Origin of the sequence: Ottowia oryzae, from assembly GCF_003008535.1 — a bacterium.
Lineage (GTDB): Bacteria > Pseudomonadota > Gammaproteobacteria > Burkholderiales > Burkholderiaceae_C > Ottowia > Ottowia oryzae.
Genome location: NZ_CP027666.1, coordinates 282,160 through 338,324, shown reverse-complemented (window position 1 = coordinate 338,324; position 56,165 = coordinate 282,160). Strand labels below are relative to the sequence as shown.

At 67.2% G+C, this 56,165-nt stretch carries 50 protein-coding genes and 1 pseudogene (2 of these 51 only partly in view); 21 read left to right on the top strand and 30 right to left on the bottom strand.

Annotation, left to right across the window (positions count from 1 at the left end; translation table 11 throughout):
- Nucleotides 1–1,072, bottom strand: the 5' portion of a protein-coding gene (locus tag C6570_RS01530) for an alpha/beta hydrolase family protein (protein WP_106701426.1). The gene continues 167 nt to the left of window position 1, outside the view; only the first 1,072 of its 1,239 coding nucleotides appear in the window; it begins with the start codon at nucleotides 1,070–1,072; its stop codon lies off the left edge, out of view.
- A 289-nt stretch (nucleotides 1,073–1,361) separates the two neighbouring features.
- Here C6570_RS01530 and C6570_RS01525 point away from each other — a divergent pair, with 289 nt between their 5' ends.
- Complete coding sequence (locus C6570_RS01525) at nucleotides 1,362–1,979, top strand: response regulator transcription factor (RefSeq protein WP_106701424.1); 618 nt, start codon at nucleotides 1,362–1,364, stop codon at nucleotides 1,977–1,979.
- 41 nt (nucleotides 1,980–2,020) lie between these two features.
- Here the strand turns inward: C6570_RS01525 and C6570_RS18085 are convergent, their stop codons facing one another.
- Complete coding sequence (locus C6570_RS18085) at nucleotides 2,021–2,197, bottom strand: hypothetical protein (protein WP_164675452.1); 177 nt, start codon at nucleotides 2,195–2,197, stop codon at nucleotides 2,021–2,023.
- Here C6570_RS18085 and mltA point away from each other — a divergent pair.
- The gene (gene mltA / locus C6570_RS01520; RefSeq protein ID WP_106704456.1) at nucleotides 2,130–3,350 is read left to right on the top strand and encodes a murein transglycosylase A; all 1,221 of its coding nucleotides are present in this window, start codon (nucleotides 2,130–2,132) and stop codon (nucleotides 3,348–3,350) included. The two genes, C6570_RS18085 and mltA, sit on opposite strands and share 68 nt — an antisense overlap.
- Before the next feature lie 477 nt (nucleotides 3,351–3,827).
- The gene (locus C6570_RS01515) at nucleotides 3,828–5,819 is read left to right on the top strand and encodes a PhoX family protein (protein ID WP_106701422.1); all 1,992 of its coding nucleotides are present in this window, start codon (nucleotides 3,828–3,830) and stop codon (nucleotides 5,817–5,819) included.
- A gap of 105 nt (nucleotides 5,820–5,924) precedes the next feature.
- Here C6570_RS01515 and C6570_RS01510 read toward each other — a convergent pair whose 3' ends face one another.
- A complete protein-coding gene (locus C6570_RS01510) occupies nucleotides 5,925–6,419 on the bottom strand; it encodes an Lrp/AsnC family transcriptional regulator (protein WP_106701421.1) in 495 nt (164 codons plus the stop codon).
- A gap of 176 nt (nucleotides 6,420–6,595) precedes the next feature.
- Between C6570_RS01510 and C6570_RS01505 the strand changes: the two genes are divergently transcribed.
- From C6570_RS01505 to C6570_RS01480, 6 genes are all read left to right on the top strand, one after another.
- Nucleotides 6,596–10,198 (top strand): indolepyruvate ferredoxin oxidoreductase family protein, encoded by a 3,603-nt coding sequence (locus tag C6570_RS01505; RefSeq protein ID WP_106701418.1) that lies wholly within the window; start codon nucleotides 6,596–6,598, stop codon nucleotides 10,196–10,198.
- 402 nt (nucleotides 10,199–10,600) lie between these two features.
- Complete coding sequence (locus C6570_RS01500) at nucleotides 10,601–11,872, top strand: sugar transporter (RefSeq protein ID WP_106701416.1); 1,272 nt, start codon at nucleotides 10,601–10,603, stop codon at nucleotides 11,870–11,872.
- Nucleotides 11,873–12,163: 291 nt separating this feature from the next.
- On the top strand, nucleotides 12,164–12,496 hold the full coding sequence (gene yajC, locus C6570_RS01495; protein WP_106701414.1) for a preprotein translocase subunit YajC: 333 nt from the start codon (nucleotides 12,164–12,166) through the stop codon (nucleotides 12,494–12,496).
- A gap of 87 nt (nucleotides 12,497–12,583) precedes the next feature.
- Nucleotides 12,584–14,473, top strand: coding sequence for a protein translocase subunit SecD (gene secD, locus C6570_RS01490; protein ID WP_106701412.1), 1,890 nt, complete (start codon nucleotides 12,584–12,586; stop codon nucleotides 14,471–14,473).
- A 33-nt stretch (nucleotides 14,474–14,506) separates the two neighbouring features.
- Nucleotides 14,507–15,457: a protein translocase subunit SecF gene (gene secF / locus C6570_RS01485; RefSeq protein ID WP_106701410.1), complete on the top strand. Its 951-nt coding sequence runs from the start codon at nucleotides 14,507–14,509 to the stop codon at nucleotides 15,455–15,457.
- Between the two features lie 68 nt (nucleotides 15,458–15,525).
- A complete protein-coding gene (locus C6570_RS01480) occupies nucleotides 15,526–18,279 on the top strand; it encodes a DUF1631 family protein (protein WP_245896265.1) in 2,754 nt (917 codons plus the stop codon).
- A gap of 68 nt (nucleotides 18,280–18,347) precedes the next feature.
- Here the strand turns inward: C6570_RS01480 and C6570_RS01475 are convergent, their stop codons facing one another.
- From C6570_RS01475 to C6570_RS01465, 3 genes are all read right to left on the bottom strand, one after another.
- Entirely contained in the window at nucleotides 18,348–18,839 is a 492-nt protein-coding gene (locus C6570_RS01475) for a Smg family protein (protein ID WP_106701408.1), read from the bottom strand.
- Nucleotides 18,840–19,033: 194 nt separating this feature from the next.
- On the bottom strand, nucleotides 19,034–20,287 hold the full coding sequence (gene dprA / locus C6570_RS01470; protein WP_106701406.1) for a DNA-processing protein DprA: 1,254 nt from the start codon (nucleotides 20,285–20,287) through the stop codon (nucleotides 19,034–19,036).
- 87 nt (nucleotides 20,288–20,374) lie between these two features.
- On the bottom strand, nucleotides 20,375–21,667 hold the full coding sequence (locus C6570_RS01465) for a LysM peptidoglycan-binding domain-containing protein (protein ID WP_106701404.1): 1,293 nt from the start codon (nucleotides 21,665–21,667) through the stop codon (nucleotides 20,375–20,377).
- Between the two features lie 143 nt (nucleotides 21,668–21,810).
- Between C6570_RS01465 and def the strand changes: the two genes are divergently transcribed.
- The 5 genes from def to C6570_RS01440 all read left to right on the top strand — a co-directional run bounded on the left by def (nucleotide 21,811) and on the right by C6570_RS01440 (nucleotide 25,142).
- The gene (gene def, locus C6570_RS01460) at nucleotides 21,811–22,347 is read left to right on the top strand and encodes a peptide deformylase (RefSeq protein ID WP_106701403.1); all 537 of its coding nucleotides are present in this window, start codon (nucleotides 21,811–21,813) and stop codon (nucleotides 22,345–22,347) included.
- Nucleotides 22,344–22,874 (top strand): hypothetical protein, encoded by a 531-nt coding sequence (locus tag C6570_RS01455; protein ID WP_106701401.1) that lies wholly within the window; start codon nucleotides 22,344–22,346, stop codon nucleotides 22,872–22,874. The genes def and C6570_RS01455 overlap by 4 nt, the downstream gene beginning before the upstream one ends.
- A 77-nt stretch (nucleotides 22,875–22,951) precedes the next feature.
- Entirely contained in the window at nucleotides 22,952–23,974 is a 1,023-nt protein-coding gene (gene fmt, locus C6570_RS01450; protein WP_106701399.1) for a methionyl-tRNA formyltransferase, read from the top strand.
- A gap of 128 nt (nucleotides 23,975–24,102) precedes the next feature.
- Nucleotides 24,103–24,804, top strand: a complete 702-nt coding sequence (locus C6570_RS01445; protein ID WP_245896384.1) for an AzlC family ABC transporter permease — start codon at nucleotides 24,103–24,105, stop codon at nucleotides 24,802–24,804.
- Entirely contained in the window at nucleotides 24,801–25,142 is a 342-nt protein-coding gene (locus C6570_RS01440; RefSeq protein WP_106701397.1) for an AzlD domain-containing protein, read from the top strand. Before C6570_RS01445 ends, C6570_RS01440 begins: the two co-directional genes overlap by 4 nt.
- A gap of 51 nt (nucleotides 25,143–25,193) precedes the next feature.
- On the opposite strand, the gene C6570_RS01435 is transcribed toward C6570_RS01440, so the two are convergent.
- The 3 genes from C6570_RS01435 to C6570_RS01425 are packed head-to-tail and all read right to left on the bottom strand — an operon-like array spanning nucleotide 25,194 to nucleotide 27,968.
- Nucleotides 25,194–25,961 (bottom strand): ABC transporter permease, encoded by a 768-nt coding sequence (locus C6570_RS01435; protein ID WP_106701395.1) that lies wholly within the window; start codon nucleotides 25,959–25,961, stop codon nucleotides 25,194–25,196.
- Nucleotides 25,958–26,914, bottom strand: coding sequence for an ABC transporter ATP-binding protein (locus C6570_RS01430; RefSeq protein WP_106701392.1), 957 nt, complete (start codon nucleotides 26,912–26,914; stop codon nucleotides 25,958–25,960). The genes C6570_RS01435 and C6570_RS01430 overlap by 4 nt, the downstream gene beginning before the upstream one ends.
- A 10-nt stretch (nucleotides 26,915–26,924) precedes the next feature.
- A complete protein-coding gene (locus tag C6570_RS01425) occupies nucleotides 26,925–27,968 on the bottom strand; it encodes an ABC transporter substrate-binding protein (protein ID WP_106701390.1) in 1,044 nt (347 codons plus the stop codon).
- A gap of 237 nt (nucleotides 27,969–28,205) precedes the next feature.
- On the opposite strand from C6570_RS01425, the gene C6570_RS18550 reads away from it, so the two are divergent.
- On the top strand, nucleotides 28,206–29,861 hold the full coding sequence (locus C6570_RS18550; protein ID WP_425437904.1) for a YihY/virulence factor BrkB family protein: 1,656 nt from the start codon (nucleotides 28,206–28,208) through the stop codon (nucleotides 29,859–29,861).
- Between the two features lie 659 nt (nucleotides 29,862–30,520).
- Here C6570_RS18550 and C6570_RS01415 read toward each other — a convergent pair.
- The gene (locus C6570_RS01415; protein ID WP_106701388.1) at nucleotides 30,521–32,056 is read right to left on the bottom strand and encodes a YifB family Mg chelatase-like AAA ATPase; all 1,536 of its coding nucleotides are present in this window, start codon (nucleotides 32,054–32,056) and stop codon (nucleotides 30,521–30,523) included.
- Between the two features lie 382 nt (nucleotides 32,057–32,438).
- On the opposite strand from C6570_RS01415, the gene C6570_RS01410 reads away from it, so the two are divergent.
- The 5 genes from C6570_RS01410 (at nucleotide 32,439) to C6570_RS17885 (ending at nucleotide 37,569) form a co-directional block, all read left to right on the top strand.
- The gene (locus C6570_RS01410) at nucleotides 32,439–33,233 is read left to right on the top strand and encodes a TorF family putative porin (protein ID WP_106701386.1); all 795 of its coding nucleotides are present in this window, start codon (nucleotides 32,439–32,441) and stop codon (nucleotides 33,231–33,233) included.
- A 60-nt stretch (nucleotides 33,234–33,293) separates the two neighbouring features.
- Nucleotides 33,294–33,632: a P-II family nitrogen regulator gene (gene glnK, locus C6570_RS01405; protein WP_106701384.1), complete on the top strand. Its 339-nt coding sequence runs from the start codon at nucleotides 33,294–33,296 to the stop codon at nucleotides 33,630–33,632.
- Between the two features lie 21 nt (nucleotides 33,633–33,653).
- On the top strand, nucleotides 33,654–35,297 hold the full coding sequence (gene amt, locus C6570_RS01400; protein WP_106701382.1) for an ammonium transporter: 1,644 nt from the start codon (nucleotides 33,654–33,656) through the stop codon (nucleotides 35,295–35,297).
- A 156-nt stretch (nucleotides 35,298–35,453) separates the two neighbouring features.
- Nucleotides 35,454–36,518, top strand: a complete 1,065-nt coding sequence (glcE, locus tag C6570_RS01395; RefSeq protein ID WP_106701380.1) for a glycolate oxidase subunit GlcE — start codon at nucleotides 35,454–35,456, stop codon at nucleotides 36,516–36,518.
- Nucleotides 36,519–36,540: 22 nt separating this feature from the next.
- Nucleotides 36,541–37,569, top strand: coding sequence for a pentapeptide repeat-containing protein (locus C6570_RS17885; RefSeq protein ID WP_123812182.1), 1,029 nt, complete (start codon nucleotides 36,541–36,543; stop codon nucleotides 37,567–37,569).
- A gap of 108 nt (nucleotides 37,570–37,677) precedes the next feature.
- Here the strand turns inward: C6570_RS17885 and C6570_RS01385 are convergent.
- From C6570_RS01385 to C6570_RS01340, 10 genes and pseudogenes are all read right to left on the bottom strand, one after another.
- Nucleotides 37,678–38,441 (bottom strand): annotated as a pseudogene (locus tag C6570_RS01385) (DNA adenine methylase).
- Between the two features lie 165 nt (nucleotides 38,442–38,606).
- Nucleotides 38,607–38,837 carry a hypothetical protein gene (locus C6570_RS01380; protein ID WP_245896264.1) on the bottom strand — a complete coding sequence of 77 codons (231 nt, stop codon included), beginning with the start codon at nucleotides 38,835–38,837 and terminating at the stop codon, nucleotides 38,607–38,609.
- On the bottom strand, nucleotides 38,830–40,725 hold the full coding sequence (locus C6570_RS01375; protein ID WP_106701376.1) for a hypothetical protein: 1,896 nt from the start codon (nucleotides 40,723–40,725) through the stop codon (nucleotides 38,830–38,832). The genes C6570_RS01380 and C6570_RS01375 overlap by 8 nt, the downstream gene beginning before the upstream one ends.
- A 4-nt stretch (nucleotides 40,726–40,729) precedes the next feature.
- A complete protein-coding gene (locus C6570_RS01370) occupies nucleotides 40,730–41,158 on the bottom strand; it encodes a hypothetical protein (RefSeq protein ID WP_106701374.1) in 429 nt (142 codons plus the stop codon).
- Nucleotides 41,158–41,559, bottom strand: a complete 402-nt coding sequence (locus C6570_RS01365; protein WP_123812181.1) for a hypothetical protein — start codon at nucleotides 41,557–41,559, stop codon at nucleotides 41,158–41,160. The genes C6570_RS01370 and C6570_RS01365 overlap by 1 nt, the downstream gene beginning before the upstream one ends.
- Complete coding sequence (locus tag C6570_RS01360; RefSeq protein WP_106701370.1) at nucleotides 41,550–42,725, bottom strand: hypothetical protein; 1,176 nt, start codon at nucleotides 42,723–42,725, stop codon at nucleotides 41,550–41,552. Before C6570_RS01360 ends, C6570_RS01365 begins: the two co-directional genes overlap by 10 nt.
- Before the next feature lie 29 nt (nucleotides 42,726–42,754).
- On the bottom strand, nucleotides 42,755–44,665 hold the full coding sequence (locus C6570_RS01355; protein WP_106701368.1) for a hypothetical protein: 1,911 nt from the start codon (nucleotides 44,663–44,665) through the stop codon (nucleotides 42,755–42,757).
- A gap of 2 nt (nucleotides 44,666–44,667) precedes the next feature.
- Nucleotides 44,668–46,365 carry a hypothetical protein gene (locus tag C6570_RS01350; protein ID WP_106701366.1) on the bottom strand — a complete coding sequence of 566 codons (1,698 nt, stop codon included), beginning with the start codon at nucleotides 46,363–46,365 and terminating at the stop codon, nucleotides 44,668–44,670.
- A gap of 3 nt (nucleotides 46,366–46,368) precedes the next feature.
- The gene (locus tag C6570_RS01345) at nucleotides 46,369–46,776 is read right to left on the bottom strand and encodes a hypothetical protein (RefSeq protein WP_106701364.1); all 408 of its coding nucleotides are present in this window, start codon (nucleotides 46,774–46,776) and stop codon (nucleotides 46,369–46,371) included.
- The gene (locus C6570_RS01340) at nucleotides 46,776–50,039 is read right to left on the bottom strand and encodes a tape measure protein (RefSeq protein ID WP_106701362.1); all 3,264 of its coding nucleotides are present in this window, start codon (nucleotides 50,037–50,039) and stop codon (nucleotides 46,776–46,778) included. The genes C6570_RS01345 and C6570_RS01340 overlap by 1 nt, the downstream gene beginning before the upstream one ends.
- An 11-nt stretch (nucleotides 50,040–50,050) precedes the next feature.
- Between C6570_RS01340 and C6570_RS18080 the strand changes: the two genes are divergently transcribed.
- A complete protein-coding gene (locus C6570_RS18080) occupies nucleotides 50,051–50,218 on the top strand; it encodes a hypothetical protein (protein WP_164675468.1) in 168 nt (55 codons plus the stop codon).
- Between the two features lie 9 nt (nucleotides 50,219–50,227).
- Here C6570_RS18080 and C6570_RS01335 read toward each other — a convergent pair whose 3' ends face one another.
- The 10 genes from C6570_RS01335 to C6570_RS01290 all read right to left on the bottom strand — a co-directional run.
- Complete coding sequence (locus C6570_RS01335; protein WP_106701360.1) at nucleotides 50,228–50,998, bottom strand: phage tail tube protein; 771 nt, start codon at nucleotides 50,996–50,998, stop codon at nucleotides 50,228–50,230.
- A gap of 13 nt (nucleotides 50,999–51,011) precedes the next feature.
- Nucleotides 51,012–51,497 carry a phage tail terminator protein gene (locus C6570_RS01330; RefSeq protein ID WP_106701358.1) on the bottom strand — a complete coding sequence of 162 codons (486 nt, stop codon included), beginning with the start codon at nucleotides 51,495–51,497 and terminating at the stop codon, nucleotides 51,012–51,014.
- Entirely contained in the window at nucleotides 51,494–51,973 is a 480-nt protein-coding gene (locus C6570_RS01325) for a gp436 family protein (RefSeq protein ID WP_106701356.1), read from the bottom strand. The genes C6570_RS01330 and C6570_RS01325 overlap by 4 nt, the downstream gene beginning before the upstream one ends.
- Before the next feature lie 16 nt (nucleotides 51,974–51,989).
- Nucleotides 51,990–52,355, bottom strand: coding sequence for a capsid cement protein (locus tag C6570_RS01320; RefSeq protein WP_106701354.1), 366 nt, complete (start codon nucleotides 52,353–52,355; stop codon nucleotides 51,990–51,992).
- 118 nt (nucleotides 52,356–52,473) lie between these two features.
- Entirely contained in the window at nucleotides 52,474–52,764 is a 291-nt protein-coding gene (locus tag C6570_RS01315; RefSeq protein WP_106701352.1) for a hypothetical protein, read from the bottom strand.
- A 111-nt stretch (nucleotides 52,765–52,875) separates the two neighbouring features.
- On the bottom strand, nucleotides 52,876–53,835 hold the full coding sequence (locus C6570_RS01310) for a hypothetical protein (RefSeq protein WP_106701351.1): 960 nt from the start codon (nucleotides 53,833–53,835) through the stop codon (nucleotides 52,876–52,878).
- A 64-nt stretch (nucleotides 53,836–53,899) separates the two neighbouring features.
- Nucleotides 53,900–55,021 (bottom strand): hypothetical protein, encoded by a 1,122-nt coding sequence (locus C6570_RS01305; RefSeq protein ID WP_245896263.1) that lies wholly within the window; start codon nucleotides 55,019–55,021, stop codon nucleotides 53,900–53,902.
- 60 nt (nucleotides 55,022–55,081) lie between these two features.
- Nucleotides 55,082–55,540 carry a Mor transcription activator family protein gene (locus C6570_RS01300; protein WP_106701349.1) on the bottom strand — a complete coding sequence of 153 codons (459 nt, stop codon included), beginning with the start codon at nucleotides 55,538–55,540 and terminating at the stop codon, nucleotides 55,082–55,084.
- 1 nt (nucleotide 55,541) lies between these two features.
- Complete coding sequence (locus tag C6570_RS01295) at nucleotides 55,542–55,970, bottom strand: regulatory protein GemA (RefSeq protein WP_106701347.1); 429 nt, start codon at nucleotides 55,968–55,970, stop codon at nucleotides 55,542–55,544.
- A 3-nt stretch (nucleotides 55,971–55,973) separates the two neighbouring features.
- Nucleotides 55,974–56,165, bottom strand: the 3' portion of a protein-coding gene (locus C6570_RS01290) for a hypothetical protein (protein ID WP_106701345.1). 168 nt of this gene lie beyond the right edge of the window; only the last 192 of its 360 coding nucleotides appear in the window; its start codon lies off the right edge, out of view; the stop codon is at nucleotides 55,974–55,976.

Below are 56,165 nucleotides of genomic sequence, written 5' to 3'. Positions count from 1 at the left end.
CCGTCAAATCCAGCCGCCCGTGGAACAGGTACACCGGCACGGTGGGCGCCCAGCCCAGATGCACGCTGTGCTCTCGCGCCAGCGTTTCGCGCTCGTCAGCGATGTAGCGGTCCAGAAAGAGCGTCTGGTAAGCAACGTCGCCGTCATCAGGCACCATCTGCTTCATCAGCAGGTTGCGCACTTCGATGCGCACGCTTTCCGGCAGCTTCGACAGCCGGCCTGGGTCCAGCACCGCGCCCAGTGGCGGGAACAGCTTGCCAACCCTGTCCAGTTGCGCATCCAGCGTTTCGACCACGTCGTAAGGGCCCGCACCGGGCACGGCGGCCTTCACACGTTGGGCCAGTGCGCCGTTGGCCAGCTGGATGGCGCGGTGCGCCGCCATGGTGGCGTAACCGCCTTCCGAATACCCTGCCAGAAACAGCTGGCCGTTGTCGGCCACGCCGCTGCTGGCTCGCCACGTGTCGGTGGCCTGCAGCATGTTGACCACGGCATTGGCGGTGGGTGCTGCAATCAGGTAGGGGTGCACCTGCCCCTTGGCCGCGCCAAAGCCCACGTAATCGGCGGCCACCACGATGTACCCCAGCGAGGCCAGCACCAGCGGCGGCTCAACCGCCTCTACCTTGTTGCTGGGCGCCTGGTCGTCGTGGAAGGTGGTCGCGTGCTGGTAGCTGATGATGGGGCTGCGCGCGCCGGTCGGTTTGACGGGCACGCTGACCAGGCCTGAAGCGGTGGTGGTCACGCCGTCCTTGTCGGTGGTCAGGTACGTCAGCCGGTAGGAGTTGACGGCGTACAGCGGCGTTACCTTGCCTTGCACCTTGCTGTCGGGCGCGTTGAGCGCGGCGTTGATGTCGGCCACCGAAATCTGGTTGATGGCCTGCGCGGCCACCAGGTCGCCCGGGTTACGGGCCGCTGGCGTGTTGCCGCCGTCGTTGCCATCGTTGTCGTCGCCGCCACCGCAGGCGCTTAGCAGCAGCACGAGCGATGCGGCCACGGCGGCGGTGGCACGGTGCGCGGCGCGGCCAGCGGGTCGTGCCCATCGTCGGGGCCGCAGGGGGAAGTGGGTCAGTGCCATGGTGTGTGATCAATCAAGTGAATGGGTGGGTGGCGGGTGCGCCGCCCGTGGGTACTGCACGGTCGCGGCACCCGCAGGGTGCGCGCCCGATACCCGGGCTAGCTTGGCATACGACGGCGGCGGCCGATGTCGGACAGGCGCGGAAACTGCGGCAAGGCCCGTCAACGCGAGCGGCCGCCTCGCCGCATAATGGCGCCTCTGAAGACCATCCGCCGCCCGCCAGGCAGCCGCGTGGCCGACATGGCGAACAGGTGTTGCGCCACCGCAAACCGCTCGCCCCTTTCAGTCCATGCCCCAGGATTCCACCGTCTACATCATCGACGACGACGCCAGCGTCCGTGACGCCATGGCGTGGCTGCTGCGTTCGCGCCGTTTGCTGTCGGAGGCGTATGACAGCGCCGAGGCCTTCGAGGCCGCGCGCGGGCACGACGAGCCCATGGCGCCCGGCTGCATCCTGCTGGACGTGCGCATGCCGGGGCTGAGCGGGCTGGCGCTGTTCGAGCGGCTGTCCGAGCGCGGCATCGCCCACGCCTGGCCCGTGATCTTTCTGACCGGCCACGCCGACGTGCCCACGGCGGTGGACACCGTCAAGCGCGGGGCTTTCGACTTTTGCGAAAAGCCGTTTTCCGACAACGCCCTGGTCGACCGCGTCGAGCAGGCGCTGGCCGTCTCGCGCGAGCGCATGGCTCAGCTGGCGGTGCAGCGCGCCGTGCGCGCCCGCACGCACGAGCTGACCGAGCGTGAACGCGATGTGATGCGCCTGGTGGCCGACGGCCGCCCCAACAAACTGATCGCCGACGAGCTGGGCATCAGCGTGCGCACCGTAGAGGTGCACCGCGCGCGCGTGTTCGAAAAGATGGAGGTCAAATCGGCCGTCGAGTTGGCCAATTTGCTACAAAAAATCTAGCTTGCAGCGCAGGTTAGACAAGCGCCAGAGGCCTGTTTGTCTCATAATCGTTGATCCGGCCCGCTCTCGTCTTCGCGGTGGGGCGCAGGCGCTTTGGCTGGCCCCTCTTCGTGCTGGCCAGGCAGCTCGCCCTGCTTGCGGCCCGAGAACATCGTCCACCACACGATCAGCAAAAGCAGTACCAGCGCGCCGAGCGCTTCCAGCAGAATCAGGATCATGAGAAGAGCTCTTCGCTTATTTTGCGCAGCGGCCATTGTAGGAATGCTGGCCAGCTGCGCCGTCAAGCAGCCCGCCCCGCCGCCGCCCACCACCTACCCCACCGAATCCGCGCCGCCCACGGGCGACGTGGCCGACAGCGCGCCGCTGGGCCCCGCCCTGCAACGCCCGCGCAGCCGCTGGGTGCCCGTGCGCTGGTCCGAGCTGCCCGGTTTCGAGCAGGACGCCATGCACGAAGCCTGGAACGCCTGGGTGAAAAACTGCGAGCGCCCCGGTGCCACGTTTGCGCGCCTGTGCAGCGAGGTGCGCCGCCTGACGCTGGCCACGCCGCAAGAGCAGCGCAACTGGATGCGCGCCCGCCTGCAACCCTACCGGGTAGAGCCGCTGGGTGCGCCGTCGGAAGGGCTGCTGACCAGCTATTTCGAGCCTTTCTACGAAGCCTCGCGCCTGCCGCGCCCCGGCTTTGGCGCGCCGCTGTACCGCCCGCCGCCCACGCTGGGCCAGCGCAAGCCCTGGTACACGCGGCAAGAGATGGAGATGCTGCCCGAGGCGCGCGCGCAACTGGCGGGCCAGGAAATCGCCTACCTGGCCGACCCGGTGGACGCGCTCATCCTGCAAATCCAAGGCTCTGGCCGCGTGCGCGTGACCGAGCCCGACGGCAGCCAGCGCCTGGTGCGCCTGGCCTTTGCCGCCACCAACGACCAGCCCTACCGCAGCCCCGGCAAGTGGCTGATCGACCAGGGCCTGCTGCGCGGCGACGTGACCTGGCCGGGCATTCGCAACACACTGGCGGCCAACCCGGGGCGCTTGAGCGAGTTCCTCTGGAGCAACCCGCGCATGGTCTTCTTCCGCGAAGAGCCGCTGTCTGCGCTGGATGCGCAGTTTGGCCCCCGCGGCGCGCAGGGCGTGCCGCTCACGCCCGGCCGTTCCATCGCCGTGGACCCGCAAAGCATTCCCTACGGCACGCCGGTGTGGATGGCCTCGCAAGGCCCGGTGGCCAACCTGCAGCGCCTGGTGATCGCGCAAGACACCGGCACCGCCATCGTGGGCGCGGTGCGGGCCGACTACTTCGCCGGGTGGGGCGCCGAGGCGGGCGACTTCGCTGGCCGCATGAAGCAGCCACTGCGCCTGTGGGTGCTGTGGCCCAAACCCTGAGCGCCGCCGCGCTGGGCGCGTGCCCGCTGCCTGATCCGCCACGGCGCGTGACGCCCGGCGGCTAAGGCCACCCGCCAAGCCGTGCACCAGCGGGCGCGGCGCGGTGCAACGCCCAGGCCAGCGCAAGCGGGTGCAACGCCCGCGGCCCAACCCAGGCGCATGGCTTGACTCCAGTTCTTGATTAAAAACCGCTCTAGCGCTGGTGCGTAGAGCGCTGGCAGCTATCAATTGCATAGTAATCCCGGTGGCTGACGGCCCGATGGACAAGCGCTGAATCGAACCGGCCGCCGCAGGTTTTCACGCCTGGCTTCAGGCGCGGCCGCACGGCTGTCGCACCGATGCCACCCGTGTGTCACACCCCTGACACAGTACTTTTTGACACTCCGCTGGCTGGGCCCGCCACGCGGCGCCCTGATCGGGTTGCCGTCGGCTCAGCCGCGCGCCCTTGTGCATCGATCTGTCAAAAAAGTACCCACCATGAGCCAATCTCCCGTCGCCTCTCGTCGCCGCGTGCTGTCTTTGTTTGCCGGCGCGCCCATGCTGCCCCTGGCTTCGTCCCTGTCGTACGCCGGTCTGTTGTCTGCCTGCGGTGGCGACGACACGCCCGCCGCCGCCTTCAAGAGCGTTACCTTCAGCGCCACGCCCGCGCCTACGCTGGCCAACCCCGCCGCGATGGCCACCACCTACACCACGTCGGTGATGAGCGTGAACTTCGACGATGGCACCAAGAAAGACTACAAGCTGGCCTACCAGCCGTTCTTCATCACGGGCGACCTGGTGACCTCCACTTCCGGCGGCAGCATCCTGGCGGGCGGCTACGTGGACATCAACAACCAGCCCATCATCGACCGCACCGTGTCGGCCAGCCCGCGCCAGTTCTTCTCGGACAGCCCGGACGGCACTTCGCTGCTGAAGATCGACGGCGCCAAGGTGCCCGGCGTGAAGGGCAACACCGTGTTTGCCGTGGTGCAGTTTGAATACACCACCTGGGCGAAGGACGGCAAGACCGACATGTACGGCAAGCTGCCGTCGCCCATCGCCGTGCTGACGCTGGACCAGGACCCGGACACCGGGCGCCTCGCCCTCGTCAAGTACCACAACGTGGACACTTCCAGCGTGAACGGCCTGTGGATCACCTGCGGCGCCAGCCTGTCGCCGTGGAACACGCACCTGTCGTCGGAAGAGTACGAGCCGGATGCGTTTGCTGAGCGTTCCAAGAACAACATGAACGACTTCAGCACCAACCTGTACGGCGACGCCACCAAGGCCAATCCCTACAACTACGGCCACCTGCCTGAAGTGACGGTGAACGCCGACGGCACCGGCTCGATCAAGAAGCACTACTGCCTGGGCCGCATCTCGCACGAGCTGGTGCAGGTCATGCCCGACAACCGCACCGTGTTCATGGGCGACGACGCCACGAACAGCGGCTACTTCGTCTTCGTGGCCGACAAGGAAAAAGATCTGTCCTCCGGCACGCTGTACGTGGCCAAGGTGGGCGGCACCACCGACTTCACGAAGGTGGGCAGCCCCGCTGCGCCGCTCAGCTGGATCAAGCTGGGCAGCGCCACCAGCGCGGAAATCCGCGCCCTGGTGGATGGGGGCATCCGCCCAGCTGACATCATGACGGTGGCCAGCAAAGACCCGCAGGACGCCACGTACAAGCGCATCGTTGCCAACGGCAAGGTGGAGTGGATCAAGCTCAAGGACGACACCGCCCAGACGCGCAAGGCCGCCGCCTTCCTGGAGACGCACCGCTACGCCGCCTACATGGGTGCCAGCATGGGCTTCACCAAGATGGAAGGCACCACGGTCAACATCAAGGACAAGAAGGCCTACTCTGCGTTGCAGAACATCCAGGCTTCGATGGTGGCGGGCAACGCCGTGAACGTGCCGGACAACGGCATCTCGGTGCCCAAGCAGCTGGTGGCCGGCGGCGTGATGCAGCTTAGCCTGCGCGGCGGCCAGAAGGATCTGGACGGCAACGACATCAAGAGCGACTGGATGCCTGCGGACAGCACGCCGCTGCTGGTGGGTGAAGACCTGCTGGACACGGATGGCAAGACGCTCAAGCCCGACGCGCTGGGCAACACCGCCAACCCCGAAAAGATCGCCAACCCGGACAACCTGAAGTTCTCCGAAACGCTGCGCACGCTGTTCATCGGCGAAGACAGCAGCCAGCACGTGACCAACATGCTGTGGGCCTACAACGTCGACACGAAAGCCCTGACGCGCCTGATGACGCTGCCCGCCGGCGCCGAATCCACCGGCCTGCACGCCGTGACAGATCTGAATGGCTGGACGTACATCATGAGCAACTTCCAGCACGCTGGCGACTACACCAAGACCATCAGCGCAGACGTGAAGTCGGCGGTGGACGGCTTGATCAGCGCCAGCTACCACGGCAAATTCGGTGCGGCGGTGGGCTACCTCACCGGCAGCCCCAAAGCGGTGAAGCTGGTCGGCTGAGCTTCAGCAACCCGGCCACCGGCGCACGCCGATGGCCTTGGCTTCAACGGCGCCTGCGGGCGCCGTTGGTGTTTGCTGCGGGCGTGGTGGCAGGCGCCGTGGTCTTCAGCGGGGCGGGCGCTTCTTTTGCTGCAGGTGCGCCAGCGGCAGCGCGCCGGTGGCCTTGATCTGGCCGAGTGAAAAGCTGGTGTGCATGTCCTTCACGTTGGGCAGGTGCATGATCACGTCGCGCGCAAAGCGGCTGAAGGTTTCCAGGTTGGTGCTGACCACCTGCAGCTCGAAAGTGCCCGACCCGCTGATGTAGTGGCAGCTGATGATCTCTGGCTGGGCGCGGATGGTTTCCTCCAGCTGGCGCATGGCGCTGCTGCTGATCTGCGCGGTGTCCAGCCGAACGAATGCGAGCACGCCCAGGCCGAGCTTGTTGCGGTCGATCTCGGCGCGGTAGCCCAGGATGAAGCCCGCCTCTTCCAGCGCACGCACGCGGCGCCAACACGGCGCGGCAGACAGGCCCACCCGCTGCGCAAGTTCTGCGTTGGTCAGGCGCCCATCGGCTTGCAGCTGCTCCAGGATGGCAATGTCGTAGGCATCAAGTGTTTCCATGGCGGCTTGATTTTAGAAAGAATCTTGCTTTGAAGTGGCGATTTGGAGCATGCAAGGAAAACACCTATCGTAGGTTGCGGCATACACTTTGCTTGTAGAACAAAGGCCGCCCGCCCATCGGGTGCGGTTGCCGCCCCAAGTCGGCTCCGGCCGCCGCCCACCAGGAGACAGACACGATGAACGCCCCTTTGCCCGAGCACATTCGCCAAGCGCTCGAAACCGTCACCCTCGACGACAAATACAGCCTGGACTACGGCCGCGCGTTCATGAGCGGCATTCAGGCGCTGGTCAAGCTGCCCATGCTGCAGCGCCAGCGCGATGCGTTGGTGGGCAAGAACACCGCGGGCTTCGTCAGCGGCTACCGTGGCTCGCCGCTGGGGGGCTACGACCAGGCGCTGTGGGCGGCGCGCAAGCACCTTGAAAAGCAGCACATCGTCTTTCAGCCTGGGGTGAACGAAGAACTCGCCGCCACCGCCGTTTGGGGCACGCAGCAACTGGGCTTTGCGCCTGCGGGCACGAACAAGTTCGACGGCGTCTTCGGCATCTGGTACGGCAAGGGCCCGGGCGTGGACCGCTGCTCGGACGTGTTCAAGCACGCCAACATGGCCGGCACCACGCCCTGGGGCGGCGTGATTGCCGTGGCGGGTGACGACCACGTGGCCAAGAGCTCAACCGCTGCGCACCAGAGCGACCACATCTTCAAGGCCTGTGGCCTGCCCGTGTTCTTCCCCTCCAGCGTGCAGGACATCCTGGACCAAGGCATTCACGCCTTCGCCATGAGCCGCTATGCGGGCGTGTGGAGCGGTATGAAGACGATCCAGGAGATCGTTGAGTCCAGCGCCACCGCGATGATCGACCCGGAGCGCGTCAACATCGTCATCCCCACCGATTTCGAAATGCCGGCCGGCGGCCTGCACATCCGCTGGCCCGACGCCGCGCTGCCGCAGGAAGAGCGCCTGTTCAACTACAAGTGGTACGCCGCGCTGGCCTATATCCGCGCCAACCGGCTGAACCACAACGTCATCGAAGGCCCGCACGACCGCTTTGGCATCATCGCCAGCGGCAAGGCCTACAACGACACCCGCCAGGCGCTGCTGGACCTGGGGCTGGACGACATCACCTGCCGCCAGCTGGGCATTCGCCTGCACAAGGTCAACGTGGTGTGGCCGCTGGAAGCGCAGATCACGCGCGACTTTGCTGCCGGGCTGAAGGAAATCCTGGTGGTGGAAGAAAAACGCCAGGTCATTGAATACCAGCTGAAGGAAGAGCTGTACAACTGGCGCCCGGACGTGCGCCCGAACGTGGTCGGCAAGTACCAGGAAGGCGCCGAAGGCGACTTTAGCGGCGGCGAGTGGTCGCAGGACAACCCCACGTCCAACGTGCTGCTGCGCGCCACGGCGGACTTGTCGCCCGCGCTGATCGCCCGCGCCATCGCTGCGCGCCTGAAAAAGCTGGGCATCGACAGCGACATGGCGGCCCGGCTGGACCGCCAGCTGGCCATTCTGGACGGGTCTGAGCGCAACATGAAGGCGCTGGAGCTGGGCGGTACCGGCGCCGACCGCCAGCCGTGGTTCTGCTCGGGCTGCCCGCACAACACCAGCACGCGCGTGCCAGAAGGCTCGCGCGCCATGGCGGGCATCGGCTGCCACTTCATGACGATCTGGATGGACCGCAACACCGTCGGCTTCACCCAGATGGGCGGCGAAGGCGTGCCCTGGGTGGGCCAGCAGCCGTTCAGCAAAGACCAGCACATGTTCGCCAACCTGGGCGACGGTACCTACTACCACAGCGGTTCGCTGGCGGTGCGCCAGTCGGTCACCGCGGGTGTGAACATCACCTACAAGATTCTGTACAACGACGCCGTGGCGATGACCGGCGGCCAGCAGATTGGCGAGCGGCCGGAAGGCCTGTCGGTGATCCAGATCGCGCAGAACATGCGTGCTGAAGGTGCCGCCAAGATCACTATCGTCACCGACGAGCCCGAGAAGTACGACGGCGCTCAGGCCAAGGGCCTGCCCAGCGGCATCGAGATCCACCACCGCGACCGGCTGGACGCGGTGCAGCGCGAATTCCGCGAGATTGCGGGCACCACGGTCATCATCTACGACCAGACCTGCGCCACCGAGAAGCGCCGCCGCCGCAAGCGCGGCAAGATGGTCGACCCGGCCGTGCGCGTGGTCATTAACGACCTGGTGTGCGAAGGCTGTGGCGACTGCAGCGTGCAAAGCAACTGCCTGAGCGTGGAGCCGCTGGAGACCGAATTCGGCCGCAAGCGCGCCATCAACCAGAGCACCTGTAACAAGGACATGTCCTGCCTGAAGGGTTTTTGCCCCAGCTTCGTCACCGTGGAAGGCGGCCAGCTGAAGAAAAAGGACAAGAAACAGGTGGCGTCGCCCTTCGACCTGGGCCCCGTGCCCGATCCGCGCCTGCCCGAGCCTGAGCCGCACGGCGCTTGGGGCGTGATCGTGGCGGGCGTGGGCGGCACGGGCGTGATCACCATCGGCCAGCTGCTGGGCATGGCCGCGCACATGGAAGGCAAGGGCATCGTCACGCAGGACGCGGCGGGCCTGGCCCAAAAAGGCGGCGCGACCTGGAGCCACGTGCTGATCGGCCGCACGCTGGACGACATCCGCACCACCCGCGTGGGCATGGCGGCGGCCGACCTGATCATCGCCTGCGACCCGATCGTCGCCGCCAACAAAGAAACCGTGTACCGCATGCGCGAGGGCCGCACCCACGTGGCCCTGAATTCGCACGCCACGCCCACGGCGGCTTTCGTTCGCAACGGCGGCTGGCAAAACCCCGAGGAACGCTGCGCCGAAGATGTGGCGCGCGCCGTGGGTCCGGGCGGGCTGAGCGCCTTCGACGCCGACGGTGTGGCTGGCAAGCTGATGGGCGACACCTTGTACGTCAACCCCATGATCCTGGGCTACGCCTGGCAAAAGGGCTGGGTGCCGCTGGAGCTGGCTTCGCTGATGCGCGCGATCGAGCTGAACAACGTGCAGGTCGAAAACAACAAGATCGCCTTCCAGTGGGGCCGCCAGGCCGCGCACGACTGGTCGCGGGTTGAAAAGCTGCTGACCGGCGCGGGCGGCGCGCAGGTGATCGAGTTCAAGAAGCGCGAGACGCTGGACAGCCTGGTGGCGCGCCGCGCCGAATTCCTGGTTGGCTACCAGAACGCCGCCTATGCCGACACCTACAAGGCCTACGTGGCCGAGGTGCAGCAGGCCGAAAGCGCGCTGGGCAAGACCACGCTGAGCGAGGCGGTGGCGCGCTACCTGTTCAAGCTGATGGCGTACAAGGACGAGTACGAAGTGGCCCGCCTGCAAAGCGATCCGGCCTTCCTGCAGCGCATCGGCAACATGTTCGAGGGCGACTACACGCTCAACTACCATCTGGCGCCGCCCCTCACCGCCAAGCGCGACGAGCAGGGCCACCTGATCAAGAAGAAGTACGGCCCCAGCATGCTGCGCAACTTCCGCCTGCTGGCCAAGCTGAAAGGCTTGCGCGGTGGCCCGCTGGACTTTTTCGGCAAGACCGAAGAGCGCCAGACCGAGCGCGCGCTGATCCAGCAGTACCGCGCCAGCATCGACGAGGTGCTGGGTGCGCTGAACGCCGACAACCACGCCACGGCGGTGGAAATCGCGCGCATCCCGGATCAGATCAAGGGCTACGGCCACGTGAAAGAGCGCAACCTGCAAGCCGCCCGCACCCGCTGGGCCGAGCTGATGGAGGTTTACCGCCAGCCGGCGGCCACGGCGCCGCGTCAGGTGGCGTGATTTTGTGGATGCTTTAGCCCCCTCGCGCCCGCCAGAAGGGCGCTGGCAGCTATAAAACTTACAGCAAATGCCGAACGGCCTGCGGTGGCAACCCCGCAGGCCGTTTCGCTTAGTGAAGGCGGCTGAGCACCGGGTGGGTGCAGCCGCGCCCTGGCGCATGGCCTTACCCACCCCAGCGCTCTACACGGCGAAAGAGCGAAGCGCGGCCTGCAAAGACCCCATGCCCTTGCGAGGCGCCTTGCGCGCGGCGCGCGCCTGGGCAAGCACCCGTGTAGCATCGCCCATCCATTTGGCGCGGTGCAGCAATTTGCCGCCGCGCCCAGGCTTGCTTTCTGCTTGCCTCTTTTGACGGGTGGCATGCGCTGCCCCTGGTGCACCGCACCATCATCATCGCTGTTCCCTATGACTGCTTCTTCTCCCTCGCCGATCGACGCGAAGTCGGGCCAGGGCGACCACCCCGCCGCGCGCCAGCAGTGGCTGGCCGTGATCGCGCTGGCGTTGGGCGCCTTCGTGTTCAACACCAGCGAATTCGTGCCCGTGGGCCTGCTGAGCGACATCGGCGCCAGCTTTGGCATGCCGACCGAGCACGTCGGCCTGATGCTCACCATCTACGCCTGGACGGTGGCGCTGGGCTCGCTGCCCTTCATGCTGCTGACCAAGGCGGTGGAGCGGCGGCGGCTGCTGCTGGCCGTGTTTGCGCTGTTCATCGTCAGCCATGTGGTGTCGGGCATGGCGTGGAGTTTTGCTTCGCTGATGGTCGGGCGCCTGGGCGTGGCCACGGCGCACGCCGTTTTCTGGTCGATCACAGCGTCGCTGGCGGTGCGCGTGGCGCCAGCGGGGCGCCGTGTGCAGGCGCTCAGTTTGCTGGCCACGGGCACCTCGCTGGCGATGGTGCTGGGCATTCCGCTGGGCCGCGTGGTGGGGCAGGCGCTGGGCTGGCGCACCACTTTCCTGCTGATCGGCGGGGTGGCGCTGGTGGTCATGCTGTGCCTGCGCGCGCTGCTGCCGACGCTGCCAGCAGACAACGTCGGCTCGGCGCGCAGCGTGCCGGTGCTGCTGCGCCGCGGGCCGCTGCTGGCCTTGTTCGCGCTGACGGTGCTGCTGGTCACGGCGCAATTCAGCACCTACAGCTATATCGAGCCCTACGTGCAGGGTGTGGCGCACCAAAGCGAAGGGGTGACCACGCTGGTGCTGCTGCTGTTTGGCGGCATGGGCGTGGTGGGCAGCCTGCTGTTCAGCTGGCTGGGGGCGCGCTTTCCAAGGGGCTTTCTGGTGGCGGCCATTGCGGGCATGGCGCTGTGCCTGCTGGGGCTGCACAGCGCGGCGCCGCACGTGGGGCCGCTGTACGCACTGGCGGCGGTGTGGGGCGTGGCGGCCATGGGCTTTGGCCTGAGCATGCAGGCCAAGGTGCTGCGCCTGGCGCCCGACGCCACCGACGTGGCCATGTCCTTGTACTCGGGCCTGTTCAACGTGGGCATTGGCGGCGGCGCGCTGCTGGGCAGCCAGGTCAGCCTGCGCTGGGGCATGGGGCAAATCGGCTGGGTGGGTGGCGGCCTGGCCATGGTGGCGCTGGCCTGGGCGGCTTTCAGCATGTGGCGCTGGGCGGCGGCTTTCTCGCTGCCCACGGGTGCCGCCGCCATCACGCCGCATACTGGGGTTAAAAAATCCCTCTAGCGCAAGCTGGTCAAGCGCTGGTAGCTATCAATTGTGTAGTGCTTGAGGGGCTCGGCTGGTCGGCCCGGCCGGCGCGATGGGGCATCGCAAGCCCGCCTTTGCGCGCGGTGCCAACGCGGCGCCACGGGCTGGTGGCCAGCGCGTGGGAACGCCGCGGGTGCCTGTTACAAGGGCGCTGCCACACCTGCCGCATACAATATCCGGTTCTCTCGCGCCAGGCCCTGGCAGGATGTCCTGCACGCCTTCTGGTCGGCGCGGTTCCCTATTGCACTGAATTTCAGGAGCCCGGCCGTGTTCATCTCCAGCGCTTTCGCCCAGACCGCCCCTGCCGCTGCCGCAGGCGGCGACATGACTTCCTCGCTCATGAGCATGCTGCCGCTGGTGCTGATGTTCGTGGTGCTGTACTTCATCATGATCCGCCCTCAGATGAAGAAGCAGAAAGAGCACCGCGCCATGATCGACGCCCTGGCCAAGGGCGACGAGGTGGTGACCGCTGGCGGCATGCTGGGCAAGGTCAGCTCGATCTCGGACAGCCACATTGGCGTGCAGATCGCCAACGGCGTGGACGTGCAGATGCAGCGCAGCGCCGTGGTGCAGGTTCTGCCCAAGGGAACCATCAAGTAAGCACCGGATCGCATCCCGCGCGGCGCCTTGCCTGAAGGCGCTCCAGCGGCCAGCTCTCGTCGGCTGAGCGCCTCAAACCTTCGCACCATGAACCGTTACCCTCTCTGGAAGTACGCGATCATCCTCGTCACCTTGTTGGTGGCGGTGATCTATACCTTGCCCAACTTTTATGGCGAGGCGCCTGCCGTGCAGGTGTCGGCCGGCAAGGTGACCGCCAAGGTGGACAACGGCACGCTGGATCGGGTGGAAAGCGCTCTGAAGGCCGCCAACCTGACGCCGAACCAGCTGGCGCTGGAGGGTACGTCGGTGCTGGCACGCTTTGATTCGACCGACGAGCAGATCAAGGCCAAGGACGCCATCGAACACGCCGTCAACCCCGATGCGGCCGACCCGACCTATGTGGTCGCGCTGAACCTGGTGTCGCGCTCGCCCAAGTGGCTGTCGTCCATCAACGCCAAGCCGATGTACCTGGGCTTGGATTTGCGCGGCGGCGTGCACTTCATGCTGCAGGTGGACATGCGCGCGGCGATTTCCAAGCGCCTGGACACCCTGGCCAACGACATCCGCCAGAGCCTGCGCGAGAAAGACGTGCGCCACGGCGGCGTGGTTCGCACGGGCGACAGCATCGAAATTCGCGCCCGCGACGCGGCCACGCTGGAAGCGGCGCGCCGCGTCATCGCGGACCAGATCACCGACCTGCAGGTGGTCGAGCAGCCTGGCGCCGAGCCGCGTCTGGTGGCCAGCTTCAAGCCGCAGGCCCTGCAAAAAGTGCAGACCGACGCGGTCAAGCAGAACATCACCACGCTGCACAACCGCGTCAACGAGTTGGGCGTGGCCGAGCCGGTCATCCAGCAGCAGGGCGTCGACCGTGTGATCGTGCAGCTGCCCGGCGTGCAGGACACCGCCAAGGCCAAGGACATCCTGGGCCGCACCGCCACCCTGGAAATGCGCCTGGTTGACGAAAGCGCAGAAGGCCGTGCGGCCGAGCGCGGCGATGGCCCGGTGCCCTTTGGCGCCGAGAAATTCCTGCTGCGCGACGGCCAGCCGGTGATCGTCAAGCGCGACGTCATCCTGACCGGCGACAGCCTGACCAACGCCCAGCCGGGCTTTGACTCGCAGACCCAGCAACCCAAGGTGGACCTGACGGTGGACGCCAAGGGCGGCGCCGTCATGAAGCGCGTCAGCAGCGAGAACCTGAAAAAGCGGATGGCGATCATCCTGTTCGAGAAGGGCAAGGGCGAAGCGCTGACCGCACCCGTGATTCAGGCCGAGCTGGGCAACCGCTTCCAGATTTCCGGCTCGATGTCGGTCAACGAGGCGAACGACCTGGCGCTGCTGCTGCGCGCCGGCTCGCTGGCCGCGCCGATGGAGATCATCGAAGAGCGCACCATCGGCCCGAGCCTGGGCGCCGAGAACATCCGCAAGGGTTTCCTCAGCGTGATCGGCGGCTTTGCCGTGATCTGCATCTTCATGAGCGTGTACTACGGCTTGTTCGGTATCTTCTCCAGCATTTCGCTGGCGTTCAACCTGTTGCTGCTGATCGCCATCCTGTCAATGATGCAGGCCACCTTGACCCTGCCCGGCATGGCGGCCATGGCGCTGGCCATCGGTATGGCGATCGACGCGAACGTGCTGATCAATGAGCGGGTGCGAGAGGAGTTGCGCAACGGCGTTTCTCCGCAGCAGGCGATTCAGGCCGGCTACAACCACGCTTGGGCCACCATTCTGGATTCCAACGTGACTTCGCTGATCGTCGGTATCGCCTTGCTGGCGTTCGGCTCTGGCCCGGTGCGCGGCTTTGCCGTGGTGCACTGCCTGGGCCTGCTGACGTCGATGTTCTCCGCAGTGTTCTTCTCGCGCGGCATCGTGAACTTCTGGTATGGCCGTCAGAAGAAACTGAAATCGCTCTCGGTGGGCACCGTGTGGCGCCCCGAAGAAGGCTACCGGCGTGGTGGCCCCACCGACGAAGCCGTTTGATTCGCGCCCACAGATTGCAGGAGTAGCTAAGCCATGGAATTTTTCCGCATCCGGCGCGACATCCCGTTCATGAAGCGTGCGTTGCTTCTGAACGCGATCTCGCTCATCACCTTCGTGCTGGCCGTATTCTTTCTGGTCACACGCGGCCTGCACCTTTCGGTGGAATTCACCGGCGGTACGGTCATGGAAGTGGCCTATGAGCAGCCCGCCGAGCTGACCAAGGTGCGCGGCGCGTTGACTGAGCTGGGCTATGTCGATGCCCAGGTTCAGAACTTCGGCACTTCGCGCGACGTGATGATCCGCTTGCCGGTGCGCCAGGGGCAATCGTCGGCGCAAGTGAGCGAGCAGGTGCTGAACGCGCTGCGCAAGGACGACGCCAAGGTGCAGCTGCGCCGCACCGAGTTCGTGGGCCCGCAGGTGGGGCAGGAATTGGCGGCGGACGGCCTGAAGGCATTGGCCTTCGTGATCATCGGCATCCTGATTTACCTGTCGATCCGCTTTGAATGGAAGTACGCCGTGGCCGGCGCCATCGCCAACTTGCACGACGTGGTGATCATTCTGGGCTTCTTTGCCTTCTTCCAGTGGGAGTTTTCGCTGGCGGTGCTGGCCGCCGTGCTGGCGGTGCTGGGGTATTCCGTCAACGAGTCGGTGGTGATCTTTGACCGTATCCGCGAATCCTTCCGCCGTTACCGCAAGATGACGCCCGTGCAGGTGATCGACCACGCCATCACCTCGACCATCAGCCGCACGATCATCACCCACGCGTCCACGCAGGCCATGGTCTTGTCGATGCTGTGGTTTGGCGGCGATACGCTGCACTACTTCGCGATGGCGCTGACCATCGGGATCTGCTTCGGCATCTATTCGTCGGTGTTCGTGGCTGCCGCCATCGCCATGTGGCTGGGCGTCAAGCGCGAGGATCTGGTCAAGCCCAGCCGCAAGGAAGGCGACCCGAACGACCCCAACGTCGGGGCAGTGGTTTAAGTCCGCTTTCACGCGGGTGTTGCTGTCTGTGTCCGTGAGATACTGAAGCGCACACAGTTGAATCCTGCATGGCCACTTCCTCCAAGCCTCCCTCCAGGCGACACGCCAGGCCCCCGCGGCTTGCGCAACAAGTTCGCGAACGCTTCGTCCAGGAGATCGACAGCGCGTTGTTGGCGGTTGGCGTCAAGGTTCAGACTTACCTGATCACGCTGGTCAACACGGGGCGCTTTGCAAGCGTGACCGAGTCGCGCCAGGCGCTGGACACCGAAGCCGCGTACCAGCGCGAGCAGACCAACTGGATCGACCTTTGCCGCCAGCGCTTGCAGGACGCGCAAAAGCAAGTCCGCACGCCGGACAGCGTGGCGGGCGGTCTGGGCTCGCTTGGCCTGGTGGATGACGAGGTCGTCGAACGCAAGATCATCGCCTCACGCTTGGCTGCGGCCATCACCGACGGCGCGGGCAGCGAGCTCAACGATCTGAGCATTCGTATGCAGTGGCTCGAGCGCGTGAAAGAATGGAAGCGCGGCGAGGTTCTGGCGCCTGAAACACTGGCGCAGTTGGTGGTTCAGGCGTGGATTGATTGCGATCTGACACGGGCCATGTGGGCGCTTGTCCAGACGCCGGTGACAGAAGCCATTCGGGTCAGCACGTCCGACGCTTATCGCCATGCGAACGAACTCCTCATCTCGGAAGGCGTGATGGAGGAGATCGACATGAAATCCCGCGTTCGGCGCGCCGAAAACGCGGATGGCTGGGACGACGAGGAAGAAGACGAAGACGAGTCGCCGCCGACCGAAATGATGCCCTACCGGCCAGAGGGGCCAACAGGTGCCCCCCGGTATGCCTCCAGGGGCGCGGACGGGCGTTTGGTGCCGCCGGGCTACGGCGGAGCGCCGACGAGCCGTGGTGCGCCTGCCTGGCAAGATCGAGGCACCCGGCAGGGCGGTCTGCCCGGGCAAAGTGCGCCGCCTGGATACGGCGGCCAGCCGGGCCGCTACGCAGATGCGTACGGCGATACCCAAGGTGCCTGGCAGGACGATGGATCGCATGGCGGTGGCGGTTACGCGCCCACGCCCATGTACGGCGCGCGCGGTGGTGCGCCGGGCGGAGCGCCTGCAGGCGGCCGTTATCCGGGTGGACGCTATCCCGGCGGCAGGGTAGATCCCTACGAGCGCGAAACAGGGTACCCCGGCGCGCCTACCCAGCGAATGGGCTATCCGCCAAGCATGCTGGACACCCAGACGCCGACGGTGCATCCCACGGCTTTGGCGCGCGCGGCGCAAGAAACTCGGATGATGACGGGCGTCACGCCCATGGCGCGCGTGCGGCAGAAGGCCCAGGGTGTCTTGGGCCAGTTGCGTCGCTTCATCAGCGACCGGGTGGGCGATTTGACCGTGCCTGCAGGCGTCAGCGCGGGGCCCTCGCCGGCGCTTGCGCGCGCCCTTGATGAGCAGATTACCCCTTTTGCCGTTACCGAGTGGACGGGCGCCCCGGGCGCTGGCGGCATGGGTGCTGTTGGCCCTGCGGACGTCCAACGGGTTGCGGTGCAGCTGCGCCGCCGTGCGACCGACCTCAAGGAAAAAGCGGAAAAGCCCAGCGAGAAAGCGATCATCGAGATCGTGGCGCTGATGTTCCAGGCGATTCTGGCGGAAGAACGCATCCCCCCGGCGATCCGCGTGTGGTTTGCTCGCCTGCAGATTCCCGTACTGCGTCTGGCACTGGCCGAGCCCGATTTCTTCGCCTCTACCGAACACCCTGCGCGGCAGCTCATTGATCGCATGGGTGGCTGCGTACTCGGTTTTGATGGCTCACAGATCCTGGGCTCGAAGCTGGAGCGCGAGATCAAGCGCATCGTGCAGGTGATCGAGCAGTACCCAGAGACGGGGCGCAGGGTCTACCAGCTGGTGCTAGATGAATTCAAGAAGTTCCTGGGCCGCTCGTTGGCCGATAACGGCGCGGTGCAGCAGGCGGCTACGCTGGCGCAGCAGGTAGAGCAGAAGGAAGCGCTGGGCATCCAGTACACCATCGAGCTGCGCCGTATGCTGAATTCGGTTCCGGTGGCCGACGAAGTGCGCGAGTTTCTCTTCCGAGTCTGGTCCGAGGTCCTGGCGCTGTCGGCCGTCCGCTACGGCGCGCAGCATGCTGAAACGCTGCGGCTCAAGCAGGCTGCGGCCGATCTGCTATGGGCCGTGAGCCCCAAGCCAGATCGGGATGACCGTCGGCGGGTGGTGCAGCATCTGTCTGGCCTGCTGCAAACGCTGCGCAGCGGCATGAGCATGCTGGCCGTGGCGGAGTCTGAGCAGGACGCTCAGATCAAGCGCATCAACGATGCAGTGATGGCCGCGTTCGTCTCACGGGACGAAGGCCTTCCGCAAGAAAAACTGGAAGAGCTGGCGCGTGGCCTGGCCGGGCTGGAAGACGTGGTCACGGACGACCCGGAAGGCGACATGCTGCTCGATCCGGGCACCATCGAGCTGATGTTCGGTGTCGATCAGTCGGCGTTGGAGGTGATCGCCGCCGGCGGCTCATTGCCCAACGAGGGTATGGTCGACTGGGCGCGCAACCTGGAGCTGGGCGGCTGGTTCGGCCTGGACGCGCACGGATCGGTCAAGCATGTCCAGTACGTCTGGCGCAGCGATCGCGGGCAGTTGCACCTGTTCTCGTCCGGCGTTGGCAAGAGCTACCTGGTGCAGACGCGGCGCATGGCGGCCTATCTGCAGGCGGGTTTACTGGTGCCGATCGAGGACGAGGCTTTGACCGTGCGCGCCACGCGCGAAGCGCTGGCAAAGCTGAACGCAGCGCCGACCCAACTGCTGCAGTGAGCTTGATCGCGGCGCGGCCTCGTTGGTTGCGCCCGATCTCAAAGAAGCAGTTACGACACCCGGGTCAGTCAGTGCATGACCCGCGCCGTGGGGTTGTCGCAAAGCTCATCCAGGATGAGCGCGTCGGGCGTGAAGCCGGTGCGCCAGAACACCATCATGACGATGACCCTCAGCTCGTCCGACTCCAGCGGAGACTCTGCCACGGCCAGCGCGCGGTCAATCACCAATTCCCGCAGCGCCATGGGCAGCGCGCCGGAGCGTTCCAGAAAGTGCAGGCAGGCCACGCCCTCTGCGCCCAGGTGGGCCAATTCCCTGTCGGTGTACACGCGCATCGCGGCGGGCGACGCTGCGGTTGACGCGGCGTCGGCCTGATCGGCCGCCAAAGGCGTGCTGCCCAAGGATTGGGCGGCGCTGTTCAGCCCGTCCAGCCAGGTGAGTGCGGCCAAGATTTCTTCGCGCTCAAACCCGGCGCTGGACAGGCGGCGCCCTAACTGTTCGCGCCCAGGGCAATCCTCGCCGCCCCAGTAGGTCTCGTACACATAGGCAAGGACTTCGTACATGGAGCCAATATAGCCCAAGGCGCCCCGCCGCCACGGACACCGCGTCGGCGTTGCGAGAATCTGACAACTGCATGTCCGCCAGGGGCAGGCGCTGGGGGCCAGCCGCTTGGCAAGGGCGAGGGCCGCGCGATTGAAGGCCAGAGCGGCCGGTCTACGTGCGGCGACGGCCGCAAGGCTGACGCGCGCAAGGAAGGCTATGCGCGCGCCATGCGCTGCCACAGGCCACCGGGCAGGCGGGCGACGTGGCCGTCGAGCTCCAACTCGAGCAGGCGCGCCTGCAGGCGAGGCGTGTCCAGGCCGGTGCGGGCCAGTAAGGCGTCCAGGCCGACGGGGTCTGAGCCCAGTGCCCTAAGCACTTCATCTTCAGTATCCAATGTGCCGGTGGCGCAGGTGGGCTCAGCGCTGGCCGCTTCGCTTTCGATAGCAACCACGGTGGCGGGCCAGCGCAACTCCTCCAGCACGTCCTGGGCGGTTTCCACCAGCTTGGCGCCTTGCCGGATCAGCGCGTGGCAGCCGCGCGACTGCGGATTGTGGATCGAGCCCGGCACGGCGAACACGTCTTTGCCCTGCTCGGACGTCAGCCGCGCTGTGATCAACGAGCCAGACTGCAGGGCCGCCTCGATCACCAGCGTGCCTTGCGAAAGCCCGGCAATCAAGCGGTTGCGCTTGGGAAAGTTGGCGGCCAGCGGCGGCGTGCCCAGCGGGTATTCGCTGACGATCAACCCCTGGCGCGCGATGCGGCGGGCCAGTTCGTGGTGCTGCCTGGGGTACACGCGGTCGATGCCGGTGCCAATCACCGCCACCGTGCAGATGCGCCCGCTGGGGTCGGCCGTGGCGGCATCGGGCCACGCGGACAACGCGCCGTCATGGGCGGCACCGTCCACCCCCAGCGCCAGGCCTGACACCACCGTCAGCCCCGCCGCGCTGAAGCTGCGGGCGAACTGGCGCGCGTTCTCGGCGCCCTGAGGGGTCGGGTTGCGGCTGCCCACCATGGCGATGGCGCGCGACGGCCAGCCGTTGGCGGCGTGGCCGCGGCCATCGGCGGCCTCCGTCGGTTCGGCCACGGGCGACCGCTGATGTGCAGACTGAGGTGCCAGGGCCTGAACCTGCCCCAGCAGGTACAGCATCAACGGCGGGTCGTCGGTGGCCAGCAGGCTGAGCGGATAGGCCGGATCACCCAAGGTGACGATCATCCGGCCGCCCAAAGCGGGGTCGGCCTGCGCTGCCAACCAGTCTTGTGTGGTGCGCAGCAGGGCGCTGAGGCCCGGCGGTTCAGTCTGCGCCGCCTTGACCTGGGCAGGCGTCAGAAGTTGCCCCAGCGCCGAGTCACTTTGCTCGAAGATCGCCTGCGGCAAGCCAAAAGCGGCCAGCAGACGCCGCGCCGCGTCGTTGCCGACGCCGATGGTTAACGTCAACCGCAGCCAGCCGGCGAGCTCTTCGCTGCTCATGAACGCCGCACCCTGTTCATGTGAGCGTCAGCGCGTGAAGTGGGCGGTGGTGCTGTGGGCGGCCACCCGCGTGGCCACCTTCAGCGATCAGCGTGGCTCGGTGAGCTTGTCGCCCACGGCCACGGGCCGTGCGGCTTCCATCACCAGGACGTAGGCCACGCGGTCGAACGGGCGGAACACCATGGCGATGCCGTTGCGCTCGTCCGGCAGCTTCATCAGCGGGCGCGAACGCTCGGTTTTGTCGGCGACGTGACCGCCAGTGGACTGCAGCGACAGCACCTGGCCGTTCTCGATGCCGTCGCGCAGGCCCTTGTTGATCACCACGATCTGGTTCTTGCCGGCAAAGCGCACGGAATCGCCATAGATCGAAACCACGCGCGCCTCCACCGGGGTGTCTGGTGCGTGCGGCACGTAGCTGCGGTATTCGCGGGGTGGCTCGGGCAACAGGCGGTCGCCGGCGCGCATTTCTTCCTTGCTGCTGACCACGTCGATGGTGGCGGGTACGGGCAGCAGGTTGCGCCGGGCATCGGCCTCGGTGGGCGGCTCGGACATGCGCTCGCCCGCCGCAGGCGTGCGCGGCGGGTCGTAGCTGGGCGCCAGCACTTCCTCGGATTCGCTTTCGCCGCGCACCAGGTGCGCTTGGCCGACGTACTGGCCTTCATAGCCCAGGATCTCGCCAGAGACCGGGTCTTTCAGCGGCTTGGCGGTGCGGAACACGCGGAACTCGGTCGGCAGGCCGGGCGCGGACAGCAGCGGCGCGTCGGCCGGGCCGCGCACGTAGGCGCGGTCGCCCTTGCCCACCAGCACGCGGTCGCGCTCGGCCAGGGCGACGATGCGCGGTGCGCGCTTGAAGGTGTCGTCGTCCACCACCAGCGGCTCGGCCAGGAAGGGCTCGATCAGGTGCGGGGCCAGCGTGGGCAGCGGGCCGCCACCCAGCACTTCGACGCGGTTGCGCGGCGATACGCGCACCGTGTCGCCCTCTTGGCCGTCGGTGCCTTTGCGGGCACGCAGGAAGGCGCGGTCGCCCACGCGTTCCAGGTACAGCTGCTGGCCGGGGTAGATCAGGTGCGGGTTGCGGATGTCCTGCAGGTTCATGCCCCACAGCTCAGGCCAGCGCCAGGCCGACTTGAGGAACTTGCCCGAAATGCCCCACAGCGTGTCGCCGCGGCGCACGGTGTATTCCTCAGGCGCGTTGGGCGCCAGGGCGGACACCGGCACGCCGGCGGCGGCCACCTGCTGCGCCGTGGCGCGTTGTTGAGGGCTGACGGGCCGCTGCGAAGCCTGCTGCGCCTGGGCGGGCAGGGCGATCCAGATGGCGGCAACCAGCAGGCTGACGGGTGCGGTCAAGGCGCGCGTGGCACCAGGAAAAGTATGTTTCATTGTTTTGCGAAGCGCGTCGACTGACTTGACAAATCACAGGACATTCTGCATTCAAGCCCTTGTTACGGCAACGAATATGCCCCAACTGGCCGGCATGAAACCCAAAAAGTCGCGAAAATAGCCACATCTTGGAACACCGTCCCATGGCCCTGCTTCCCATTCTTCGTTATCCCGATTCTCGTTTGCACAAGGTGGCCAAGCCCGTGCAGGCAGTTGATGCGCGCCTGAAAGCCCTGATCGCGCAGATGTTCGACACCATGTACGACGCCAAGGGCATTGGCCTGGCGGCCACGCAGGTGGATGTGCATGAGCGCCTGATCGTCATCGATGTGTCGGAAGACCGCGACACGCCCATGGTGCTGATCAACCCTGAGCTGGTCTGGGCCAGCGACGAGATCATCCGTGGCGAAGAAGGCTGCCTGTCCGTGCCTGGCATCTACGACGGGGTGGACCGCGCCGCGCAGGTCAAGGTGCGCGCGCTGGACGGCGAAGGCCAGCTGCGCGAGATCGAGGCCGAAGGCCTGCTGGCCGTGTGCATCCAGCACGAGATGGACCACCTGATGGGCAAGGTGTTCGTGGAATACCTGTCGCCCCTCAAGCGCAACCGCATCAAGACCAAGCTGCTCAAGGCCGAGCGCGAAGACCACAAAGACAAAGCAGGCGAGCGGGAGCGCGCATGAACGCGCCCGCCGCGCCGCGTTGGCCTGCCTGGGCGCGCCGCGTGGCGCTGGGCGTGGCGGCGCTGGCCACTGCGGCGGGGCTGGCCGCCTGCGCCATGCCAGAGCGCATCGCCCCCGGCACGCCGGCCGCCGAGGTGCTGCACACGCTGGGCGCGCCCTCCGCGCGCTATCCGCTGCCCGAGGGCGGCGAGCGCCTGCAGTACACGCGCCAGCCCGCCGGGCAGCAGGTTTTCAACGTCGATCTGGACGCCCAGGGCCGCACGCTGCGGGTAGAACAAGCCCTGAACGAATCCCTGTTTGCCCAGCGCATTCAGCCAAACCACTGGACGAAGACCGACGTGCTGCGCGAATACGGGCCGCCCGCGCAGATCATCGGCGTGCACAATTTCAAGGGCGACATCTGGGTGTGGCGCTACGCCGACGGCCCGGTGTGGCGCCTGCTGTACATCGACGTGGACCCGGGCGGTACGGTGCGCGGCTATTCGGTGGGCGATGAGTCGCTGCCCGACCCGCCAGACCCGCGCTGAGCGGGCCTCTTCAAAAACATAATAAATACGCTGCCAGCGCCCTACACACCAGCGCCGGCAGCTATAAGGTTGGTAGCATGAGAGTCGTCTTTGCCGGCACGCCGGAATTCGCCCGCGTGGCCCTGGAAGCCTTGCAACGCGCAGGTTTCGACATCCCCCTGGTGCTGACTCAGCCCGACCGCCCCGCAGGCCGCGGCATGAAGCTGCAAGCCTCGCCCGTCAAGCAGTTTGCGCTGACGCACGGCGTGGCCGTGGCCCAGCCGCGCAGCCTGCGCCTGGACGGCAAGTACCCCGACGACGCCGAGGCTGCCCGCGCCGCGCTGCTGGCGGCCAACGCCGATGTGATGGTGGTGGCCGCCTACGGCCTCATCCTGCCGCAGTGGGTGCTGGATCTGCCCCGCCTGGGCTGCCTGAACATCCACGCCAGCCTGCTGCCCCGCTGGCGCGGCGCCGCGCCCATCCACCGCGCCATCGAAGCGGGCGACGCCGCAACGGGCGTCACCATCATGCAGATGGACGCGGGCCTGGACACGGGCGACATGCTGCTGACCGAGCGCCTGCCCATCACCGGCGCCGCCACCACCGCCACGCTGCACGACCAACTCGCCGCGCTGGGTGGCCGCATGATCGTCGAAGCGCTCGAGCTGGCCGCCTGCGGTGGCCTGAAGCCCGTGCCGCAGCCCGCCGAGGGCGTTACCTACGCCCACAAGATTGAGAAGGCCGAGGCCGCCATCGACTGGCGCCAGCCCGCCCCGCAGATCGAGCAGCGTGTGCGCGCCTTCGACCCCTTCCCCGGTGCCACGGCCGTGCTGGGCGGCGAGGTGGTGAAGGTGTGGCGCTCTGAATTGGATAGCTGCCAGCGCCCGTCAGACGTGCGCCAGGGCCAGATTTTGCTTGTGAACGACAGCGGCATCACCGTCGCCTGCGGCGAAGGCTGCCTGCGCCTGACCGAGCTGCAACGCCCCGGCGGCAAGCGCCTGGCCGCGCGCGATTTTCTGCGTGGCTTTGACTTGCAGCCCGACCAGTGCTTTGCGCTGCCGACCACGGACGCGGGCACGGGCACGGCCACCGGCTCCGCCCCACCAGGCGCACCGCGATGAGCATGCCGCTGCCCGATCCGCCGCGCGAGATGTCGCCGCGCGGGCGCCTGGGTGCCTGGCTGGCCCACAAGGTCGACGCCTACGCCCGCACCGCGCGCCACCCGCTGTTTTGGGTGGGCGCGCGCGAAATGGCGGGCATTTCGGTGGGGCTGACCGCCTGGGCCTTCATGACCGGCGTGGCCATGATCAAGAGCGGCATGAGCATCACCGAGGCGGTGCTGATGTCGCTGCTGGTGTTTGCCGGCAGCGCGCAGCTGGCCGCCATTCCGCTGATCGCCGCCGGTGCGCCGCTGTGGGTCATCCTGGCCACGGCGTTTTGTGTGAACCTGCGCTTCGTGGTGTTCAGCCTGCACTTGCGCGACTACTTCATGTTTCTGCCGCGCACCCAGCGGCTGTACCTGGGCTACTTCACTGGCGACGTGACCTACGTGCTGTACACCCGGCGCTTTCCCAAACCGGCCGAGACCGAAACACAGCGCCGCGCGCAGATGGCCTACCTGTGGGGCGGCAACGTTTCCAACTGGGTCTTCTGGCAAACGCTCAGCATGCTGGGCATCTTTCTGGGCAACGCCTTGCCCGCGCGCTGGGGGCTGGAATTCGCAGGCACCCTGGCGCTGCTGGCCGTGGCGTGCTCGCTGGCCACCACGCAGCTGCGCGCGCTGTCGGCCTTGATTGCCGCCGCCGCCGCGGTGGCGCTGTACGGCCTGCCTTACCGGCTGAACATCGTTTCGGCCATCGCCGTGGCCGTGGCCATCTGCCTTTTCATCGAGCCCAAGGTGCTGGCGCGCCAGAGCCGGGCCGAGGGCGAGCCGCCCGGAGATCGCCCATGACCGACGGCTGGACCATCGTCACCATCCTGTGCATGACCGTCGTGACGGTCATCACGCGCTGCTTCTTCTTCATCAGCGAGCGCGAATGGAAGCTGCCCCACTGGGCACAGCGCGGCCTGCAGTACGCCCCCATCGCCGCGCTGACGGCGGTGATCGCGCCCGACATCGTGCTGATCAACGGCGAGCTCACCGCGCCCTGGCGCGACGCGCGTGTCTGGGCGGCGGTGGCTGCGGCGGCGTTTTACTTCTGGCGCCGCCGCGAATCGTTCACGCTGCCGCTGACCATTGCGGTGGGCGTGGCGGTGTACTTGCCGCTGCGGCTGGGGTTGGGCTGGTAGGGGCCGCGCCTATCGCAAGCACCGGCCGGGCCATTCGTGTGGCACACGGCCTCAACCCCCTTGCGAGCCCCGGTGGGCCCAGGCCGTGGTGTGCTTTTCAATGAAGCTGAACAGCTCATACATCACCATCGCCATGGCACCCACCACCAGCAGACCCGCGAACGCCAGCCCCATCTGCATGGACGAGCCGGCCGAGATCAGCAGGTAGCCGATGCCCTCGTTGGCGGCCGTCATCTCGGACACCGTGGTGCCCACGAAGGCCAGCGTGATCGCCACCTTGAGCGACGCCCAAAAATAGGGCATCGAGCGCGGCAGGCCCACCTTGGTCAGCACGTCCCAGCGCTTGGCGCCCAGCACGCGCAGCACGTCTTCCAGCTCGGGTTCGAGCGTGGCCAGGCCGGTGGCGATGTTCACCGTGATCGGGAAGAACGAGATCAGGAACGCCGTCAGCACCGCCGGGCCCACGCCAATGCCGAACCACACCACCAGGATCGGGATGAAGGCGGCCTTGGGCAGCGCGTTGAAAGCCGTCATCAGCGGGTAGATGGCGGTGTAAGCCAGGCGCGAGCTGCCGATCACGAAGCCCAGCAGCACGCCGACCACGATGGCGATGCCAAAGCCGACCATCGTCACCCAGAAGGTGCGCCAGGCGTGCTGGGCGATCACGGCGTGAAACTCGACCAGCTTGGCCCAGATGTCCGACGGGCTGGGGAAGATGAATTCCGAGACGTGGAAAGCGCGGCAGACCACCTCCCACACCAGCACGATCAGCGCCAGCAGGATGAAGGGCGAGGCGCGTTCCAGCAGGCGGCGGTTCATTGCGCCACCTCTGCGCCGGAACCTGTGGCTCCCACGCTCCCCACTGCGTGTGGTCGTTGCCCCCCGAGGGGGCCCTCCGCGCCTAGGGGCGGCCCGTCGGCGCTGCGACGCATGGCACCGATGTGGCCGCGCAGCTCATGCACGATCTCGGTGAAGGCGGGCGTGTAGGTGATCTCCAGGTCGCGCGGGCGCGGCAGGTCGATCTGCCGCTGCACCACAAAGCGGCCGGGGCTCTTGCTCATGACGTACAACGTGTCGGCCAGAAACACGCTTTCGCGCAGGTCGTGCGTGACCAGAATGACGTTGAAGCGCTGCACCTGCCACAAATCGCGCAGGGTGCACCACAGCTCTTCGCGCGTGAAGGCGTCCAGCGCGCCGAAGGGCTCGTCCAGCAGCAGCATCTTGGGCTCGTGGATCAGCGCGCGGCAGATGCTGGCGCGCTGCTGCATGCCGCCCGACAGCTGCCAAGGGTACTTGTCTTCGTAGCCGCCCAGGCCCACCTGACGCAAAAGCGCCCGCGCGCGCTCGGCGTACTCGGCTTTCTTGCTGCGAAATTGAGAGCGATAAGGCTCCACGATCTCCAGCGGCAACAGCACGTTGTCCAGTGTGGTGCGCCAGGGCAGCAGCGACGGCGCCTGAAACGCCATGCCCGAGATCTTCAGCGGGCCGGCCACCTCGCGCCCATCGATCACGATGGTGCCGCGCGACGGGCGCCTGAGCCCGGTGGCCAGCTTCATGAAAGTCGATTTGCCGCAGCCCGACGGCCCCACGATGGCGATGAACTCCCCCTGCGCCACGCGCAGGTCGATCGCCTCCACCGCGAACTGCTGCTTGGCCAGCAGTTCGTCGTTGTAGGCCAGCCAGACGTCCCGGAAGTCGATGAAAGGCTGATCGGGCCGCAGCGTGGGCTCGATGGCGCCGATGGGCCCGGTGGGGAAGCTCTGCGCGCTCATCCGTGCGGGCTCACTTGCGTGCGGGCGGCAGCACGTTCAGCTCGGCCTTGCTGGGCAGGAAGCTGCCGTTCCACACCGCTTCGGGCGACACGCGGGTCTTGGTGCCGTAGGCGTCCGACACTTGCGAAGCCATCAGCGACAGGCGCGACGGCACGACCTGGCCGAAGCCCTCGGCGCGCGCGTCGGGGCTGGCGATCACGTCGTTGATGGCCATCTGCAGGCGCCGCGTTTCCAGCGGCACGTTGACGATGCCATCGCGGGCCTTGACCGATTCGATGGCTGCCGCCGGGTTGGCCATCACTTCCTTGGCGCCTTTCGTGAAGGCCTGCAGGAAGGCTTTGACCGCCTCAGGCTTTTCCTTGATCAGCTTGGGGCTGGCGATGATCACGTTGCCGTACAGCTTGACGCCGTGGTTGGCGTACATCATGACGTTGACATCCGATGCCTTGACCCCGCGCGCCTCCAGGTTCAGCAGCGAGGTGAACGAGAAGCCGGTGATGGCGTCTACGTCGCCGCGCGCCAGCATGGTTTCGCGCAGCGGTGGGTCCATGGAGGTCCAGTTCACCGCGCCCACGCCGTTGGCCTTGGCGAAGATCGGGAAGGCGCGGCGGCCCGCGTCGAACACGGGGGCGCCCAGCTTCTTGCCCGTCAGCCCGGCTGGCTGCGTGATGCCCGACTTCTTCAAGGTGAACACGGCCGCCGGCGTGTTGTTGTAGACCATCATCACCGCCACGGGCTTGTTGGGCGCGTCGGGGTTGTTGGCGTGAAACTCCATCAGCGCCGCCATGTCGGCAAAGCCCATGTCGTAGCTGCCCGAGGCCACGCGCGTGACGGCGCCGCCAGAGCCGTTGCCGGCGTCCACCGTCACATCCAGCCCCGCCTGTTTGAAGTAGCCCTTGGCCGCAGGGTGCAGAAACAGCGCCGCCGGGCCTTCAAAGCGCCAGTCCAGCTGAAACTTGATCGGCGTGGCCGGCTGGGCCAGGGCGTGCGGCACGGCCCAGGGGGCCAGCGCCAGCGCGGCGCACACACTCAATTGACGGCGGTTCAGTCGCATGGCAGGGGTTTCTTTCGCAAGGTAGGGTGACGCACGATTTGCCCGGTAACTACTGCAACGCCGGGGCGGACGCGCAGGGCGAATGCAAGAAAGATGCCACCGATGCAGCGCACCGTCCGGAGGCTGCAGGTCCGTAGCGCGTCCGGCGCGTCCATGGCGCGGGCGGCGCATCGCCTTGCCCGACGCTGAAGAGCGCCGGTGGCTGCGTTTCAAAGCAGGCCCTAGACTAGTTGCACCATGACGATGCGCCCCACCCCTTCATCCGCCCATGCCGCCGAACGCGCGCTGGACGCCGCCGCGCCGCCGCCCGCGCCACAGGTGCCCGCCGCTTTTCGTGGCCGCCTGCGCCCCGCGTACCCGCTGTACCGCGCCTTCCAGCTGTGGTCCGACGCCGACGGCCTGCGCATGAGCGCGGCCATGTCCTTCTACGGCATGTTCAGCCTGGCGCCGCTGCTGCTGGTGCTGGTGGCGCTGCTGGGCTACGTGGTGGACAAGCAGGTGGTCGAAGCCAACCTGCTGGGGCAGATCCAGGACATCGTCGGCCCGCAGGGCGCTGAGCTGATCCGCGCGGCGCTGGCCAGCGCGCGCCAGCCGGGCGACGGGCTGTTTGCCTCGGCCATTGCGTTCATCCTGCTGGTGTCCGGCGCCACCGGGGTGTTTGCCGAGCTGCAATCCGCCCTGGAGCGCCTGTGGACCCAGGGCACCGGCACGCAGGCGATGGACGCGTGGTGGCACAAGGCCACGATGCGGCTGCGCGGCATCGCCTACGTGCTGGCGTTCGGCTTCTTGATGCTGGTGTCGCTCGTCATTGCCAGCGCGGTCAACCTGCTGCAAAGCTGGGCCGGCGCACGCTACCAGATGGACGCCATCTGGGTGGTGCTGAACCAGCTGCTCTCGTTCGCCATCACCACCGCCTTGTTCGTGGCCCTGATGCGCATGAGCGCCGGGCCGCAGCCGCGCCTGCGTTACCTGGCGGCGGGCGCGGCCATCGGCGCGGTGCTGTTTGGCGTGGGCAAATACGCTTTGGCGCTGTACCTGTCCACCGCGGCGGTCGTTTCGGCCTACGGCGCGGCCGGCTCGCTGGTGGTGCTGCTGATGTGGATCTATTTCACCTCAGCCGTGCTGCTGCTGGGCGCCAGCTTTGCGCGTGTGATGGCCGAAGGCCACGGCGACTTCAACCCCGCCGCCACGCCCGTGCCCGCCGCTGCCGTGACGGCCGCGCAAAGCCAGGCCCGGCGCGACGCCGACGCCCCCGCTTCAGCCGCCCCGGCGCGCGCGCTGAGCAGCGCCGCCAACGCACCCGCACGCACCGTGCGCAGCGCCGCCGCAGCGGCCACCGGCGCCGCACGCGCAGTGGCCAGCGCAAGGCCCGCCCGCCCGCCGGTTCAGGCGGACTTGAGCCCGGCCTACATCGCCGCCGCCGCCGTGACCTTTGCCGCCAGCTACTTCCTGCTGCGCCCCGGCAAGGCAGAGCGCGCCCGCGCCGCCGCCGCACCCGCAGCCAACCCCTGGCGGGCCCTGGCGGCGCGCCAACCAGCGCCCGCGCCGTCGGGCGGCCGTGACCTGGGCGACGACGACTTCCGTTACGCGCCTACCCGCGCGCCGCGCAGCGCCGCAGGGCCAGAACGCACGGGCGCCCGCCTGGGCAAGCTGGGCCTGGCGCTGCTGGGCAGCCGCGCGGCCCGGCAAGCCGCCCGCTGGGCGTGGCAGGGCACCCGCGCGGTGCGCAGCGACGCCGCCGCCCGGCTGGGCGCGCGCGCCACCGGCATGGGCGGCGCCATGCAGTGGGTGCAGCGCGCCAACGCCTGGCGCGAACGCCACGCGCTGGCCAAGGCGCGACGCGAGCTGGACCAGGATCTGCGCCAGCTGCGCCGCGCCGCCCGTCGCCGCTGAGCCGGGCCGCCCGAAGTTGGGTGCCAAATTGGCCGCCAGCGCAGTTGGTTAGAGCGCTGGCAGCTATCTATTGAGTAGCGTTCTGGCCGGCACAGTGCGCCTCCGCCCGCTGCCGAATGCGACCCCGGCCGCGCCACCCCCGGTAACTGCCTAATATTTAAGCGCCCCGCGCCAGCCCAATAGGGGCGCGGCTTGCGCGGCTTGTTCAGAGGCTTGTCCACAGGTGCGTCCACAAGCGCTGGGGAAAGCTGGAAAGCCCGGGTGTACGCGCCGGCAGAGCGGTCGACACAGGGCTGGGATGGGTTGGCGGGCGCCCAGCGCCGCGCCGATGCGGGGCTCTGGGGCGGTGCGCGACCCTACAGCGAGCGGCGCTAACTTAAGAAGCAGAGAAATTCGATCCCAGCGCAGGCCACGCCAGCGCTGGCAGCTACATAAAAATAGCGATTGATTGGACGGCGTGCCCGCGCCGCGTCGCCCGACACGCCCACCCCTGATGCCGCACTCACGTCGCCACGCCTTACAGCGGGCGGCGCTTCTAAAAAAATGCAGACAAATCCGCTGCCAGCGCAGGCCATGTCAGCGCTGGCAGCTACATAAGAGATAGCAATTGATTGCTCGACGTGCCCGTTAGCTCGCCACGCCCGGCCCTCACACCGCCCTCACGCCGCCGCGCCGTGCAGCGCCCGGCGGTACTGCACCGCCTCGGCGATGTGCGCGGTGCCCACGGTGTCGCTGCCGGCCAGGTCGGCCACGGTGCGGGCCACCTTCAGCGCGCGGTGCGTGGCGCGGGCGCTCCAGCCCAGGCGGGCGGCGGCGGTGGTCAGGAATTGGGTGGCCGCCGCGTCTAGCCGGGCGTGGGCGTCCAGCGCCTGGCCTTGCAGCGCCTGGTTCGGCGTGCCCTGGCGCGCCAGCGCGCGCTGGCGGGCGGCCACGCAGCGGGCGCGCACGGCGGCGGTGGGCTCGCCCGGCGGCGCGTCCAGCAGCTCGGTGGCGGGCAGGGAGGCCACTTCGACGTGCAGGTCGATCCGGTCGAGCAGCGGCCCGCTCAGCTTGCCCTGGTAGCGCGCCACCTGGTCGGGCGTGCAGCGGCAGGCGCGCACGCGCGAGCCCAGGTAGCCGCAGGGGCAGGGGTTCATGGCCGCGATCAGCTGAAAGCGCGCCGGGAATTCGGCCCGCTGCGCGGCGCGGCTGATGGTGATGTGGCCCGATTCCAGCGGCTCGCGCAAGGCTTCCAAAGCGGCGCGGGGGAATTCGGGCAGTTCGTCCAGGAAAAGCACCCCTTCGTGCGCCAGCGAGATTTCGCCGGGCCGCGGGGGCGAGCCGCCGCCCACCAGCGCCACCGCGCTGGCCGAATGGTGCGGCGCGCGCGTGGGCCGCTGGCCCCACTGCGCCAGCTGGAAGGTGCCCCCCAGGCTGGCGATGGCCGCGCTTTGCAACGCCTCGTCTTCGTCCATGGGCGGCAACAGGCCGGCAAAGCGCTGCGCCAGCATCGACTTGCCAGTGCCCGGTGGGCCAATCAGCAAGGCGGAATGAGCGCCAGCTGCTGCAATTTCAAGAGCGCGGCGGGCGGCCGCCTGGCCTTTCACGTCGGCCATGTCGGCGTAGGGCGGGGCGGCGCTGTGCGCGGGCGGGCGCACGCGCGACCAGCCCTCAGCATCCGGCGGCTCGCCAGCGGCGGCGGGCAGAAACTGCGCCACCACGTCCAGCAGGTGCCGCGCGCGGAACACCGGCATGCCGGGCACCAGGGCGGCTTCTTCGGCGCTGCCGGGCGGCAGCACCAGCTGGGCGTGTTCGCCCGTGCGGTGCAGCGCGGCGCTCATCGCCAGGGCGCCGCGCACAGGCCGCAACTCGCCCGACAGCGACAATTCGCCGGCGAATTCCCAGCCCGCCAGCCGCGCGCCGTCAATCTGCCCGCTGGCCGCCAGAATGCCCAGTGCGATGGGCAGGTCGAACCGGCCCGAATCCTTGGGCAGATCGGCGGGCGCCAGGTTGACGGTGATGCGCTGGTTGTGCGGGAACGCCAGGCCGCTGTTGAGCAGCGCCGAGCGCACGCGTTCGCGCGCCTCTTTCACCTCCACATCGGCCAGGCCCACCAGGGTGAAGCTGGGCAGGCCGTTGGCCAGATGCACTTCAACGGTGACGGCCGGCGCGGCAAGGCCCAGCAAGGCGCGGCTTTGTACCTGACTCAATCCCATGCGCGGAGTTCTCCCTCGATGGCGCCGGGCGCGCCCCAGACGAAGGGCGCGGCGCGGGCCAAGCGACATCATCAGGGCAAATCCGGCGGCGGTGCGCGCGTTTTGTGCGGGCGCCCAGCAGGCAGACGCGCCCGCTGCGCAGGATGGCACGGCCGGGCGTGCGCGTACGCCGCCTTGGTCGCGCCCAGCGCAGGCCCCGATGCGCGCCAACTTGGTGCGCATCGAAAAACGTGCATGGCACCATCGTGGTGCAGCAACGCCGTGTCGACCGCCGCAGGCGCTGCGTTGGTGCGCCGCAGGGCCGTCGCGGGCGCTGGTGGGACCTGGCACGCTCCCTGCATACGCCGTGGGATACATCTGACAACACCCTTGGAGGGGCCCCATGAAACCTGTTCACGCGCGCATTTCCTCTATCGCCTTCGCCGCCGCGGCACTGGCGCTCAGCACCCATGCCCAGGCGCAGACCGCCCCGGCAGACGCCGCAGCGCCTGCGCCCGCTGCAGCCCCCGCTGCCGAGCCCACGCCCGAGCACAGCTTTTCCTTCAACGTGGGCCTGACCTCCGACTACCGCTACCGCGGCATCACGCAAAGCCGCTTCAAGCCGGCCGTCAGCGCGGGCGCCGACTACGCGCACTCCAGCGGCCTGTACGTGGGCACCTGGCTGACCACGATCAAATGGGTGAAGGATGCCGGTGGCGACGCGCCGCTGGAATGGGACGTGTACGGCGGCTACAAAGGCACGGCCGGCCCGCTGGGCTACGACGTGGGCTTCCTGCGCTACAACTACCCAAGCCACAAGCTGGCCGTGAGCCCCAACACCACCGAAATCTACGGTGCGCTGACCTGGAACGTGCTCACGCTGAAGTATTCGCATTCGCTGACCAACCTGTTCGGCTTTTCCGACAGCAAGAACAGCGGCTACCTGGACCTGACGGCCAACTTTGACCTGGGCGACGGCTGGTCGGTGGCACCGCACGTGGGCCGCCAGTGGATTCGCCACAACAGCCCCTATTCGTACACCGACTACAGCGTCACGGTGAACAAGGACTTCGGCAAAGGCTTTGTCGCCAGCGTGGCCGTGGTCGGCACCGACGCCAAGAAAGATCTGTACACCACGCCCAGCGGGCGCTTCAGCGGCCGCACCGGCGTCGTGGCTTCGCTGAAGTATTCGTTCTAAGCCCAATCGGCCTCTGGCGCTTGTGGCACAAGCGCTGGCCGCTATCAAAAGGTAAGCAAAATGAAAATGGTCTCCGCCGTCATCAAGCCCTTCAAGCTGGACGAAGTGCGCGAAGCACTGTCCTCGCTGGGCGTGCAGGGCATCACCGTCACCGAGGTCAAGGGCTTCGGGCGCCAGAAAGGCCACACCGAGCTGTACCGCGGTGCCGAGTACGTGGTGGACTTTCTGCCCAAGGTCAAGATCGAGATCGCCGTGGATGAAAGCATCCTGGACCGCGTGATCGAGGCCATCGAGCAATCCGCCCGCACCGGCAAGATCGGTGACGGCAAGGTCTTCGTGTTCGAACTTGAACAGGTCATCCGCATCCGCACCGGCGAAACCGGCCCGGACGCACTGTAAGCAGCGCCAGGAACCGTCACCATGAAACGAATCCTCTCCTTCCTTCTGCTGGCGCTCAGCCTGCTGGCAGCCCCGGCCTTCGCGGCCGACTTCCCGACAGCGCGCGTGCTGTTCGAAACGGGCAAGACCGACGTCGGCCCCGAAGGCCAGGCCGCCATCAAGGCTGTGGCCGACTACGTGGCGGCCAACAAGGACGCCAAGGTGCAGCTGTCCGGCTTCACCGACACCACGGGCGACCCGGCCGCCAACGCCGAGCTGGCCAAGAACCGTGCCTTTGCCGTGCGCGACGCGCTCAAGGGCGCAGGCGTGGCCGAAGACGCCGTCGTGCTGAAAAAGCCCGAGGAATCAGCCAAGGCCGGCAACCCGGATGAGGCCCGCGCGGTCGAGATGACGCTGGCTGCGGCCGCCGCCCCTGCTGCGGCTGCCCCGGCGGCTGCACCCAAGGTCGATTCGGGCGACACGGCGTGGATGCTGACGTCGACCCTGCTCGTCATCCTGATGACCATCCCTGGCCTGGCGCTGTTCTACGGTGGCCTGGCGCGCAGCAAGAACATGCTGAGCGTGCTGGTGCAGGTGTTCGTGGTGTTCTCGCTGATCAGCGTGCTGTGGGCCGCCTACGGCTACAGCCTGGCGTTCAACGGCGAAGGCAACTTCTTCGGCGACTTCGGCAAGAGCTTCCTCAAAGGCGTGACGCAAGAGACCTTCGGCGCGCTGACGACGATTCCGGAATACGTCTTCGTCGCCTTCCAGGGCACGTTCGCGGCCATCACCGTGGCGCTGATCGTTGGCTCGTTCGCCGAGCGCATCAAGTTCTCTGCCGTGCTGCTGTTCTCGGCGCTGTGGTTCACGTTCAGCTACGTGCCGATGGCCCACATCGTGTGGGGCGGCGGCCTGCTGGCCAAAGACGGCGCGCTGGACTTCGCCGGCGGCACCGTGGTGCACATCAACGCCGGTATTGCCGGCCTGGTGGGCGCCTACGTGGTGGGCAAGCGCCTGGGCTTCGGCCGCGAAGCGTTCACGCCGCACAGCCTGACGCTGACCATGGTGGGCGCCTCGCTGCTGTGGGTGGGCTGGTTCGGCTTCAACGCCGGCTCGGCGGGCGCCGCCAATGGTCAGGCTGGCCTGGCCTTCATCAACACCGTGCTGGCCACTGCGGCCGCCACGCTGGCCTGGTCGGCAGGCGAAGCGATGCACAAGGGCAAGGCCTCGATGCTCGGCGCTGCCTCGGGCGCCGTGGCTGGCCTGGTCGCCGTCACGCCGGCTGCTGGCTTTGTCGGCCCGATGGGCTCGATCGTGATCGGCGCCATCGCCGGCTTCGTTTGCCTCTGGGGCGTGGGCGGGCTCAAGCGCATGCTGGGTGCTGACGACGCGTTCGACGTGTTCGGCGTGCACGGCGTGGGCGGCATCGTGGGTGCCATCCTGACCGGCGTCTTCGCTGCCCCGGCACTGGGCGGCACCGGCGGCCCCACACCCGATACCTTCGCCATGGGCGCCCAGGTCTGGATCCAGATCAAGAGCGTGCTGTTCACCGTCGTGTGGTCGGGCATCGTCTCGTTCGTGCTCTACAAGCTGGTGGGCATGGTGATCGGCCTGCGCGTCACGGAAGAAGACGAGCGCATCGGTCTGGACATCTCCAGCCACGGCGAGACCGCCTACAACCGATAAGCGAAAGTTCCTCCAGGTTTGAATCCCGCCCCGCAAGGGCGGGATTTTTTTGCGCGTGCGGCACGGGTGCTGTCAGCGCCAGCAGGCTTGTGCGCGCAGGGCGCGGCAGCAGCTTGGCCGGCCGCCGCGCGCACGTGAAAGCATTACCATCGCCAGATGCCAGCTGAGTTGCAAGCCATCGTTGAGAAGATCAAAACCTGCGCCGCGCGCGGCCGCCCGCTGCGCATTCGCGGCGGGGGCACCAAGGATTTCTACGGCCAGATCCTGCATGGCGAACTGCTGGACGTGCGGCCGCTGGCCGGCGTGGTCAGCTACGAGCCCAGCGAACTGGTCGTGACCGTGCGCGGCGGCACCCGCCTGCGCGAGCTGGAAGAGCTGCTGGCCGCATCCAACCAGCACCTGGCCTTCGAGCCGCCCCGCTACGGCTCGGGCAGCACCATCGGCGGCGTGGTGGCGGCCGGCCTGTCAGGCCCGGCCCGCGCCAGCGTGGGGGCGCTGCGCGACTACGTGCTGGGCGTGCAGATCGTCAACGGGCGCGGCGACGTGCTGACCTACGGCGGCCAGGTGATGAAGAACGTGGCCGGCTACGACGTCAGCCGTTTGATGGCCGGCTCCATGGGCACGCTGGGCGTGATCGCCGAAGTCAGCCTGAAGGTGCTGCCCTTCGCCCCGGCCGAATGCACGCTGATGTTTGATTTGTCTGAAACCAGCGCGCGCCAGCAGCTCAACCGCTGGGGTGGCCAGCCCTTGCCGCTGCACGCCAGCTGCTGGGCCGACGGCCAGCTGGCGGTGCGCCTGCGCGGCGCCAACGCGGCCATCGCCTCGGCGCGCAAGATCATGGGCGGCCAGGCGCTGGAGGGCGACCGCGCCGCGCGCCAATGGCACGCGCTGCGCGACCAATCGCTGCCCTTTTTCCGCCTGTCACAGGGAGAGGCCTTGTGGCGCGCCAGCGTGCCGGACACGGCCACCCCGCTGAACCTGGGCCCCACGCTGATCGAATGGCACGGCGCGCAGCGCTGGCTGCGCCTGCCGCTCAACGCCGCTGCCCATGTGCGCGAAGCCTGCGCCCGCGCGGGCGGCCACGCCACGCTGGTGCGCGGCGGCGACGGGCGTGTGCCCGTATTTACCCCGCTGGCTGGGCCCATGGCCCGCATTCAGGCAGAGCTGAAGCGCGCGTTCGACCCGGCCGGCATCTTCGGCCAGGGGCGCATGGGTTTTTGATGAGCCGGCATCGCTGAAGAACGTGGCTGAATCCTGCACCTACGCTGGCAACGGTCGAGAAGCCCATATTGCTGATCCAGAGAATATCCAGCGGGAAGAATGCATCGCCCTTTTGATGTGTGGTGCAGATGCTTGGAACACATGGCGTAAAAGTTACCCCGTACGGGGCGGAATGCTAACTGGATATCAAAATTGCGCCGATTTCTCTCACCATTGCTTTGAGGAAAATATTGGGCTGGACCGGGTTGATTTCGGAAATGGCGCAATTTTTCATTGTTCTATATTCAAGAGGTGGGTTGCTTTCCGTGCATGCGAATTTGGTCATAAATCTGATTTCTCGTATTCAAAATTCCTGCATTCGGCTTACTTTAACGATTCGGCCTTTGGTGAGGCGGTAAGTTTCAGTTGCTCGGAGTTCCATGCCGAGGTTGTTTTTGGTTGCTGCTGGTTCGACCGATCTTTGGATTTCACCAATGTCAGTGCTACTCATCTAGTGAGTTTCAACGGCGCATGCATCGGATCAGTGGCGCGGTTCGATCGTTCGAGTTTCGGTTTGGTGACGTTTATCGGGGCGATGTTTGACCTCTCGGTGCATTTTGAATATTGCACTTTTAAGATGGCTCACTTTGACGGCGTGCGATGGGCCCAATTGTCGGAGTCGCTTTATCAAGACATGGCGACTTGGCGACAGCGATGCGTATCCATTGGTATGGAGCCGGATCGATTGGGTCGCATATCTTTTCGAGGGGCAAAATTCGGTGGCGCCAAATTCACGCAACGCGTTTTCGAAGGTGAGGTATCGTTCGATGATGTGATCTTCCAGAAGGCACCTGATTTTCGAGATGCGAAGATTTCGCAGCAAACCTCCTTTGCGGGGGCGGGTTTTCCTGTCGCTCCAGCCGCGCCAGATGAAGCGGAAAATGCGGCGCAGTCCTATCGAACACTTAAACTGGCTTTTGCCCAGCAACAAGCAGTGCGCGAGGAGCAATTGTTCTTTCGCCTCGAGATGCGTGAGGAGGCGGTTACTGCCGAAGGGTTGCGTAAATGGTGAAGCGCGCCGCGATATTTGAGCCGGTTCGAGCGCGATATTTGGGGTTTGGAAGCGTTGCAGTTTAAGCAAAGGAATTGCCGATTCCGAAACACACCAGACCCTAGCGCGCTAGAAGTTGCGGATGATCAGCTCGCCTGAGCGCTTAGCAGACCTACCGGCGCCGCCCACCTGGTAGGTCAGCTCCACGCGCTGCATTTCCAGGCCGGCGAAGGCTTTTCGCATCTCCGGAATGTCGTTGACCGAGATGATCATCTTGCCGGCCATCGACCCGGCCAGGGCGGCCAGGCGGTCGTATTCGGCCAGCTCGAAGGGCACGCCGTAGCCGGTGGTCGACCAGTAGGGCGGATCGCAATAGACCAGCGTGCTGGGCCGGTCGTAGCGCTGGATGCACTCGGCCCAGTCCAGGTGCTCGACGTACGTCCTGGCCAGGCGCAGGTGGGCGGCCGACAGGTCTTCTTCCAGGCGCAGCAGGTTCAGGCGTGGGGGCGCGGTGGCGGCCACGCCGAAGGTCTGGCCGTCGACCTTGCCGCCGAATGCCGAGCGCTGCAGGTAGTAGAAGCGCGCGGCGCGGTGAATGTCGGTCAGCGGCTCGGTGGGCGTGGCCTGCAGCCATTTGAAGATCTGGCGGCTGGACAGCGCCACTTGAACTGGCGCACGAACTCTTCCAGGTGGTGTTGAATCACCCTGTACAGGTTGACCAGCTCGCCGTTGATGTCATTGATCACCTCCACCTTGGCCGGCTCCTTCATGAAGTACAGCGCGGCTGCGCCGCAGAAGGGCTCGACGTAGCAGGTGTGGGCGGGAAACAGCGGCAGGATGCGCGCGGCCAGGCGGCGCTTTCCGCCGATCCACGGGATGATGGGTGTTGCCATGGATGCAAGCCTCTTTCACAGTCAGCAATTGCTGGTAGGCTCGACGCGCTCTCGCGAGAGTGGCGGGTCTTCGCCGGACTTGCAGGCCGTTTCTGCAGGAATGGGGCTGTCGTTGGTGCTCCAACACCTTCGGCAGTCGCCCGTCTTTTTTCGTTGTGGGCTCTCCTACAGCGAGGCGCTGTCCACCGGCAGCTCAGGCGCCGGGCCTTGGATCACGCCGTCCTGCACGTACACCTGGGCGCCCACCGTGGCCTCGCCGCGTGCGCGCATTTGGCCGCCGCCGTGCATCGTCAGCGTGGCCATGCCGCCGCTGTACGCCGTCACGGTGCCCACCAGCACAGCGCCGCCAGCGAACAGCTCCTGCAGCTCTTTGAATGGGTTGCGCAGGCTACTCATAGGTCAGCACGCCGATGGTTTGTTGAACAGCGGCCTCGCCAGCCTCGCTGACCTGCGTGCGCCGCACCAGGCCCACGCGGCGCTCGCCGGCATCGTCGGTGTAGCCCACGTACAGGCCCGGCTTGATGATTCCGGTCTCGGGCAAGATCGGCAGCGTCAGCGACTGGGGCAGCTGCGCCCCTGTGTCCGACAACTCGGCGATCGCGCGCTGCGCGGCTGCATCGGCGTGCACCAGCAGCGGATGCACCACGGGCGCCGCGACCAGGTCGCCCGCCGTGCCGGGCCTGTAGCGGTGGTACAGGTAGTTGCCCGGCTCGCCGCGCATGTACACAGCGTTGTAGTCGGCCCGTGGGTCGTATTCCACCTCTTCCACCGTGGCCACGCCGTTGGGCAGCTCGATGTCGGGCGTCACGCTGCCCCAGTCCCACATGGCGTGCGGGAAGTCCGGCAGCACGCGCAAGGTGCGGGCAGTGTCATGCGGCTGCACGTAGCCGCGCACGGCGCTGGCGATGTCATTGACGGCCGTCATCCAAGTGCCACGGTGCAGCCAGGTGCCGGCAGGAATCGGCCAATCGGCTATCTGCCAATCCAGCGCCCAGCCCATCGACACGCCATTGGCTGCCAGCACGTCCTCGGCCAGCTGGCGCGCAGTGCGCATACTCGCCTGCGTGAAGCTCTGCAGCGGCGCGTAAGGCGCAGCCAGCAGCACGTTGGGGCTTCCCCCGCTGATCGTCACCACCGACGCCGGGAAAACGGTGCTGCGGCGCCAGTGGCGCGCCAACATGCGGTAGGGCTGGCCATTGACCATGAACTCCAGCTCAACCGGCAGGCGATCCGGGCCCGGCCGCACGCGGGGCAAGGCGCTGGCCAGCAGGCTGACCGAGAACGACCAGGTGTACGAATCCCGGTCCAGCGCCATGCTGAAGCCATCCAGCGTGGGCAGCAGCTCGCCCGTGTCCACGCGCCGCAGTTCGATGGTATTCAGCATGCGGTAGACCTCGCGCGCGCGAACGATGATGGTGCCGCCCGGGTCAGGGCCGGGCCCGGCTCGGTGGCACACGAAAACCAGCTTGCCGCTGCCGGTGAACGCCGTGTCAAACACCAGCAGGCCGAGGCGGGCCGGGTCATAGCACGGCGGGCGGATGGGTGGCCCTGGGGGCGGCGCCCACTTGCCGGGCGGTGGCTTGCGCGCCTCTTGCCAGTGGCTGCGCAGGCGCACGTGGATGGGCGCGCCGGTGGTGAAGCTGGTTTGAAACCGGCCCCGGATCGGCGTGGCGTCTTGCCAGTGGCTGCGCAGCACGTTGCGCAGCCGGGTTGCTTCTTCCCAGCGTGGGCGCATGACGTGGCGCGCGGGTGCAGCCTGCTGCCAGCGGGCGATGACGGCGGCGCGGCGCGGCGTGGTTTCTTGCCAGCCGGATTGCAAAGCGCGCCGGGCGACGGTGCCCTGCTCCCATCGTGATAGCAGCGCGCCACGGTAGGGCGTGGTGGCCTGCCAGTGCGCGCGCAACATGGTGTGCAGCGGACGGGCGAGCTGCCAGCGGGCGATGTGGCCCACGCTGATGCTGTCGCTGTCCTGCCAGTGGCTGCGCAGCGCGGTGGCCACGGGCGCGGACTCTTGCCAGTGGCTGCGCAGGCCGGCGCGTGTGACGCGGCTGACGTTGGCGTCCCACTGCAGCGCGATGCTGCAGGCGCCCTCGCCGGCCACGCCGGCATCGATGTGCAGCGCAGGGCCGGTGCGCAGGACAAGCGCTGCCGCGCCTTCGCCGGCAATGCCGCAATCGACCGACAGCTCGGCAGGCGGCACAACGACAGCGCCCCCGGTGTCGCCAAAGACCAGCTTGCCGCTGCCGTCAGCGGGCCGCAGAAAAACAAGCTTGCCGTCTGCCACATGGTCACCCGATCAGGCCGGTGGTGAGGGCCACCACGCCGCCTTCGTAGAGCTGCGTTCCGCTGGTGCCGCGCAGCACCCAGGGGCCGATGTTGCCCGTGTCTGCGGCGGCGCCTGCTGGGCCGGCAAAACCCGCTTCATCGGTCACCGGGCCTTCGTACAGCGGCGCGCCATCGGCGGCGTGCAGTACGCCCCAGGTGGGCGCGCCGGTGGCCGACACGAGATCGGCGGCGGAACCGGGCGCGAGCTGCAGGCGCCCGTCGGCAGGGCGCACCGTGCCGCAGGGCTTGCCCAGCGTGCGCGTGGCCAGCAGGGCGCCGCCCTGCGCGGTGTACAGGCGGATGGCGGCGTTGCCCGCCCCATCGTCAGCGCGGGCGATGGTGGCCGCGTTGCGGGCGGCGCGGTTGGCTTGGGAAAGGGAGAGGTCGCGCATCAATCTGCCTTCACGGCGATGACGGGGCCGGCCGCATCGCATTCATGCGTGCCTGTCAGATCGATCGCAACGGGGTAGTACGCAAGGCCCACTTCAAGGCCCACGGGCCAGTAGTAGCCGCTGGCGTCCGACAAGCCCTGCCACGCGCACCAGCCGTCAACAGACAGCCGATGGACACGCACCAGGGCACCGGCAAACGGCGCCTCCGGTGAGCTGGCGTCGGCCTTGTAAAGCACCCGGTTGTTGTTGACGATGGTGCCGCTGAAATCCGGCGTGCGTAGCCAGTTGAAACGCGCGGCGTTCGCGTTACGCAGAGGAACGAGTGCGCCCTGCAGCGGCTGGTCGCGCCGCCCCGCCCAGCCGCTCGCGCCCACGGTGACAGCCGTGTAGCTCATCGCCACGGCCCCGTGGTGTCAACGAAGTAGTACCCGGTCGCTACATCGCTGAAATTGCCGTTTCCGCACGGAACAGCCATGAGCGTTCTGCCGGCCAGGTCGCCCTCTCCCGCGATGAGATCGCCGGGTGAGAACCGCGAGGCCAGGCCGCTGTGTGGGGCGAAGAAGATGCCGGGCACGTCGGCGCGAGGCGTCAAGTTGTCGGTGTCAGTGAAAAACATCCGGCTCAGCCGAAGCCGCCCGTCGATAGGCGAGGGGAAGGGGCCCAGGGCGCCGTCCTGGTTGCCAGAGGCGCGAATCGGCGTGCGCGCGCCCACATACGACAGCACCCGCCCGCGCGCCGACGTGCCGACACCCGCCGCGTCACGCATGCTGGTCACGGCCGCGTAGGCTTGCGTTGGATCCATGGCATTAAAGGCGCCGCTGTATTGCACGCTAAGGTTGCCTCCCAGGGCTGCCGACAGCACGCAGCAATAGGGGTCGCCCAGCAGGTCGCCGAAGCCGCGGGCCTCGGCGGTCATCACGTTACTTGTGTTCGTGCCTGGCGTGATGGCGATGGAAATGAAGCGCGCGTCCGCGAACAGGAAGTATCGGCGCGCGGTCGCTAGAGAACTGCCGTCCGGCGAAATCGGCCACGCCGGCGTGGCAAGCTGTGCGGCAGTGGGGAATGGCGCCGTTCCGGTGTCTACATCGGTCATCCCCGCGTATCCCATAACCAGCGCCTGGTTGCCCGTGGTGTGATCCACGCGCAAGTGCCCGCCGCTGGCGCCGGCTGCCACGCTGCGGTAGACAGCCTTGTTCGTGCCGGTGTAGCGCTTTTCCCAGCCGCCGACCGGCGCCACCTTGATCGTGATCGTGCCGCTGGCCGTGCCGTTTGGCGCAGCCGTGGCCCAGGTGATGCTGGTGCTGCTGGCTGTGAGCACGCGGGCCTCACCGTTGAGCGCCTCAGGCGTGGCGCCTGCAACAAGGACGATGCAGCCGGGCGTAAAGCCCTGGCCCGCGCTGTGCGTGGCGGTGGCGATACCGCCCGCGACGGTCACGCTGGCCGCTGTGGTGGCGCCGAAGCCGGTGATCAGAAAAGCGTCGAGTAGCGCGATCATCGACCCTGCCGTGGCAGGAAGCTCTGGCGCGCCGCGCATGGTGCTGGTGATGTATTTGACGGGGTAGTCCATGGGTCAGGTCTCGGGTGAGTCGGGCGGCGTCAGGGGGCAGAAGGCGGCGTATCTACATCGCCGCGCTGAATGAACTGCACGCTGTCGCTCACGCCAGCAGGGGTGCTGGGCTGCGTGCAGCGGGCGATGGCGATGGGGAATTCGGCGCCGGTGGTGTCGATGAACAGGGTGTTGCCGGCCACCCAGCCGGCGCCCCAGCCTGCGGCAGCCAGCGTGAAATACGGCGCGCCGCGCGCGGTGTTGATGGGGCTGAAATCCTCGTTGACGGTGCCGCTGGCGATCTGCCCCAGGTGCTGGCCGATCAGGTCGAACACGGTGCCGCCCGCGCGAAAGCGCAGCGCCCAGCGCTCGGTGATCGCGCCGGTGTTGCTGACTTGCACGGGGTGATTGATCGTGTCGTACTGGCCCACGGCCTGGTCGCCGGCGAGGCCATCGGCCCAGGTGGTGCCGTTCCACGTGAACTGGTCGTACACGCGGGTGACGCGGGCAAAGCGGTCGCCCTGGCGCAGCGCGGTGCTGAATACGGCGCCCGCATCGAATGCGTAGCCCACGGGCTGGGTGAGGCGCACGCGGCCATCGATGCGCACCTCGGCAATCTGGCGGTACACCTCGGTGCGGCCCATTACGCTGACGGTGGCAGGGTAGCCCGTGACGTTGGTGAAAGTGACCGTGCCCGCGTCAAGATCGGCGGTGTAGCCGGTGCTGATTTGCGCGCCGTCGGGGCCCAGCACCTGAATGAGTGACAGGCGGGTGTGGCCCACGTTGTACGTCATGCCGTTGGATGGCGCGAACGGCGCGCCGGAGTAACTGACGCCCACGACGCAGGTGTCGCCGGGACGGGCGAAGGCGACGCGGCCATCGGCGGGTAGCGCGGCGGGGTCGATGCCCATCAGGGACACATCGACGGGCAGGTAGATGTAGCTGACGCAGGAGTAGCGCAGGGTGGTGGGATCGACGGGCCAGGGGCGCCAGATTTTTCCGGGATGTACCGCGCCCACGTCGGCGGCGCTGTACCACCACTCGGCTTTCTGCGCGGCGGTCAAATCGACGTCGTTCACGAAGTCGCCGAACTGTAGTTCGACCCCGCCGCGCGAGAAGTCGATCTTGCCCCACATGTGCAGCCCGGTGATGTTGCCCTGCACATCGACGTTGGCGGTGAGGGTGTCGCCCTTGCCATCGACCACGGTGAGCACGAAGCCGCCCGCACCGGGGCGCAGGGGCGCCGCTTCGGTGTTGAAGAACAGGCTGGCGGTGCTCCACTGCCCCTGCTGCGTCCAGAGGCTGAGCAGCTGGAAGTCTTGCGGGCCGGTGCCGCCGACCAGATAGTCGGACATGAGGGCGGTGCCGCCCTCATAGTCGATGCGCCCGCTGGCGATGCCTGGGTTGGTGTCGGTGCGGCCCCGGTAGAGAACGCCCTCAAAATCGTCGTACACGGTGCCCATCCAGCGAAAGCGCACGCTGCCGGGGATGATGCGCTGCGCGGTGTAGGGGCACAGGTCGATCACGACGGCGGGGGGCGTGAAGGTCTGGCTGACCGAGGTGGGCGCCGCAGCGCCGACGCGGTAGCGGGCCACGACGGAGGCGCCGCCCAGCATTTCTTCGCCCACGGCGGTGGTACCGTATTCGCCGCCCTTGAATGCGGTGCCGCTGCTGCTGCCTGAGCCATCGGTGACGGCGCGGTCGAACGACCGCGCATCTTCGTGGTCGCTCTTGTAGCTGCTGGTGCTGCGGTTGTGCGAGACGACCTTGAGTGAAACAGCCTTGCCCGCGTAGGACACGGTGCCCATGCTGTTCAGGAAGCCGCCCGCACCGTCGTCGGTGATGGTGCGCAGCGCGATGATGCGGTTGTCGTTGGTGGCGCCGGTCTCTTCGCTGAGCGTGGAGCTGCTGCCCACGGTGGTGGTGATGGCGAAGGGGCGTGCTACATATCGGATGGCCATGTTCAGGAACTCCGGGGCCAGTTGACGTAGGTGCCACCCGTGCCGGTGCTGGCGGCGGGCTCGTAGTATTCGGGCACCGTGCGAATGGTGTAGGTCACATCGGCGGTCTTGCTGGCCGTAGTGGTGGTGAGGTTGCCGCCACTGCTGTTGCTGACTTCGCGCGCGGTGGCCCACTGGATCTGCAGCGTGCCGGCGGCGGGCACGCTGGCCAGGCTGAGGGCGATGAAGCCGGCCGCATCGGGCGTGGGGGCGGCCATGATCTCGGTGACGAGGGTCTCGGTCTGGCAATCGATCTGCAGCTGAGCGCCCGCGTCGGGCATGTGCGTGGGGCGCAGCAGCACGGTGCGGCTGAAGTAGTCGATGACGCCGGTGGCCGCGCCGGCGAGCTTGCCCGCACCGTCGTCGGTGACGGTGCGCACCACGCCGGCGCTGGTGTAGCCGATCGTCAGCGAGCCGGGCACGACGCGGGCGGCGTCGCTCTCATCTTCAATCACCCAGCAGTATTCGGGCGCGCGCACGGCGGCGCCCTGCGTGCTGCGGTTGGTGTAGGCGGTGGGCTCGCCGTGGCTGATGGTGATCAGGCTGCCGATGTCGGGAATGGCTTTGAGCGTGAGGGTGCCCGCGCCCGTGGTGTAGCTGACGGCGCCGCCGCCGCTGCCCACCAGCTTGCCTTCGCCATCGTCGGTCAGCGTGTAGCGGTTGCCCAGCGACCAGTAGTCGATCACCAGCGTGCCGGGCGCGGGCAGCGGTGTGAGCTGGAACACCTGCGTGAGCGTGGCGTTGACTTCATCGATGCGGATGCGCTGGGTGTGCGGCGTGATGCCCACTTCCACGCGGCGCGGCGATTCGGCCAGCACGAGGCTGTGGCGCGATGCCGGCCGCTGATCGACGCTGGCCGCTTCGGTGCGGCTGTTGGGCACGATTCGGGTATAGATGCTGTCCAGCTGCAGCCACGTGTCGTTGATGGCGCAGGGATCGGCAAGGCGGGTGGCGCTGTAGAACAGGCCGGCATCGTTGTAGACTGTTTCACGAATCTTGGTCTTGTTCGATTCGCGCGCGAACAGGCGCGAGGGTTCACTGCCGGGGAAGTCGTACAGCAGTGCGTCGAACAGTTCGCACGTGACCAGCTGGGCCTTGAAATCGGTCAGCGTGCCGTTGACGATTTGCGTGAAGGTGCGCACCTCGCTGCTGGCGGTTTTGATGCGCACGCGCTGGCGCCGCTCGCCGGGCATGCCTTCGTTGTAGATCAGCACAAAGGTCTTGCCCAGCGCGGGCAGGGCCGCGCCCTCGCGCTGGAAGATTTGCGCGCTGCGCATGGTGGCGAAATGGTTGCCCAGCAGGTAGCCGTTGAATTCGGCCGCATCGGCCATGCCGCCTTCTATGCGCTTGGCGATTTCGGCGCGCGTGGCGAAGGGGTTCTTGAGCGACAGCATGGCGATGCTGACGTTCTCATCCGCAGGCGGGTCGGCGATGATGACGTTGGCGCCCAGCAGCGGGGCTTGATCGCCGTTGAGCAGCACGCTATGGAACTGCACGATCTCGGTACGGCCGGTGGTGCGCGTTTCTTCGGAGATGTCGTTGAGCAGCTCATTGCTGCGGCCGCTGACCAGCAGCGCGGCAGCGGGCGGGCCGCCGCCCTCGGGCACATCGGCCATATTGGCCGATTTGGCGAAGCGGATGTCGTGTTGAAGTAGGGGCATGGGTCAGACTTCGATGAAGCTGTAAATCGGCCGCACGATTTCGCTGGGCGTGTACTCGCCATCAACCAGCTTCCACAGGTCGTAGGCGTCCACCGAGGGGCCGTTGGGTGAATGAAAGGCGACGCTGTGCACGGTGCCGCGCAGCAGCAGGGCAAAGGTCTCACCGGGCAGCTCGGCCCAGGCTTGCATCTGCTGGTAGTCCTCGCGGGTGGTCCAGGCTTGCGAATCACGGCCGTCCAGCGTGATGGCGCGGCCGGCCAGGCGCAGGCGCTCGTGCATGTGCAGCGCGCCGTTGGTGCCGGTGATCGTCTGCGTGGCGCGGCGCCACTGCTTGTATTCGTCCGTCCACTGCAGGCGGTCTGACAGGGCCAGCGCGTCGCCGGTGGCCAGGCGAGTCAGCGTGATCGACATTACGCGGCCCTCCGCTGCGCGTCCACGGCCTGGCGCAGGAAGTCGTCCACGTTCGATTGACTCTTGGCGTCTTTAAAGTCGGCGCGCCGCTGCGTGCCGTCCACCGTGAGGTATGTGACGTACTGATTGCCGCCGCCGGAGCCATTGCCGGTGCCCGTGCTGATGCCGCTGCCGCCCGACGATGTGCCGCTGGCGCTGGACTTGGGCGCATCGGCCTGCGCTGGCCGGGTGACAGCGGTGCCATTTCCGCTCTTGCCGCTGGCGATCACCAGTGCCTCGAGGCGCGCGTACTCGCGGCGCAGGTTCGCGTAGTACTCGCCGTTGCCCGGCAGATTCGCAACGCCATATTGATCCGCCTCGTCCAGCTTGATCTTGATGTTGGCCGCGTCGATCGCCTCCTTCATACCGATGGCGCCGTCGCCAAACAGCTTGGCCACGCGCTGATTCATCTGGGCCTCAGACTCCACCGCGCTGATGACTTTGCCTTCGCCATCCTTGGCCCAGCCCTGCGCAAAGCGGCTAGCCATGAAGGCATCATCTTGCTCTTGCTTCTTCCGATCGCGGTCAGCCTCGGCCTTCTTCTGGCCGGCGCTCTCACCGGGGCGCCCATACTTGTCTTGCAGGTACTGCTGGAACTTGGCGGCTTTCTCGGCCTCCTTTTGAACGTCGCGGATGCTGCCGCCCACACCGCGCCAACTCTGAGCCATCTGCGCCGTTGCGCCCTTCGTGGTGGAGGCGGCTTCCACAGTGGCCCTGCCGACGTCGTCGATCGAGAGCTTGACGCCTTCCTGCGCGGCGCGGGCTTGGATAGCGGTGCTGGCGATGCCGCCATTGGCGGCGATCATGCGCTCGACCATCACTTCAGCCGCTCTGCGCTTGCGCTCTTGCCAAGCCACGTAACTCTCGCCCTCCTGTGCACCGGCGCGCACCATCATGGCGTAGGCGTCCTCTGCCCGGCGCGCGGTTTTCGACAGTTCGTCCCGGCTTTTCATGCCCAGTTCGGCAAACGCCTCGCGCAGGCTGTTCACACCCGGGCGGGACCGATCAAGCTCGTCGCTCAGCTCACGGGCCTTTTGCTTGGCCTGGTCGAGCAGGCCGTCTGTCACCTTGTCGCCCAGCACGCGACGCATGGATTCGATCTGGGCCCGCACTGCTTCAATTGCCTGCTGGCTGTCGGCGGCGTTGATGCCCTTGGCAATGCTGGCCTCCAAAGCGCGGCCAGTGTCCACGCCTTGGGCCTTCAATCGGTCCAGGCCATCAATGATCTGATCCGTGTCGTTGATGGCCCCGCGCGCGCTTGCGCTGATCTTGCCCCGCAGGTTGTCGTAATCCAGGCCTGTGCGCTTCACGGCTTCGCGCAGGGTGGAGTCGGTCAGCTGCGCCAGGCGCTCGGCTTCGCGCTGGCTGCCCATGAACGCGGCGCGCGCCATCGTCTCGAACTGAAGAAGGTCTTTGCCGTCCAGCGCCGATGCCCATGCGGCCTGGAATTCGCCGACGCCGATCTTCCCGTCGGCAAGCAGCTTGTCCAGCGTCGATGCGAAGTCTTTAATGCCGTCGGTCTTGGTGAGGTCAAAGCCCTTCGTGATCTCGCTCACTGCCTCGGCGGCGGTCTTGCCATCCTTGGTGAGCTTGTCGAACTCGGCGGAGGCGGCCCGTGCGGCCTTGCTCAGCTCGAACTGCTTTTCAATGGCATCTTGCGTCTTCAGCGCCAGATCCCGGCGCATCTCTGCGGACTCCGCAGCAATGCGTGCGTTCAGCTTCTCCTGCTCTGCAAGCTCAGCGCTGCGGTCCTTGTAGCCCATCAGCTTGGCCGCAGCCTCGCCGATCCAGGTGCCGTAACTCTTGAAGTTCAGCGCGATGTCCAGCGCAAGCAAAGGCCCGAAGCCGCGCACCAGGCCGCCCACTGCCCCGGTCAGCAGGCCCAGCTTGCTTGTGGTCGCCGCAGCGGCAGCGCCCGCGGCCTCTTTCTTGGCGGTCGCGCTACCCAGCGCCGCGCCCATTTCGCCCCATGCCTTGGCGTTGGACGGCACCGCAGCGCGCTCAGCCTCCAGCGCGACACGCTGGGCTCGCATGGCAGCTGTGGCGGCCTGGGATGCCGCCGCATGTGCCGTCTGCGCGGCTGCGCTCTCGCGCGTCGCAGCCGCGTGGGCGCCAGCCGCTGCCGCGCCATCGCGTGCTGCGGTGGCCCCGCCACGTGTAGCCGCTGTGTTGGCGCCTTTGGCGGTCGTGTTCCCGACAGTGGCCGCCGTATCGGCTTCCACGGCCAGTTTGATCTCCAGCCAGTTGCGCGCCATGTTCAGCGCTTTCCACGCGCCGAAGGTCATGCCCGCGTGCGTCATGGCGCTGGCGACAGTGCCGATGTTGTCGGCCAACAAGCCAATCGACTTGGCAGCGGCAGCCGTTGCACCGTTGGCCTGGTCGGTGTCGGCCAGGTAGCGCTGGAAGCTGGTGCGTAGGTTTTCCATTGCGCGCCCGACCGTGACGGGCACCTGCGCGAACTCGCCCTTCACCACGTCGGTCTGCTTGCGCAGGGCGCTGATCACCGTCTCTGATGTCAACTGGCCGGCTTCGGCCATCTTGCGCAGCTCGCCGGTGTTCACACCCAGGCCATCGGCCATGGCCTGCGCCAGGCGCGGCGCCTGTTCCATCACGCTGTTGAACTCGTCGCCGCGCAGTACGCCGCCCTGCAGGCCCTGGATCAGCTGCGTGATGGCCGCCTTCGACGCCTCGGCGCTTGCGCCACCAATCTGGATCGCTTGGTTGATCGTCTCGGTCAGCCGCAGCGACTGCGCTGACGCGTCCTGTGTGGATAGACCGGCGTCCTTTCCTACCTTGGCAATGCGAGCAAACAGATTGCCCGTTTCCTCCAAGGCGCTGTTGGTGCGCAGGGCAACGCCCTGCACGTCGTCCATGGCGCCCGCCAGCTGCTGGCCGCGCCCCACCACCAGGCCGATGCGGGCTTCCAGGTCGCGGTACTCGCCGACCAGACGGGCAACTTCCTGCGCCCCCGCTATCCCCTGCTGTACACCCAGGAAGCCGAGCAACTGGCCGCGCGCACGATCAAGCTGCTCGCTGATCGATTCGATGCCCGACTTGATGGAGCGGCTGGTGCTGTTGACAAGGCCGCCCGCCTGAACGCTGGACTGGGCCATCTGGCCCTGCTTGCGGCCCAGCTGGTCGATGGCCGCGGCAATCTCGCTCAGGCGTGGCTTGGCCTCAGCGTTGTCCACCGCGATTTTGACGCCAACGACCTTATCGTTCATGATCCGCACCCATGAAACGCGCAAGCTCCCGCCCGCCGTCCCTGCCGGTATTCGCCTTCTGGTTGATGGTGTTTGCCGTCAGCGCTGGCCTGTACAAGGGCCTGCCGCTGCTGCTGCTGGCGGGCCTGGTGGCGCCGCCGGTGTTGCTGCTGGTCTGGGCGCTGCGCAGCGTGCGCTAGCGCCCGCGTTTACAGCCAGGTCGTTCGCATGAACTTGCTGACGCCCGCGCCTGTGATGGTCGGGTCTTGCAGCAAAGAGCCTTCCACTTCGAGGTTCATAAAGCCCTTGGGCTGAATCAACGCCAGCTGCTTGGTGACGCCCTGGCTGACGCGCCACAGATCCACCACCGCCGCGCCGCCCTGCATCACTTCGTTGATGCCGGCGTAGCGCATCTGCAGCTCGGGCGCCTTGGTGACCAGGTGCTCCACCACGACCTGGTCAACGTGGCTGCCACTGACCCAGATCTTCGCGCCGTTGGTCAGGCCGGAAGCGGTGGGCAGGAACCAAATACCTTCGGGGCGCACCTCGAAGTTGCCGGGGGCGGTCACTGCGGTGGCGGTGGCCACATCCGCACCGGTCTTCAGGGTCACGCCCGTCATGCCGATGTAGGGCAGCGGCAGCAGCGCGCCCAGGTAGGCGGTGTACTCACGGTCAGTGATCGTCGCCGCATCCTTTTCATCAATGACGCCGTACACCGCGCGCGCCAGGTTGACGATGCTGATGTCGGCCAACTTGGCCTTCACGGTGGCGCCGGTGACACGACGGCGCTCGGCGTGGATCGCGCCGCCCGCCACCGTCATGTCGTCCTGGGTCTCCACATCTTCCTTGTACTCGGTGACGAGCTCCAGCACGTTGCCGATCGGCGCCAGGCCGGCGGCTGAGTTCCAGGGCTTGGCGTACACCTGGCCGACCATGGCCACGGGACGGTAGATCTGCTTGACGATGTTCTCTGCGGGCATGAGTCACTCCTGCTCAATAGGGTTGGGGTTGCTTGTGAAACACTGTTCTCACGTCAAACGTGAATGGCAAAAATTGGGTTCCCGAGTCGAACCACGGCGCGCGCTGCTGGTCGCTCAGGGCGACAGGCAACGTCGCTCCTTCGACGCGCGCATGCAGCAGTGCAGACAGCACCAGGCCGGCCAGCGGGCCTAGCGCCTCCCGGGCTTGCTCGCCGGTTCGCGTGCTGCCCACGTGGCGCACAACGCAGACCACGTGCCACCTGTGCAGCAGCAGCACCCGCGTGCCCTGGTTCTCAATTACCTGCGGCGCGCCGCCGTAGATCACGTGCACGGCGGGCGCCAGTTGTTTGGCCACCTTTACGTCGGCCAGGTCGGCCGCGGCCAAAACATGCACGGCGGGTTTCAGGCCCGCTGTCGCGGCCTTGACGAGCTCGACCAGGCGCGGCTCGATCGCCAAGAAGTTGTTGCTCTGCGCAACCGTCATGCCTGCCGTGCTCATCGGTAGCCCCCGTCCACATCGCGCCCGATCTGGCGCGGTGCAAAGTCGTGGAAGGTGTCGCCCGACGCAGGGCCGCTGGCGGCCGTGGCGCCAGGCTCGCCGCCCCAGGGGCAGACCAGCTTGGCCTTGCCCTCGGCGATGGCCTGCAGCTCGGCCGTGGCCGTCTTGAAGCGGCGGTACACCTCTGCCTCGGGCGCCAGGTCGTCGTACAGGTAGTAGCGCGCGATGTCGCACACGATGCGCGTCAGCTGGGGCGGCGGCACGTACTCAACGGCGCCCACCCCCGCCGGCTTGGCGCAGCCTGCCAGCGGCAGCGCGAACACTGCGCCCAGGCAGCCGTCTGCCAAGGCATGCGCGTCGTCCAGCTTCAGCTCGACGCGCGCAACCTGCACAGCGGCGTTGTCCGGGTCGGTCAGCTGGATCATCTCCGGCTCGCCGAATCGGGCAACCATGTCCTGGGGCGTGGCGTAGCGCATGGCGGCTTGCAGGCGATCAGGCGTGGGCGTGCTTGACGATCTGCACTTCGACCAGCTGGCCGGCGCTTGCGGCATCCATCGCCACGGCGCAGTTGTCGGTCAAGGTGCCGACAGCGGCCTTGCCCGAGCCATCTGCCGCCGGCTTCACGTAGGCGCCCTTGGTGATGGCTGCACTGGCCTCAACCAGGTAGCTGTAATCGGTGACGACTGCAACAGCCTCGCCGATCGCGGCGGCGTCTTCGGACACGCCGATGCTGTCCTGGTTGCCATTGGCGGGCGCGGCGGGCGCGTGGGTGCCGGCGCGGCACACGAAGCGGTTGGCGGCCACGGCGGCCGTGGCTACCACGGTCTCGGCGTGTCGCTTGTCGAACTGACGGGTCATTGTCGGTGCTCCTGTGAAGTTGAGGTGCGTGAATGCGGTGCTTTCACCCAAAAGGCCCACCGGCTGTGAAGCGGGTGGGCTAAGGAGGCGTGCAACGCCCCAGAGGAGGGAATCAAGATCAGCGCTTCGGCTTGGGCTTGGGCGCTGGGGGCGGCGATGCGGCGGGTTCTGGCGCCGGGTCGGCGGTCGGCACGTCAGCGGTGTCGGGCTGGTCGGTTGCCGGCGCAGCGGCAGCGTCAGCGGCATGCGCCTGTTCTGCTTCGCGGGCAGCCTTGGCGGCCATCAGCGCGTCTTCGTCTTCACGTTTGAGCTCGGGCAGCGGCTCGCCGGCGTTGATCACGGTGCGCTCGCCGTTGACGATGACCGCCGTGGCCACCAAGGCGATTAGGTTGCGTTTTGTGGTGCTCATGCAGGTCTTTCAGATGGGTTCACGAAGGCCCGGCGGCGCGGCAATTCAATGCCAGGCTTGGGTGCGCCGCGGGGGGTTCTGCTCAGCTCTCTCGGCTTGGGTTTATTCCGCTCAGACCGGGTTCTGGAACAGGAAGCCGGCGGCGCCGCGCACCAGCGTGGGCTTGCGCTCATAGGTGGCGCCGTAGATCCAGCTCTTGGTGCCGCGGTCGTAGTACGGCGTCTCCACGAACGGGTGGCCTTCCAGCGTGCCGGTGAAGCCAAAGGCGGGCTCGCCCAGGCTCAGGTTCTGGCCGCTGGCGCCGATGTTGGGCACGTAGGCCAGGATGGCGTTGTTGCCCCACACGTCGGCCACCACGTCGGCGTCCGACGTCCACACGGCATCGGCCACCACGATGTTGGGCACATTGAGGATCGACTTCAGCTGGTCGATGGTGGCCGGGCCCAGCATCGTCGTCGGCAGGTAGCTCTTGACCTCGGCATTCATGGCCAGCGCGTTCAGCACGGCAGACGGAATCACCAGGGTGTTGGGCCGTCGGCCCGTCTTCTGGCGAATCACCTCGCTCTTGGCGCGCACATCGGTCACAGGCGTGCCGGTGGCCGCGCTCCACTTCGTACCGCCGGACAGCGCCAGCACGTTGCCGGCGTAGGCCGCACTGTCGGTGGCCAGGGCGGCGGCCTCCATCTCGAAGCTCAGCGTCAGGATCTGCAGCGCGGTGTTCACCGCGATCTGGCTGATGGGGATGTTCAGGCCCACATTCAGGCGCGCAGCCTCGTCCTGTTCCTGGATCAGCTCGCGCGGAATGGGCACGTCGATCGCGTGCTGGTCGATGGTGTAGGCCTTGCCTTCCCACTTGATCGTCACCTGCTTGGTGGCGGCGCCAGGCGCGCGGCGGGTGTTGTAGGCGCGGGTCGCTTCGTCGCCCAGCTGGCCCAGCTGGAAGCCGCGCAGCGCGGTAGGCAGCATGGGGAACAGCGAATGCGCCGCCATGCTGGCAGCCTGCGCGGTGCCTGCGGCCAGCATCAGGCCGCCCAGGATCGGGTTGGCCAGGCGGATGTTCTTCGGGGTCATGTCGATTCCTTGAATGGATGGATGACGGGGGTTCTCGTGCGGTGCGTGTCGGGTGCCGGCGCGCTCAGCTGGTGAAGCTGGTCACCTTGCCCAGCGCCTCGGCGTAGCTCACCTCGGGGTGTTCACCCTGGTAGCGGCGCGCGGCCTGGTCGATCTCTTCGTCGGTCTTGCCACGGGCGTCAAAGCCCTGGCCAAGCTGGGCAGTGGCCATCTCGCCGAACGACACCACGGCGGTGCGGCTGGACATATGGCCCTGCAGCCAGGCGCACATCTGCAGCGGTGTGATCTGCGTGGTGCTGGCGCCCTCGCTGAAGCTGACCGGCTCGCTGACGGCGGCCAGGGTTTCCAGCGTGGCAACGGCGGTGGCCTTGTCCTTGGGCAGCAAGCGGCCGGCCTTGACTTCGCCCTCGGCAAACGCGACGAAGCCGGCGCGGCGGTCGGCTGCGGCTTTCTCAGCGAAGCTGGCTGCGGCCTTGTCAGAGGCTGCGCGCGCTTCATTGGCGATCTTTAGATCGTTCTGAAGTTTGGCGTTGGCATCGTCTTTGGCCTTGCTGTCAGCGCGCAGGCGCTCGAGCTCGGCCTTGTCTGCATCACTCATGGTTTGCTCCTGTGGTTGAGTGGTGGCGGGAGCCGGCGCAGGCGCGTCGGCGGTTTCTGAAAAGCTCACGGCTTCGGTGGCGTGGTCCATGAAATCGATGTCCTTCAGGCCAGCCACGGCGGGCGGCTGCGCGCCCAGGAAGGCCACGTGGCGCAGGTACCACTTGCCGGGCGTCGGGTTGTGCGGTGCGCCGGGCGGGTAGAAGCTGGCGCTGCGCTTCTTGAAGCGCTTGGCCTTCACCATCTCGGCGAAGGCGGGGTCAACCTCATGCGGATCGACAGCCAGGTTGCCGGCGTCGTTGATGAACACGCGCTTGACCCAGCCGTACGCGGGCAGGTTGTCCTTGGGGTGGCCCACCGTCAGCGGGGCTTCGCGCAGCGCCGCGTTGTAGGTGGCCACCATCTCTTCGAGCTGGGCGCGCGTGAAGGTGTGGGAATTGCCCGCGTCGTCGCGGTGCGTGCCAGCGCGGAAGATTTCGATGCCGCCCGGCAGTTGGGCTGCCGTTTCCGCTGAAGTGGCGCCCGCGCCGCTTTGCGCGGCGGAGGCGGCGGCGCTGGGGGCGGCGATGATTGCGGGCGTTGAACTCATGGCCGGCATCGTCGCGCGACGAGCCTGGCCGGCCTAAATGACCAGAGTCAGTGATTCAGCCTATTCGAGGGCCAGGGTACCCTGCCGCCGCGCACGCTCGGCGCGCAGCCAGCGGGCCTCAATGCGGCGTACGTGGCGCTCGCTGATGCTCAGCAGCTGCGCCACGCGTGCGTAGTCTTGCCGGCTGCTGGCGATCAGCTCAATCACGCGGGCGGCCATGCCGCTGAGCTTCATGTCGCGGCCCTGGTTGATATAGGGCTGCGTGCCGCCCAGGTCGCTGGCCACGCCCAGCATCAGCTCGACAGCCAATTGTGCGGCCTGCGCGGCGTCGGGCGCGCGGGCCGCTTCACCGCGCGACACCAGCGTGACGTACAGCGAGCGGGCGATATCGCGCCAGGATTCAGGCCAGCCGGCGGTGCGCGCTTCAATAGGGGCGATCTGCTCGGCCGTCAGCTCTGCCAGGTCAGGCCGTGCGGCCGCCAGCAGGTCCAGGTCATCGGCAAGCAGATCGCCGCTCATGTCAGCGCACCTCGTGGCCGCGGCGCTGCCACAGCTTCAGCGCTTCGATGACGCTGTCCTGCTGGGCCGGGGTACAGAACCGCAGGGCGCTCATGCCGGTTTGGCGGTAGACGAAGCTGTCCAGCGCCTGGCCGGTGGCATGCTGCACCATGCCACGCCGGCCCATGTCTTTCCAAATGGCCCAGACCTTGCGCTCGCGCGGCGTCGCCTGCTTGTAGCTTTCCTGAAAGCGCGCCCGGCGTCCGGCGTCAGCGACGCCCATGCGCTCGGCCAGGCGCTGCATGTGATCGCGCACCTGTTGCTGCTGCGCGGCCGAACAGTCCTTGCTGCTGGTGTGCCCGGTCAGCTGGTGCAGCAACACACGGTAGTCGTCGTCGGACAAGCGCAGCTTGCCCTTGAGGGCATGAATTGCAGCGACGTGATTGGCCATCGGCTACGCTCCAAACAACGGCGCAGGCGACAGCGACACGCGCTCTGCAGGCAGGTCAAGCGTCTGCGCCAGCAGGCCGCCGTCCGCCGCCCGCGACACCGCGAGCAGCTGGCCGGTGCGCGCGGCCAGCCCGCTGGCCGTGTAGGCTTGGCCGGCGTGGCGCACCTGACCGCCCGCGTAGACTTTGCGCAGAAA

What these genes read in the sequence shown, in the direction of transcription:
- C6570_RS01370 (WP_106701374.1), bottom strand. Translation starts at nt 41,158, where the DNA reads ATGCGCGACCTCTCCCTTTCCCAAGCCAACCGCGCCGCCCGCAACGCG.
- glcE (WP_106701380.1), top strand. Translation starts at nt 35,454, where the DNA reads ATGCCAGCTGAGTTGCAAGCCATCGTTGAGAAGATCAAAACCTGCGCC.
- C6570_RS01505 (WP_106701418.1), top strand. Translation starts at nt 6,596, where the DNA reads ATGAACGCCCCTTTGCCCGAGCACATTCGCCAAGCGCTCGAAACCGTC.
- C6570_RS01325 (WP_106701356.1), bottom strand. Translation starts at nt 51,973, where the DNA reads ATGCGCTACGCCACGCCCCAGGACATGGTTGCCCGATTCGGCGAGCCG.
- C6570_RS01415 (WP_106701388.1), bottom strand. Translation starts at nt 32,056, where the DNA reads ATGGGATTGAGTCAGGTACAAAGCCGCGCCTTGCTGGGCCTTGCCGCG.
- C6570_RS01315 (WP_106701352.1), bottom strand. Translation starts at nt 52,764, where the DNA reads ATGAGCACCACAAAACGCAACCTAATCGCCTTGGTGGCCACGGCGGTC.
- C6570_RS01360 (WP_106701370.1), bottom strand. Translation starts at nt 42,725, where the DNA reads ATGGACTACCCCGTCAAATACATCACCAGCACCATGCGCGGCGCGCCA.
- C6570_RS01440 (WP_106701397.1), top strand. Translation starts at nt 24,801, where the DNA reads ATGACCGACGGCTGGACCATCGTCACCATCCTGTGCATGACCGTCGTG.
- C6570_RS01445 (WP_245896384.1), top strand. Translation starts at nt 24,103, where the DNA reads ATGGCGGGCATTTCGGTGGGGCTGACCGCCTGGGCCTTCATGACCGGC.
- C6570_RS01510 (WP_106701421.1), bottom strand. Translation starts at nt 6,419, where the DNA reads ATGGAAACACTTGATGCCTACGACATTGCCATCCTGGAGCAGCTGCAA.
- secD (WP_106701412.1), top strand. Translation starts at nt 12,584, where the DNA reads ATGAACCGTTACCCTCTCTGGAAGTACGCGATCATCCTCGTCACCTTG.
- C6570_RS01430 (WP_106701392.1), bottom strand. Translation starts at nt 26,914, where the DNA reads ATGAGCGCGCAGAGCTTCCCCACCGGGCCCATCGGCGCCATCGAGCCC.
- C6570_RS01310 (WP_106701351.1), bottom strand. Translation starts at nt 53,835, where the DNA reads ATGACCCCGAAGAACATCCGCCTGGCCAACCCGATCCTGGGCGGCCTG.
- C6570_RS18085 (WP_164675452.1), bottom strand. Translation starts at nt 2,197, where the DNA reads ATGATCCTGATTCTGCTGGAAGCGCTCGGCGCGCTGGTACTGCTTTTG.
- C6570_RS01330 (WP_106701358.1), bottom strand. Translation starts at nt 51,497, where the DNA reads ATGAGCACGGCAGGCATGACGGTTGCGCAGAGCAACAACTTCTTGGCG.
- C6570_RS01410 (WP_106701386.1), top strand. Translation starts at nt 32,439, where the DNA reads ATGAAACCTGTTCACGCGCGCATTTCCTCTATCGCCTTCGCCGCCGCG.
- C6570_RS01305 (WP_245896263.1), bottom strand. Translation starts at nt 55,021, where the DNA reads ATGAGTTCAACGCCCGCAATCATCGCCGCCCCCAGCGCCGCCGCCTCC.
- C6570_RS01425 (WP_106701390.1), bottom strand. Translation starts at nt 27,968, where the DNA reads ATGCGACTGAACCGCCGTCAATTGAGTGTGTGCGCCGCGCTGGCGCTG.
- secF (WP_106701410.1), top strand. Translation starts at nt 14,507, where the DNA reads ATGGAATTTTTCCGCATCCGGCGCGACATCCCGTTCATGAAGCGTGCG.
- C6570_RS01500 (WP_106701416.1), top strand. Translation starts at nt 10,601, where the DNA reads ATGACTGCTTCTTCTCCCTCGCCGATCGACGCGAAGTCGGGCCAGGGC.
- fmt (WP_106701399.1), top strand. Translation starts at nt 22,952, where the DNA reads ATGAGAGTCGTCTTTGCCGGCACGCCGGAATTCGCCCGCGTGGCCCTG.
- C6570_RS01340 (WP_106701362.1), bottom strand. Translation starts at nt 50,039, where the DNA reads ATGAACGATAAGGTCGTTGGCGTCAAAATCGCGGTGGACAACGCTGAG.
- C6570_RS18550 (WP_425437904.1), top strand. Translation starts at nt 28,206, where the DNA reads ATGACGATGCGCCCCACCCCTTCATCCGCCCATGCCGCCGAACGCGCG.
- dprA (WP_106701406.1), bottom strand. Translation starts at nt 20,287, where the DNA reads ATGAGCAGCGAAGAGCTCGCCGGCTGGCTGCGGTTGACGTTAACCATC.
- C6570_RS01345 (WP_106701364.1), bottom strand. Translation starts at nt 46,776, where the DNA reads ATGTCGATCACGCTGACTCGCCTGGCCACCGGCGACGCGCTGGCCCTG.
- C6570_RS01435 (WP_106701395.1), bottom strand. Translation starts at nt 25,961, where the DNA reads ATGAACCGCCGCCTGCTGGAACGCGCCTCGCCCTTCATCCTGCTGGCG.
- C6570_RS18080 (WP_164675468.1), top strand. Translation starts at nt 50,051, where the DNA reads ATGAAACGCGCAAGCTCCCGCCCGCCGTCCCTGCCGGTATTCGCCTTC.
- C6570_RS01295 (WP_106701347.1), bottom strand. Translation starts at nt 55,970, where the DNA reads ATGGCCAATCACGTCGCTGCAATTCATGCCCTCAAGGGCAAGCTGCGC.
- C6570_RS01475 (WP_106701408.1), bottom strand. Translation starts at nt 18,839, where the DNA reads ATGTACGAAGTCCTTGCCTATGTGTACGAGACCTACTGGGGCGGCGAG.
- C6570_RS01465 (WP_106701404.1), bottom strand. Translation starts at nt 21,667, where the DNA reads ATGAAACATACTTTTCCTGGTGCCACGCGCGCCTTGACCGCACCCGTC.
- def (WP_106701403.1), top strand. Translation starts at nt 21,811, where the DNA reads ATGGCCCTGCTTCCCATTCTTCGTTATCCCGATTCTCGTTTGCACAAG.
- C6570_RS01350 (WP_106701366.1), bottom strand. Translation starts at nt 46,365, where the DNA reads ATGCCCCTACTTCAACACGACATCCGCTTCGCCAAATCGGCCAATATG.
- C6570_RS01320 (WP_106701354.1), bottom strand. Translation starts at nt 52,355, where the DNA reads ATGACCCGTCAGTTCGACAAGCGACACGCCGAGACCGTGGTAGCCACG.
- C6570_RS01515 (WP_106701422.1), top strand. Translation starts at nt 3,828, where the DNA reads ATGAGCCAATCTCCCGTCGCCTCTCGTCGCCGCGTGCTGTCTTTGTTT.
- C6570_RS01355 (WP_106701368.1), bottom strand. Translation starts at nt 44,665, where the DNA reads ATGGCCATCCGATATGTAGCACGCCCCTTCGCCATCACCACCACCGTG.
- C6570_RS01525 (WP_106701424.1), top strand. Translation starts at nt 1,362, where the DNA reads ATGCCCCAGGATTCCACCGTCTACATCATCGACGACGACGCCAGCGTC.
- C6570_RS01455 (WP_106701401.1), top strand. Translation starts at nt 22,344, where the DNA reads ATGAACGCGCCCGCCGCGCCGCGTTGGCCTGCCTGGGCGCGCCGCGTG.
- C6570_RS01380 (WP_245896264.1), bottom strand. Translation starts at nt 38,837, where the DNA reads ATGAGTAGCCTGCGCAACCCATTCAAAGAGCTGCAGGAGCTGTTCGCT.
- C6570_RS01300 (WP_106701349.1), bottom strand. Translation starts at nt 55,540, where the DNA reads ATGAGCGGCGATCTGCTTGCCGATGACCTGGACCTGCTGGCGGCCGCA.
- glnK (WP_106701384.1), top strand. Translation starts at nt 33,294, where the DNA reads ATGAAAATGGTCTCCGCCGTCATCAAGCCCTTCAAGCTGGACGAAGTG.
- C6570_RS01335 (WP_106701360.1), bottom strand. Translation starts at nt 50,998, where the DNA reads ATGCCCGCAGAGAACATCGTCAAGCAGATCTACCGTCCCGTGGCCATG.
- C6570_RS01480 (WP_245896265.1), top strand. Translation starts at nt 15,526, where the DNA reads ATGGCCACTTCCTCCAAGCCTCCCTCCAGGCGACACGCCAGGCCCCCG.
- amt (WP_106701382.1), top strand. Translation starts at nt 33,654, where the DNA reads ATGAAACGAATCCTCTCCTTCCTTCTGCTGGCGCTCAGCCTGCTGGCA.